Consider the following 56,027-nt stretch of genomic DNA (forward strand, 5'->3'; position numbering starts at 1 on the left):
TAGTACTAACCCACCCTACAATGCTACGACCCCCGCATCACCGCGTCGGCGAGCAACCCCGCAAACAACAACAGCCCGGCATCGCGGTTCGACTTGAACACGCGCAGGCACAGCGCAGGATCGTCGATCCTGAGCCGCCTGATCTGCCACGCCAGATGTGCGGCGAACGCCGCGAGCCCCAGCCAGGCCGGCCAGCGCGCATCGCCTGACGCCAGCGCGACGCCGATCAGCATCACCGCCAGCCCGTAGAACATGATCAGCGCTTGATGCGTGTGGGCGCCGAACAGGCGCGCGGTCGACTTGACGCCGATCAGCGCGTCGTCCTCGGTGTCCTGATGCGCATAGATGGTGTCGTAGCCGATCACCCAGGAAATCGCGCCGGCATAGAGCACGAGCGCGGTCACATCGATGCGCGCGAAGACGACGGCAAATCCCATCAGGGCGCCCCATGAAAAGGCGAGACCAAGCACGATCTGCGGCCACCAGGTGACGCGCTTCATGAAGGGATAGATCGCGACGATCACCAGCGAGGCGATCCCGGTCAGGATCGCGAAGCGGTTAAATTGCAACAGCACGACGAGACCGATCAGGGCCTGCGCAACCAGGAAGGCCAGCGCTTGTTTCGCGCTCACCTGGCCCGACGGCAGAGGGCGCGAGCGCGTGCGCTCGACCTTGGCGTCGAGGTCGCGGTCGGTGATGTCGTTCCAGGTGCAGCCGGCGCCGCGCATCACGAAGGCGCCGACGAAGAACAGGAGAATGGTGAGCGGCAGCCGGCTGAGATCATGCGCCATGCCGGAGGCCAGCGCCGCCGACCACCAGCACGGCATCAGCAGGAGCCAGGAGCCGATCGGGCGATCGAAGCGGGCGAGCCGCAAGTAAGGTCGCGCCCATTGCGGCGCAAGCGTATCGACCCAGTTGCCGGTGGCATCGGCAACGCGGGCGGATGCATCACTCATCGGGTCAGGACGTTGCCATTGAGCGTGTCGAAGGTGCTGCCGCCCTTCTTGCCGGCATTGGCCTCGGGTGCCGAGCCGGAGCCCAGCACCTCGCTCAGCGACGGGCCGGCCGGACCGCGCGGCTGCTGCTGCATCTGCTGCGCAACGTTGCAGACCTTCGTCTGCATGGCCTCGGTGTTCTTGTGGCCGTCCTTCATCTGCGCGCCGACCTGCGGCGGGATTCCGCATTTGGCGGCGTTTGAATCGATGTACTTGATCAATTTGCCTTCAGCCTGGCTGAAGCTGCGGATCAGCTTGCAGGCCTCGTCGGGCGGGGCGTGGCGGTCGCTCGCGGCCTTGATCATCTTGCCGCGCTTCTCGGCTTCCTCGCGCAGCGGCATGAAGGCCTTCATGCAGTCTTCGCCGGGCCCGCCTTGCGTCGGCGGGGCCGCGCTGAAAGCGCCGGCGCCTCCGACGGGCGCGGCGCCGTTGACGGGAAAGGACGATTGCGGCGCGCCGCCGACGGAGGCGACCGGCGCCGAGCCGTTCACGGGCGGAAAAGCCGAACTGGGTGCAGTCTGGCTGGGCAGCGGCGCCGGGAATCCCTGCGCATAGGCGCCCGTGGGCCCCATGGTGAGCATGGCGGCAGCGATCGGAACCATCAGATGACGGATCATCAAGGCAGTCTCTCCGGCAGGAGCTTACGGGTTCGGCATCTTCCCAATTGAAGCGCAACCAGCGTGTTCGCGTTTTTACGATTCCCGCCGGCCCTTAACAACCCGTCGAATGGGGCAAGAGCGCGGCGCGGGGATACACCAGTTTGGCAATATTTACCCCCGAAATAGCTGCTTTCGGTTAAGAACGGCAGCAAATCGGACCTGAACGATGCCCTCTCACGATTTCCGCGCCCCCCGCCTGTTCGTCGATGCCCCCCTTGCCCAGGACGCCAGGGTCGCGCTCGACCGCGACCAGAGCAATTATCTCGGCAATGTGCTGAGACTTGGCGCCGGGGCCCCGATCCTGGCCTTCAACGGCCGTGACGGCGAGTGGCAGGCCGCGATCGAGGGCCGCAAGCGGCCGGACGGTCTCGTCATCCTCCAGCAGACCCGGCCTCAGGACCGGCTGCCCGACGTCGCCTACGTCTTTGCCCCGCTCAAGCACGCCAGGCTGGACTACATGGTGCAAAAGGCCGTCGAGATGGGCGCCGCCACCCTCCAACCCGTCCAGACCCGCTTTACCCAGACCTCCCGCGTCAACACCGAGCGCATGCGCGCCAATGTCACCGAGGCGGCCGAGCAATGCGGCATCCTGAGCCTCGCCGCCGTGGCCGAACCGGTACCGCTCGAGCGGTTCCTAAGTCAGCGCGCCGCCGACCGCCTGCTAATATTCTGCGACGAGGCGGCCGAGGCCGAAAGCCCCGTTCAGAGCCTGCAACAGGCGCGTGAGGCCGGACACGACCAAGGCAGAGTTGGCATCGACGTCCTGATCGGCCCCGAAGGCGGTTTTGCCGAGGAAGAGCGGGCGCTGCTGCTGCGGCAGCCCAAAATCCTGCGGCTGGCGCTGGGCCCGCGGATCCTGCGCGCCGATACGGCCGCGGTGGCGGCGCTGGCGCTGGTGCAGGCGGTGCTGGGCGATTGGGGCGGCTCGATCATCTGATTTCTGTGCGTTGGCCGCCCGTTAAGCGATTGATCCTTTGGAGGTCGAAACCGCTTTCCGGCCATGCTAAGGCCTCCGCCAACTCGCTTCCGTTCCTTGCCCTGCCCGGTTCCAGCCGGACGATGGACCCTGTCATGACCGCGACTGCCACCTCAAATGCTGCCGGCTCCGCCGCCTGGGCGGATACGCTGCTGTTGTCGTTCGCGCAGGCCGGCTATGTCAGGGCCGAGCCCGCCATCCTGCAACCGGCCGAGCCGTTCCTCGACCTCTCCGGCGAGGACATCCGCAAGAGTCTGTACCTGACCACGGATCTCTCCGGCGAGGAGCTCTGCCTGCGTCCGGACCTGACCATTCCGGTCGCGCGCGACTATCTTGCCTCGGGACGTGCTGGCCAGCCGGCCGGCTTCAGCTATCTCGGCCCGGTGTTCCGTTACCGCAGCGGCCGTGCCAGCGAATTCCTGCAGGCCGGGATCGAATCGTTCGGCCGTCAGGACCGCGCCGCGGCGGATGCCGAGATGCTGGCGCTGGCGCTCGAGGCGACCACGGCCTTCGGCGTGCGCGACGTCGAGATCCGCACCGGCGACGTCGCGCTGTTCAACGCGCTGCTCGATGCGCTCGACCTCTATCCGGTCTGGCGCCGCCGCCTGGTCAAGGATTTCAACCGCAAGATCAGCCTGGAGCAGGACCTGGAGCGGCTCGCGCAGGCGGCCACCGCCACCCGCAGCGAATATGAGGGCGTGCTGGCGGCACTCGCCGGCTCGGACCGCAAGGCCGCGCTCGCCTTCGTCACCGATTTGATGTCGATCGCCGGCACCACCAATGTCGGCGGCCGCACCACGGCCGAGATCGCCGACCGCTTCCTCGAGCAGTCGACGCTGAAGGGCGGCGCGCTGCCGCGTGAGGCGATCGCCGTGCTCAAGCGCTTCCTGGCGATATCGGGCAATCCGGACGATGCGATCGCCGGGCTGCGCGCGCTCACCGCCGACGCAAAGCTCAACCTTGCCGCCGCGATCGACCAGTTCGAGAGCCGGGTCGGCTTCATGGCGGCACGCGGCATCGACGTGAAGCAGACGCGCTTCTCGACCGCGTTCGGGCGCGGTCTCGACTACTACACCGGCTTCGAATTCGAGGTGCATCACAGCGGCAACGGCGCCGAGCCGCTGGTCGCCGGCGGCCGCTATGACGGGCTGATGACCCAGCTCGGGTCGCCCGAGCCGATTCCCGCCGTCGGCTTCTCTGTCTGGGTCGACGCACTGACCCGGATCGGCCGCAAGGAGCTCAAATCATGAGCGCGCCATTCGTCCTGGCCGTTCCCTCCAAGGGGCGCCTTCAGGAAAACACCGAGGCCTTCTTCGCCCGCGCAGGGCTCAAGCTGTCGAAGGCGGGCGGCGCACGCGACTATCGCGGCACGATCGCGGGCCTCGACAATGTCGAGGTGGCCTACCTCTCGGCCGGCGAGATCGCCGCGCAATTGTCCCGCGGCATGGCGCATCTCGGGGTCACAGGGGAAGATCTGGTGCGCGAGACCATCCCGGACGCCGATCAGCACGTCGCGCTGATCGAGGGGCTGGGCTTCGGCTATGCCGACGTCGTCGTCGCCGTGCCGCAGGCGTGGATCGACGTCCGCACCATGGCCGACCTCGACGACGTCACCACTGGCTTTCGCGAGCAGCATCACATGCGGATGCGGGTCGCGACCAAGTTCATCAACCTGACCCGCGCCTTCTTCTCAAGCCATCGCATCACCGACTACCGCATCGTCGAAAGCACCGGCGCCACCGAAGGTGCGCCGGCAGCCGGCGCCGCCGAGCTGATCGTCGACATCACCACGACGGGTGCGACGCTCGCTGCCAACGGGCTGAGAGTGCTCGACGACGGCGTGATCCTGCGCAGCCAGGCCAATCTGGTCGCCTCGAAGGAGGCCGACTGGTCACCGCAGGCACGGGAGACCGCACGCGTGATTCTCGATCACATCGCGGGGCGGGCGCGGGCCAACAAATACCGCGAGGTCCGCACCCGGTTCAGGCAGTGCGACGCTGCCCTGCTCGACCAGGCCCACAAGAACTTTGGGGTCGAGACCCCGTTCGGCGGACCGACCTCGTCAGGCATGCTCACGCTGCACTGCCCACCGGGGCAGCTCTATGCGCTCGCGAGCTTTCTGCGCGAGCATGGTGCCGAGACGGTCTCGGTGGTCTCGCTCGACTACGTGTTCGACCGGGAGAACCCGCTGTTCGCCAGGCTGGACGCGTTCCTGCGGCGGTGAGCCTCAGGTCCGTTCAGCGTAGCGACAGCAAACGGCAGCTACCATATGCTGTTGAGAGAATTTGAACGCATCTGGAACCTTGATTGATGACGCTGGGCTCTGACGTTTCCGGCCTGACGACCACTGCCACCGGCGCCGCGGCGAAGGGACTGTCGATCGTCGTCCCCGTCTACAACGAGGCGGCGGGACTGGCGTCGCTGCACCAGCGCATCTGCGATCTCGCCAAGACCCTGCTGCAGCGCTACCGGCTGGCCTGCGAGGTCGTCTATGTCGACGACGGCAGCGCGGACGCGACGCTGTCGATCGCACGCAGCCTGCCGGCCGATGCGATCGACGTCCAGGTGGTCTCGCTGTCGCGCAATTTCGGCAAGGAAGCCGCTCTGATGGCGGGCCTCGATCATGCGCGGCGCGGCGCCGTGATGTTCATGGACGGCGACGGCCAGCATCCGCCGGCGCTGGTCGAGCAGCTGGTGCGGCACTGGATCGAGGATGGCTACGACGTCGTCTATACCGCCAAGGCGCATCGCGACAACGAGACGTTCCTGCGCCGGCTCGCCGTGCACGGCTTCTATTCCCTGATCAATTGGGGCGCCCGCCAGAAGATCCCCGAGGACGCCGGCGACTTCCGCCTGCTCTCGCCGCGCGCGGTCGCAGCTCTCAGGCAATTGCCCGAACGCAACCGCTTCTTCAAGGGACTGGCAAGCTGGATTGGCTTCCGCCAGATCCGCGTCGACTACGAGCCGGCGCCGCGCGTCCATGGCGTGACCACCTTCAGCGCCACGCGCCTGCTCGGTCTTTCGATCGAAGGCTTGACGTCGTTTTCAGTGGCGCCGCTGCGCTTTGCCAGCCTGCTCGGCGTGATCCTGGCAGGCGGCGCCTTCCTGTTCGGCCTGTCGATCCTCTGGGAGGTCTGGACCACTGGCAAGCAGGTGCCCGGCTATCCCTCACTCGTGATCGGCCTGATGACGATCGGCGGCGTGCAACTCATCATGATCGGCATCGTCGGCGAATATATCGGCAAGATCCTCTCCGAGCTGAAGGCGCGCCCGATCTACTTCGTCGCCGAGCACAGCGAGAAGCGCTTTGAGGCTCACAAGGCCGAGGAAACTTCGAACAGGACGGCGGCGGAATGAGCGCCGCCGCGACGCCGCGGCGGATCTGGCTCTGCGCCGACGATTACGGCATCAGCCCGGGCGTCAACCGCGCCATCCGCGACCTGATCGAACGCAGCCGCCTCAACGCCACCTCGGTGATGATGGTTGGCCCCGCGATCGATCGCGGCGAGATCGACGCACTGCAGGCGGCGGCGAAGACGGACTCGCGTTGCGCGATCGGATTGCACGTGACGCTGTCGGCGCCGTTCCGGCCGCTGACCATGCATTTCCGCCCGCTCGACGGCGACATGTTCCTGGCCTTTCCGAAGCTCTTGCGCGCCGGCATTGCCCGGCGGCTCGACCGCGAGTTCTTCCGCAATGAGGTGAAGGCGCAGCTTTCGGCCTTCGCGGACGCTTTCGGGCGCGCCCCCGACTTCGTCGACGGCCACCAGCATGTGCAGCTCTTTCCGCAGGTGCGCGACGGCTTCGTCGATGCCGTCAGCGAAGTCGCGCCAAAAGCCTGGGTGCGCCAGGGCGGCCGCGACCTGCCGCTGATGCAGCGGCTGGCCTCGCCGAAGGCACTGGTGCTCGATCTCCTGAGCGCGCAATTCCGCCGCCGCGCCGGCAGCGCCGGCCTCAGCTTCAATCCCGGCTTTGCAGGAGCCTATGACTTCACGCGAGCGGTCGAGTTCGGCGAGCTGATGCGGCAATTCCTGGAGGGCCTGCCGGATGGCGGGCTCATCATGTGCCACCCTGGCTTCGTCGACGACGTCCTCACCGGCCTTGATCCGATGACGGACGTCCGCGAGCGCGAGCATGCCTATCTCGCTGGCGAAACCTTCACGCAGCTGCTCGCGGCGCAAAACGTGACACTGGGGTGAAACCGGCGAAAGCGGGGCCCGCGAGGCAGCTTGTCGCATACCGAAATTTAATCCGCGCGCCACTGTTGGGGCCACAATGGAACCCTACATCCTCGTCGCGCTTGGTTTCGCGCGAAGGAGACAGATCATGACGCCGCAGGAACGCCAGCTCGTTGACGAGCTTTTCGACAGGCTTTCGAAACTGGAAAATGCACCGCGCGACCCTGACGCGATCGCTGCGATCTCAGACGGGCTGCGCAAGGCACCCGGCGCGATCTATGCGCTGGTGCAGACCGTACTGTTGCAGGACGAGGCGCTGAAGCGCGCGCATGCCCGCATCCAGGAGCTGGAGGGCGCGCAGGCGCCCGAGCAGGCTCAGTCCGGCGGCTTCCTGGATACCATGCGCGAAAGCCTATTCGGCTCGGGCCCCTCGCGCGGCTCGGTTCCCAACGTGCCACCGCGCGACGCGCGGCCGGTCTGGAACAGCGGCGGCGCGATGCAGCAGACCCAGCCGGGTTACGGCCAGCCGCCTTATGGGCAGGCTCCCGGCCAGGGCCAAGGTTACGGCGCTCCGCCGATGGGCGGAGGCGGCGGCTCCTTCCTCGGCACGGCAGCGGCAGCCGCAGCCGGCGTCGTCGGCGGCTCGCTGCTGCTCTCGAGCATCCGCGGCATGATGGGCGGATCGCACCAGCAAGCCTTCGGCGACACCAACGCCTTGGGTGATCGCGGCGGCAGTCCGTGGGGTGGTAGCGACCAGTCCGGCGGCTCGCTCGCCCGCGACGCCGGCCTCAACGATATCGGCTCCGGCGGTGATCGCAGCAACGATTCCCGCCAGGGCTTCGCTGATCAGGCATCGAATGACGATCGCAATTACAACGATCAGAACGATAACGACGACAACGTGGACATGGCCGACGACAGCGATTTCGGCGGCGGCGACGACGGCGGCAGCGATTACGCCTGATCGCTGCTCCTTGCACCGAGTAACGGCCGCCGTTGAGGCGGCCGTTTTCATTTCACAGCATTAGCTCAAACGCCTTCACTGCCGCTGCGCATCACGCAGAGAGTGATTTCGAATATAATATGACTAATGCGTGTTACTGAATTGCACTGCGCTGAACATCGCGAGACGCGTCTGAGTTCACCATGAAAGACGAAATCACCCTCTGACGCGCGCGAGGCCGTAGACTCCCGGATTTCCAAATTCAGACAGGGGTGTTCATCTGAAAGAACACGTTGCTCATCCCACACACCGATGTGGTTGCCTCTCTTGGTATAGTCGGGGTCTTAAAAATGAATCCACTTCAGCAGCGCATTGCAACCTTGACCGACATGACATCAAATCTCATCAGCGAGCTATACGAGTTGGAGGGACTGCACGAGCGCGTCAGGGCGGCAGAGCAATCGGCGCCGCGATTGAACCGTTCCCATCGCGCACTGCGTTCGCGTTCATCAAGTGGTCATCGCTGCTCCGTCGCTCCCCGTCTCGGCCGGCGCGGCGCTGTGAGCCAGCGTAGATCATAGTTGGCCGGAGTACGCTGCAAACCGGCGGCACGCGACGAGTTCGATGCCACGCATCGCGAGCCGCTGGGGCGCGCAGAGTCGACGGCTCGCATCGGGCGCTTGACACCTCACATCACCACCACCTTGGTGCCGACACTGACGCGGCCGTAGAGGTCGATGACGTCCTCGTTGCGCATGCGGATGCAGCCCGAGGAGACGTTGGTGCCGATGGTCCAGGGTTCGTTGGAGCCGTGGATGCGATAGAGCGTCGAGCCCAGATACATCGCGCGCGCACCGAGCGGATTTTCCGGGCCACCCTCCATGTGCCGCGGCAGGTCGGGACGCCGCGCGATCATTTCCGCGGGCGGCGTCCAATCCGGCCATTCGCGCTTGGCCGTGATCGATTTCACGCCCGACCAGGTGAAGCCGGGACGACCGACGCCGATGCCGTAGCGCATCGCCTTGCCGTTGCCTTCGACGAGATAGAGGAACTTGTTCGGCGTATCGACCACCAAGGTTCCGGCGCTTTCCCTGCCGCTATAGTCGACAAGCTGTTTCTCGAATTTCGGATCGAGCTGGCGCTGCCGCGGGTCGATCGCCTCCTGCTGCAGGCCTGCGCCCTGCATCTGCGGCTCGCTCATCGGCGGCAGGCGGCGCGGATCGTTATAGGCCGGCTGCTGCTGATACATCGGCTGCTGCGGAGCGTAAGCCGGACCGCGGCCGGGCCCGTCCCCGAACAGGAATTCGATGAAGCCGCCGCCCATGTTCGAATTGGATGCGACGCGCACCGGCGCCGGCGGCACCTGCGGCTGATAGAGCACCGCGGGCGGATCGTTCGGCACGGTGTTGTCGAAGGCGCTCGCGCGATCGGCGCCGGCAATGAAGGTGCAAGCGCTGCCGAGCAGCGCGACAGACATTTTCTTGAACATCGACGTACTCTGTACTGTTTCGTCTAGTTGCACTCGCCGTCGAACGCGCTGACTGTCCGCGCTCGCGACGTGGTCAATAAAGAGCAAAAGCCACTTTGTTTGGTAAACGGAAACGGCGTTTCGATTCACCACGTCGCCAAGCGAGAGGCAATTTGGCGATCAGCGTTTATTTTCGGTGAACGCTGCGCACGCATGGTTAATCGCTCGTTTGCCGGCCGTCGTGCGCGGCCGCATGTCAGTTCCTGCTGTGAACTTCGTGTTAAATCGCTTCTGCCTACAAAGACGCGTGAGTGAGGTGGGGGGAGTATCGTGATGGCTGTTCACCGCAAACGTTTTCGTGTCGAAGATATCGTCGGTGGCGAATTGCCAATCCTCGACGTAACCGAAGAGGCAATCCCGATGCATAGCGAGATCATGGCCGAGCTGCGCGCGATCCGTGCACAGATGGCGAAGGGCACTGCCCCGCTGTCCGGCAGCGCAGCCATGGCGGCGATCGACGCCTCGACGGAGCGGGAGCTCTCCGACGCGCGCACGATGCTGGAGACGTACCGGGCTCAGATCGAGCAGTGCGAGAAGCTGAAGGTCGAACTCGACCTCATCCATGACGCCATTGACCGCACCAAGCGCGAGATCGCGACCCTGCACGGCAAGAGCTTTGACGGCGGCGAAATGGCCAAGGTCAATGGCGAGCTCGGCGCCGTAGTCGGCGGCACCGAGCAGGCGACCCAGCAGATACTCGAAGCCGCCGAGTCGATCGACCAGGCCGCCAGTGCGATGGCCAAGGTCCAGTCGGCTGACCAGCAGAAGCGTCTGGCCGACGACATCCAAGAACGCGTCATCTCGATCTTCGAGGCCTGCAACTTCCAGGACTTGACCGGCCAGCGCATCAGCAAGGTCATGGGCACGATGAAATTCATCGAGCAGCACATCAACGCGATGATGGAGATCTGGGGCGGCGTCGACGCGATCAAGTCCCACGTCGTGCCGCAGGCCGACACCCGCAGCGAAGACGAAAAGCTTCTCAACGGCCCGAAGCTCGCCGGCGACATCGGCCACGCCTCGCAGGACGACATCGACGCGCTGTTCGACTGATCGGGCACGACGGAGAGAAAAACAAAACGCCGGCTCCCGCCGGCGTTTTTTTGTTTTTGGTGCGTCCCGCGAACTTTCTTTCTTCCTTCTCCCCTTGTGGGAGAAGGTGGCGCGAAGCGCCGGATGAGGGGTTCCGTCCGCGATTGCAGCTGGCAGAGTGACTCGCGGAGAGAACCCCTCACCCGGCTTCGCTTGCAGCGAAGCCACCCTCTCCCACAAGGGGAGAGGGTGCAGCGTGCGCATTCGCTATCGCCTTACGCCCTTGGCGCGCAGCGGACGTAGACCATGTTGCCGTAGCGGGTGGCGGCGTCCTTGTCGATGAAGCGGGTGATCAGGACGCGGCCGTCGAAGGAGACGATCTCGCGGTCCTGCTCGCCCGGCGTCGGACCGGACGGGCCGATATAATTCTTGCCGCTGGGCGAACCCTTCAGCCGCAGTTCCTGCGGCGTCGCCTGGTCGGCGAGATGCATGATCACGCCGCCGGAGGAGCCGGCGGTGATCACATAGGGATTCTTGCACTGGGCCCGGGCGGCGGCCTCGGTCCGGGCGCGGTCGGCCGGGTTCTGGAACGAGGCGAGGCCCCAGCGGCCGACGATCTCGTCGGCGCGGATGCTCGCCGGCATCTCCGGACCGGTGCCGGGCTCGGCTTCCGGCGGCGGCGAGGACGACGAGAAGGACGGCAGGCTCATGCCGCCACCGCAGGCGCCCAGCAGCAGCGCCAACATGGAAGCGGCGGCCAGATTGGCAACCGTGCGCACGTGAGCTGAACCGATCATGCTATTCCCCCGAGCAAAGTGCCCCCCGACCAAGACCGCGACCGCACCCCTGCTGCAGCCAAGCGCAAAACCACGGTTGGAGCAATGACGTCCTTGAATACGCCAGCACCGCAAATAAGTTTCTGGAGCCACAATCCTATATCCGCCTCACCAATCGCTTAACCACCTTGCTTGACAGGATCGCGGCCAAGCCATATTCCCAGGCGCACTATTAGCACTCGAAAACGTCGATTGCTAAGCGCGTCGTTCGATCTCGGAGAGGGCGGACGGCAGCGCCGCCTCCAACCCACTTCTGTTGCATCCGAAGCGAGCCTCCAAAGGGAAACGTCATGGCTAAATCCAGATTTCGTCCGCTGCATGACCGTGTCGTGGTCAAACGTATCGACGCCGAGGAAAAGAGCAGGGGCGGCATCATCATTCCGGACACTGCCAAGGAAAAGCCGTCCCAGGGCGAAGTCGTCGCCGTCGGCCCCGGCGGCCGCGACGAGGCCGGCAAGCTGATCCCGATCGACCTCAAGGTCGGCGACCGCGTGCTGTTCGGCAAATGGTCGGGCACCGAGGTCAAAATCGACAACGAAGAGCTCCTGATCATGAAGGAGTCGGACATCATGGGCGTAATGGCCTAAGGCCGGACGCCTGAACAGCCGCTGAATGCTCCATTGCCATGCCCGGGTAGAAGCGCGAAGCGCGTCTTCGCGCCAGACGACCCGGGCATCCATCGTTTTCGCAAGATGATGGATTGCCGGGTCAAGCCCGGCAATGACGAGGAAAAACTGCGGCGCCTCATCGATTCAAGTTTTTCAGGAGCAAGAACATGGCTGCCAAAGACGTCAAATTTTCCGGAGACGCGCGCGAACGCATGCTGCGCGGCGTCGACATTCTCGCCAACGCCGTCAAGGTGACGCTCGGCCCCAAGGGCCGCAACGTCCTGATCGAGAAGTCGTTCGGCGCGCCCCGCATCACCAAGGACGGCGTCACCGTCGCCAAGGAGATCGAGCTCGAGGACAAGTTCGAGAACATGGGCGCCCAGATGGTCCGTGAGGTCGCCTCCAAGACCAACGACCTCGCCGGCGACGGCACCACCACCGCGACCGTGCTGGCCCAGGCGATCGTGCGCGAAGGCGCTAAGTCGGTTGCCGCCGGCATGAACCCGATGGACCTCAAGCGCGGCATCGACGCCGCGGTGGCGGCTGTCGTCAAGGACATCGAGAAGCGCGCCAAGCCGGTCGCGTCCTCCTCCGAGGTCGCCCAGGTCGGCACCATCTCCGCCAACGGCGATGCCGCCATTGGCAAGATGATCGCCCAGGCGATGCAGAAGGTCGGCAACGAGGGCGTCATCACCGTCGAAGAGAACAAGTCGCTCGATACCGAGGTCGACATCGTCGAAGGCATGAAGTTCGACCGCGGCTATCTGTCGCCCTACTTCGTGACCAATGCCGAGAAGATGACCGCCGAGCTCGAGGACGCCTACATCCTCCTGCACGAGAAGAAGCTGTCCGGCCTTCAGGCCATGCTGCCGGTGCTGGAAGCCGTGGTGCAGTCGGGCAAGCCGCTCGTCATCATCGCCGAGGACGTCGAGGGCGAGGCGCTGGCCACCCTGGTCGTCAACCGCCTGCGCGGCGGCCTCAAGGTTGCCGCCGTCAAGGCGCCAGGCTTCGGCGATCGCCGCAAGGCCATGCTGGAGGACCTCGCGATCCTGACCGGCGGCCAGCTGATCTCGGAAGAGCTCGGCATGAAGCTCGAGAACGTCACGGTGAAAATGCTGGGACGCGCGGGCAAGGTGGTGATCGACAAGGAGAACACCACGATCGTCAAGGGCGTCGGCAAGAAGCCCGACATCGAGGCCCGCGTCGGCCAGATCAAGGCCCAGATCGAGGAAACCACCTCGGACTACGACCGTGAGAAGCTCCAGGAGCGCCTCGCCAAGCTCGCCGGCGGCGTCGCGGTGATCCGCGTCGGCGGCGCGACCGAGATCGAGGTCAAGGAGAAGAAGGACCGCGTCGAGGACGCGCTCAACGCCACCCGCGCCGCGGTGCAGGAAGGCATCGTCCCCGGCGGCGGCGTCGCCCTGCTGCGTGCCAAGAAGGCGGTGGGCCGTCTCACCAACGCCAATGCCGACGTCCAGGCCGGCATCAACATCGTGCTGAAGGCGCTGGAAGCCCCGGTCCGCCAGATCTCCGAGAACGCGGGCCTCGAAGGCTCCATCGTCGTCGGCAAGATCCTGGAGAACAAGTCCGAGACCTTCGGCTTCGACGCCCAGAACGAAGACTATGTCGACATGGTCGCGAAGGGCATCATCGACCCCGCCAAGGTGGTGCGCACCGCGCTCCAGGACGCCGCCTCGATCGCCGGCCTGCTGGTGACCACCGAGGCGATGGTCGCCGAAACGCCGAAGAAGGAAGCTGCGCCCGCGATGCCCGCCGGCGGCGGCATGGGCGGCTTCTAAAGCCCATCCCTTCCGTTACAATCATGCGAAGGCCGCCTCCGGGCGGCCTTCTTTTTTGCCGACCATGGTGCGAGCTTTCCGATTCAACCGGCGGCCAAAACCCACTACGGTAACGCGCCGATTCTGACTTTGAGGACCTATCGATGCGCGCGCTCCTGGTTTGTTCGACGGCTCTTATGGCGGCTCTGCTCGCGACGTCACTTGATCCCGCATCCGCCCAGATGAAGCTCTCTCCGAAGGCCACCGCCCCGGGCGGCGTCGAGACGCGCTATTTCACCTCGATCGACGGGCTGATGGACGGCAATGCCGACGTGATCCTGAAGGAAACGCGGCAGGGCAAGACGGTCACTTCAGCGGTCCTCGACGTCTGCTATCCCGTCGCAAAAAATTCCGACCGCAAGGACCGCTTCGTCGTCAACCTCCAGGTCGCGGGCCAGACATTGACGGGCACGACGCAGAGCATCAGTGAGAAGGCGCCGGTCACCGTCAAGCTCTTGCGCAAGCCGACCGGCGACACCTTTGAATTCCGCGGTCAGATCGGCATCGGCCAGGCCGTGACCGAGGTCACCTCGCCCGACAATTCCGATCTCAGCGAGAGGGAATTTCTGGACAACCAGACCTCCGACGACGGCATCACGCCGCAACCGAGGGATTTCACCGACGTCTCTCCGGAAGCGATCGCGGTCAAGGTCAAGCTGGATGCTGCGACCGACTTCCTGAAGAGCCTGAAGGGCCAGGATGTCGAGGTGACGCTGGCAAGCCTCAACGTCGGCTGCGATGCGCTGCGCGCCGGCGAGCAGACCATCAACATGTCGGTCGATCCGGAACGCGCCGGCGCGCTGCTCGCAAAGTTCAAGGCAATGCCGGGCGTCACCGCGGCGGGCTGGACAGCAGGCATGACCGAGATGGACCGCACCATCCGCATCCCCGCCGCCGACTGGCGCGACGGCGACAAGATCAACCGCGACAAACTCGCGGCCGCCGTAGCAAACGTGCTGAGCAGAACGCTCGCAGCCAAGCCGGTCTCGCAAAGCTTCAACCCGGCCACCGGCAAGCTCAAGCTGGTCTTCAAGCGGCCGAACCAGGATTTTCCTGCGCTCGAGCTCACCGACACGATCGAGGTCGCCGGCCTCGTCTCGCCCGACAGACCGGGCACGACCGACCGGCTGATGCTCTGGATCGGCAGCCCCTCGACCACCACCGCCGACGAGAGCAGCGGCGCCAAGCTCAACCTGTCGGACGAAGCCACGGCCGACGAGGAAGCCGATCAGCCCGACGACAACGGCTCGCTCGAGGCGCTCATCAAAGAGCTCAAGGGCCAGCGCTGGGACGCCGACAAGTCGGTGTGGAAATAGGCCGAGCATCGTGCCCCGGACGCAGCGCAGCACGTCAGTGATGCGCTGCCGAGCCGGGGCCCAGAAGTTACAAGCTCGATTGCGGATAGAATCTGGGTCCCGGCTCAGCGGCGCATCGCTTTACGCGCTGCGCCTTGTCCGGGAAACGAGAGTGCTGCTCGCGGAGCTAATTCCCGTTGACGCGAAAGCGCAGCGGCTTGGGGCCGAGAAGCGTCAACACGTCGCCCTGCCGCTTCCAGGTCTCGACGCTGCCGAGGGCCGTGACAAGATCGTCGTCGGCCTGAGCCCGCGCAGGCGGGCAGGACCGGTCCTGGATCTGGCCGGGGACGAAGATCACGGTGTTGCCGGCAACGGAAAACTGGCCCTTGCCGCCCTTGCACCAGAGCTCCAGCGCCACCTCGCCATTGTCGCCGATCTCGATGTTCGGGATCCGCTTCGAGCCGGGCTGCGGCAGCGCCTCCAGCGTCATCTCGGTGCCGAAGGGGAAGCCGTCCTCGGCACGCGCGGCCGCCGACATCAGCAGCACCGCGGCCACCGCACATACCATCCGCTTGAGCGAAACCATAGAACCTCTCGACCGACCTGATTGCCGCATCTTCTATAAGAGGGCGAGGACGTTGAGAAGATTCGCCGGCGAACGACGCGAAAATTCCCGTGGAACATCGGTTCCGCGCGGATTTGCGTCGAGCCACGGTGCGCCCGGGCTCCTTGGACCTTGGCGAGACCGACGCGGGCGAAGGCCGATCACCGCGCGTAGACGAGGCTCGGAAGCCAGAGGATGATTTGCGGAAAGACGATGCAAAGCGCCACTCCGATGGCCTGCAAGACCATGAAGTTGACCGAAGCTCTGAAGATCGTGGCCATGCTGATCTCCGGCGGCGCCACGCTCTTGAGATAGAACAGCGAATACCCGAAGGGCGGGCTGAGAAAAGCCATCTGCATGTTGACCATGAAGATCACGCCATACCAGAGCGGCACGTCAGTCTGCGGCAATCCCGGCAGACCAAGCACACCGTCCCAGTTCAACCCCTTCAGGATCGGCAAGAAGATCGGAACTGTCAGCAGCAGGATTCCGACCCAGTCGAGGAACATGCCGAGTACGAACAGAATCAGCATCATCAACGTCAGGATTCCATAAGGGGGCAATCCCGTTCCGAGAATGGACTCCGCAACGAACTGTTGTCCGCCCTTGAGGATGAAGAACCCGACGAACATGGTGGCGCCGAAGAATATCCACATCACCATCGCGGTCGCTTTCAGCGTGGCGATCGCAGCTTCCTCGACCGCGAGCCAGTTCAGGCGGCGATGGAGCGCCGATACGAACAGTGCGCCGAAGGTGCCGATTCCCGCGGCCTCGACCGGCGTCGCAATACCAAAGAAGATGACCCCGAGCACTAGGACGATCAGCAGCAAGGGGGCGATGGTGTTTCGCAACAGCCGTAGCTTCTCGGAGAAGTCGACGCGCTCTTCCTTCGGCAAGGCGGGGCCGAGGCTGGGGTTGATGTAGCATCGGACCGTGATGTAGCCGATGTACATGCCGGACAGCAGGAATCCCGGGAAGATGGCGCCAACCAGCAGTTCTCCCAGCGATTGCTGCGCCACGACCGCATAGACAATCGCCATCACCGAAGGCGGAATCAGAATGCCCAGGGTGCCGCCGGCCAAGAGCGAGCCGCAGGCCAGTTTCTGGTCATAGCCGCGCTTGAGCATTGCCGGCAGCGCGATCATGCCCATCGTCACTTCGGTCGCTCCCACCACGCCGACCATGGCGGCCAGCGCCGTGCACGCCAGGACCGTTGCGGACGCGAGGCCGCCCTTGACGGATCCGAGCCATTTATAGACCGCATCGAACAGCTCCTCGATGATGCCAGCCTTCTCCAGCATCGCCGCCATGAAGATGAACAGCGGGACAGCCGAGAGTTGATAATCGGTCATGAAGGGAAATATGCGCGCCGGGGTCATGTTCAGGACGGCGGAGTTGCCGAACAGGAACAGGAAGACCACCGCAAGGCTTCCGGTGCAGAAGGCCATCGGCAGCCCGAGCGCGAGGAGCACCCCGAGCGAGCCGAACATCAGGAGCGTGAGCCACGCAATATCGATATCCCAGCCCATGGCTCAGGCTCTCCCCCGCGACAGAAACGCAATGTCCTTGATGAACTTGGCGATGCCCTGGAGAAACAGAAGCCCGGCGCCGATCGGCATCATCAGTTTGACCGGCCAATACTGCACGCCCCACTCCGTGAAGGAGTGCTCGTCATTGCTGATCGAGTCGGCTGCAAATCGCCAACTTGTCCAGAACAGCACTCCGACGAAGATGAAGAAGAAGATGGAGGTAATGATGTCGGCGAGGGCTTTGCCGCGCGGCGAAAATTTCGCATAGATCACGTCGACGCGGACGTGTTGATCCTCGCGATAGGCAAACGCACCCGCGAGCATGTATTGCATGCCGTACATCAAGAACATGCTTTCATGAACCCAATTGGTAGGTGAGTTGAAAACGAACCGCGCAATGACCTCGTAATAGTAGACGAACACCGAAATAACTGCCCAATAGGCCACGAACTCTCCCGCACGGACGTTGACCGCCTCGATCCAGTCGGTCAGGCGGGTGTGCAGGCCCAGCGTTGGATCTTCATGGGTCCCGGCCAGCGGAAGATCGGGCACGGCTTCGGCCGCCGGAGACGCGATGCGCCCGTCAGCTTCGGCTTCGCCCGCCCGCCGGACCAGCCGCGGCAGCAGAACGGCATCTGCGATCAGCATCGCCGCCATCAAGATTGCGAGCCAGCGTGAGTAATTGCGCCAGTCATTGAGGCTGCCCTCGGCCTGCGCGAACTCCTGCTCAGTGACGCGGCCCTGGCTCTGCGCTTTTTGCAGGGCTTCCGTCATTTCTTGCGTCGGAGCGATGTTCGGCGGGATTTGCGCGCGTCTGATCAAGGTGTGAGACTTCTCGACCGCGGCCCGGGTGCGAGAGACATCCTCGCGCCGGTCCCGGATCTCGACATTGGCAAAGAGGATGACCAGAAAGACCGGGATGAAAACGAAGCCCCAGAGATTGCGCAGATACAAGCGGTGCAGGCCCATGAAGCCTGAGCACAGCCAGAACAGATAAGCGATGAACAGCGAAGGACCGCGCAGCGTGCCGCGCTGCTTTTCGCGTTTGACGAGGTAGATCGCAATCAGTGGAAACAACAACAGCGTGCCCCAATAGAGCCAATGGGGCAGCACGAAGTTCAGACTTGGCATTTCTTTGCCTCAAGGACGCAGCGGACTGCAGATCGGAGCGGACGAGAGTGTGGCGGAGAAGGCAGGAAGACGCGTACAGCGTCTTCCTGCCTGATGCGCCCGCAGCGGGATTTCAGAGATCCAGTTTTTGTCCTTTGTACATGTCCGGCGTTACATAGCCGAAACTGGGCGATTCCATCACTTCGAGCTGCGCCTTGAAGATCCGCGCGGCATCCTTGTCCTTGTTCGCCCATTTGAACCAGATCGGCACCGCAACCTTCTGGAATTTTTCAAGGTCCTCAGCCGGCAGCCGATTGATCTCGATGCCAGCCTTCTCGAACTTGCCCCAGGCCTCCATATCGGCCTTTTGAACCGCCCCGTGATGAAGGGCCGAGTAAGCTTGGATTTCGTTTTCCACCCATTGCTGCATTTTAGGCGACAGCTTATTCCAGTGCGTGAGGCCGACACAGAAATCCATCAGGTCCACCGGCTGGTAGATCGACTCCAGGCCAACCGGGCCCATCCAGATGTATTTCGCAACCTGCTGGAAGCCCAGGTCCCAATTGACCGCCGGTCCGGTGTAGTCCGCGGCTTCGATCGTGCCCTTCTCGAGCGCCGAGAATACCTCGCCGCCGGGAAGCAGGGTCGTCCTTGCGCCAATGGCGGCAAAACCCTCGGCAATCATGCCACCCGGCACGCGCAGCTTCAGGTCCTTGAAATCATCGATGGACCGGATCGGCTTCTTGGAATGGATGATGTTCGGACCATGATGGATGCGGCCGACATACATGAGCCCCTGCTTGGCAAAAACGTCGCGCGCAAGCTTCAGACCGCCATTGCCGTAGAAGAACACATCCCATTCATGGGGGTAGCGCAGTCCCATCAGGTAGGATGACAGGAACGCGGTGGCTGGCACCTTGCCAGCCCAGTAAAGCGTGAACGAGTTCATTGCCTCCAGCACACCGTTCTTGACGCCGTCCAGAAGTTCGAAATCGCCGACAATTTCCTTTGCAGCAAATGGTTTGAATTCCAGTTCGCCGCCGGTCTTCTCCTTGATCGTGCCGCACCATTGCTTGAATGTTGCGAGTCCCACGCCGGCCGGCCATGAGGTCTGCACCTTCCAGGTGACGGTCTCGGCAGCTTTGGCATCCCGGATGTAGGGCGCGGCGACGGCAGCAGTTCCCGCCGCAACAAGAAACCTGCGACGGCTGGTCTTCGGTTTGGTGGCTTCGTTGGACATTGCTACCTCCCTGTAGGTGGTTATTCCGCTCTTCTGAGCGGTTATCTGTGCGGCTTAAACCCTGTGGAACCAGCGATATTCCGCATGGTTTCGCGCGGCCGTACACGCGGTCGCGAAACAGGCTCAGCGAGATCGCTCACAAGCTCGCGAAGTCCTGGAGGTCCTACCCCGCGCCGCTAAGGCCATGCTAGGGTTGCCGGCCCGGACAAGCCAATGCAAATTGCAGAACTTGCGACTTTAGTCTAAGCGCGCTCATGGCCGCCGCTGCCTTAGCCGTCTGGCTCCGGGCATTTGCGCATACCCCGCAGGAGACCCCCCTCTGTGAAGAACATCCGCGCGACGCTCGCGACCGTTTGGCGAATCGCCATCCCCTATTTCCGATCGGAGGACAAATGGGCCGGCGGCGGCCTGCTCGCCGCGGTGATTGCGATCGAGCTGTCGCTGGTCGCGATCGACGTCCTCTTTAACCAGTGGCAAAACCGATTCTACACCGCGCTCCAGGCCTACGACTGGGACAGGTTCGTCAGCGAAGTCTGGTTCTTCGTCATCCTCGCCGCCAGCTTCGTCGCGCTGGCGGTCTATCAGCTCTACCTGAACCAGTGGCTCCAGATTCGCTGGCGGCAATGGTTGACGCGCCACTATCTCGGCGAATGGCTCGAGGACGCCACGCATTACCGGATGCAGCTCAAGGGCGATGCGGCGGACAACCCGGACCAGCGCATCACCGAGGACGTCAAGAATTTCGTCGAACAGACCCTGACCATCGGCCTAGGCCTGCTCTCGTCGATCGTGACACTGTTCTCCTTTGTCATCATCCTCTGGGGCCTCTCCAATGCCGCGCCCCTGCACATTTTCGGGGCCGATGTCGTGATCCCCGGCTATCTATGCTGGGGTGCGCTGATCTATGCGATCTTCGGCACCGCGCTGACGCACTTGATCGGCGCACCGCTGGTCAATCTCAATTTCGAGCAGCAGCGCTATGAAGCGGACTTCCGCTTCAACCTCGTCCGCGTGCGGGAGAATTCCGAGCAGATTGCGCTGTTGAACGGCGAAGGCGCCGAACGTGGGCGCCTGCTGGACCGGTTCGGCCGCGTCGTCGGCAATTGGTACGCGATCATGGGCCGGACCAAGCGCCTCACTGCATTCACGGCGAGTTACAGCCAGGCTGCCGTGATCGTTCCCTATGCGCTGGTGGCGCCAGCCTATTTCGCCAAGCGGATTCAGCTCGGCGATATGATGCAGACCGGCTCGGCTTTCGGCAGCGTGCAGCGCGCATTGTCGTTCTTCGTGACGGCCTATCGCTCGATTGCCGAATGGCGCGCCGTGGTTGCCCGTCTCGACGGATTCGAGATGTCAGTGCGTTCGACCAGCAGGCTCGCTGAATACGAGCCGACGATCGGCATCAAGGCAGCGGGCGGCAGCCGCGCGATCGGCCTCGAGCAGCTCCGCGTGAACCTGCCGAATGGAGCGCCATTGGTCGTCGCGGACGCATTCGCCATCCATGCCCCGGAGCGGGTGCTCGTCACGGGGCCGTCGGGCTCGGGCAAGTCGACGCTGTTCCGCGCCATTGCCGGCATCTGGCCGTTTGGCACCGGCACCATCGTCATTCCCGAGAAGGCGAAGCTGATGATGCTGCCGCAGCGGCCATATTTCCCGGTCGGTGTGCTGCGGGACGCCGTGGTATATCCCGCAGCACCCGGCGCGTTCGAAACGACGCAGGTCCGGGACGCCCTCGTCGCGGTCGGGCTGCCGGACCTGGCCGAACGGCTCGAGGAGGACGGCCATTGGAATCGGATGCTGTCGCTCGGTGAGCAGCAGCGCCTGGGGCTTGCCCGCGCGCTGCTGCATGGGCCCGACTACCTATTCCTGGACGAGGCCACCGCCTCGCTGGACGAACCGTCCGAGGCCCGGCTGTACCGGCTCCTGGCAGAGAAGCTGCCGCGGGCCACTATCGTCTCGATCGGCCACCGCTCGACGCTCGACGCCTTCCACACCCGCAAGATGACGATGGCGAAGGATGGCGAGATCCACGTCCTCAGCGACGCCGGCAAGCCGGCCCGCGCCGAGCCGAACGGGGTGCGCTGAGCACGGCGTGATGGCTACCGGTTCGGCCCGCCGGGCAAACAGCAGCCCTCAAACTCGTCATGCCCGGGCTTGTCCCGGGCATCCACGTTCTTCCCTTCCTCGGGGATAGACGTGGATGGCCGGGTCAAGCCCGGCCATGACGATGCGGCCACGCGCGCCATATTCGATTGCTACGTTCGAGGGGCCCGAAGAAGCGCCTGCAAGCTCACATTGCAAATTCCGGCAATGCCGCCAAAGCAAAAGGGCGGCAGATCGCTCTGCCGCCCTTGCCCAATTCGTCTCGGGAAGAAGCTTACTTCAGGTTGCTCATCGCCGTCAGGTCGAACGACAGCTTGGCGATACCGGCCGCGCCGCACCAATTGGAGCCGACGCCGGTCGGATTGATCGGGGTAATATTCGTGCCCAAGTTGGCCGCGATGTTGCCACGGGCTGAGAAGTCGCTGGTGAAAGCGTTGCAGTCGCCCTTCGACAGATCGGTGTCGGAGTAGCGCAGGTCCAGCGTCATGACCTTGTAGGTGAAACCGACGCCAATGTTCCAGGTGTTGTAGTCAGCATACTTGATGCCGTTCGGGAAGGCCGGGACGCCATAGAAACTGTCGGAGGTGCCGAGCCACTGACGGCCGAACTCACCCGAGACGTACATGCCGACGCCGCTCGAACCGAAGATCGTGCTGGGCGCAATGTACTTGCCGGTGATCGAAGCGTAGTTGCCCCAGGCGCCCGAGTTCAGGTAGCTCGGGGTGTAGTACTCGGTCACGCCGAACGACCAGTTGTCGTTCACCGTATAAGTCATCTTGCCGTAGACTTCGAAGAAGCTCAGGTCCTTCTTGATCACGTTGGTGTTGAGCAAGGCCTTCTCGGCGCAGTCAGCTCCCTGGAACACGCCGGCGTTGTCGATGCCGGGAGCGCCGAAATAGCAGGTGCCGCCCGGGTACAGGTAACCCCAGACACCGATGTCGAAGGCAAACGCTCCGAAGGTCGGGCGAATACCGCCGTAGATATCGATCTCGGCCGCAGCGCGGTTGGGGAAGGAGATGCTCTCACCGGCAACGCCCACATAGAGCTGGAGGTCCTTGGTGACGTTGTAGCGCGGCTCGAAATAGGCCGCGACCGACGGCTTGTGATTCGACTGGGTGATACCGCGGAAGATGTAGTCGCTCATGATCGCGCCGCCGAAGGCGATATCCCAGGGGTCGAAGGCGGGCGGCGGCGGAGCCTTCAATGCCTTCACATGCATGTCTGCCGCGAAAGCCGAGCCCGTCACCATTGCCAGCGCCGTTGCCAACAAAGCCACTTTTTTCATTTCGATCCCCATCACCGGTTCTTAAACCCCAGTCGATCCCGGAAGCCCCCCGGGGCATACGACCTGACTGCAAAATTGCTTAACTCCGGCAATCTGTATGGGAGGAGGCGCCCCGTGAAGCAAAAAGCGCGGGCATCTGCCGACTTTTTAGGCGTTCTGACGATTCCATGAAAGGTTGTCAGCGTGTGTTGCTTCCCGACCACATTATTTGCATTGCGAAGTGCGCAGGAAGGGCCGTGATAGTACGGAAACCGAAAGATTGTAGCACCCACGCTACGAATCAGACGAGGCAGGATGTGGCGGCTAATCGGGGCGCCGGCGGCGATGCAAAAAGGCCGCAGCGTCGTCGCTACGGCCCTTCTGTTCGCAGTCGTTGGAAGATGTGGGAGGGCCTTAGCCCTACCCTTCGGCCGGTGCTTGGTCCCCAGCAGGCGAAGGCGTCGCCCAGCTCGTTTCCGGTGTCGGCGAGGCAGCTGGAGCCGGAGCTTCCGTTGGAGCCGGCGCAGGCTTCGCCCTGACCGCGCTCTTTTTGGCCGCGCTTTTCTTGGGCGCCGCTTTCTTGGCGACTTTCTTGGCCGCCTTCTTTGCAGTGGCGGCCTTCTTCGGCGCAGCCTTCTTGGCCGATTTCTTTGCAGACTTCTTTGCGGATTTTTTCGCGGACTTCTTGGCGGCTTTCTTTGTCGCCTTCTTCGCGGTCTTCTTCTTCGCCGCTACAACCTTCTTCGCCTTTTTGGCCTTCTTGCTTTTCTTCTTCTTCGCTTTCGCCATCGTGGTCCTCCTGTTGCCGCCAATCAATGGTCGATCGGGCGCCTTCAGCCGTCACCGCCGGACGCAGCGCCGCTCGACGAATTCGATGCCGGCCGCGAGCCGCCCGTAGCCCAATCGAGAAGCTCAATCGTGTGCACGACCGGAACTGACGTACCGCTGGCAATCTGCACCATGCAGCCGATATTGCCCGCGGCAATCATGTCCGGCTTGACGCTCGCGATGTTGGCGACCTTGCGATCGCGCAACCTGCCCGCAAGGTCGGGCTGGAGAATGTTGTAAGTCCCCGCCGAACCGCAACACAAATGGCTCTCCGGGACATCTTTCACCACGAATCCATTCTTGGAAAGCAATTCTTTCGGAAGCGTCGTGATTTTCTGCCCGTGCTGCAACGAACAAGCGGAGTGATAGGCGACGACGATGTTGTCGTGTCGCGTCGTCGGTGCGAGGCCCAGTCCGGCGACGTATTCGGTGATGTCCTTGGCGAGTGCGGAGACCTGCGCTGCATCGGCTGCGAACGTGCGATCCTCGCGCAGCAGATAGCCGTAATCCTTGATCACCGTGCCGCAGCCGGAGGCCGTTACCAGGATGGCGTCGAGGCCCTCGCCTGCCGCTTCTGCCCGCCACGCCGCGACGTTGGCACGGGCGCGGGCGAGCGCATCGTGGTCGTTGCCGAGGTGGTGGGTCAGCGCGCCGCAGCATTGCTCGTCCTTGACCAGCACGACCTCGATGCCGTGGCGGGTGAGCAGGTTGATGGCGGCCTGGTTGATACGCGGCGCCAGGACCTGCTGGGCGCAGCCTTGCAACAGCGCGACCCGGCCACGCTTCTTGCCGAGCGCCGCGAACACGCTGCCCGCGGCAGGGCCCCGCGACGGCAGGTGGCTCGGGGCCAATGCCAGCATTGCCTTGATGCGCTCGATCAGGCCGGGCGTGGCCGACGGCCGCGGCGTCGGCAGGAATACGGCAAGCGGACGGGCCAGCCGCGCCAGCCGCATGCTGGCGCGAAAGCGCTGCGGGTCCGGCAGGACGAATGCCAGCACCTGTCGCAGCAGCCGCTCGGCAAGCGGCCTCTGATAGCGCTGCTCGATCCTGACCCGGGCCTGGTCGACGAGGTGCATGTAGTTCACCCCTGAGGGGCAGGTCGTCATGCAGGCAAGGCACGACAGGCAGCGATCGATGTGTTTCACTACCTCCGACGTCGGTGCCTGGTCCTTCTCCAGCATCTCCTTCATCAGGTAGATGCGGCCGCGCGGGCTATCGAGCTCGTCGCCGAGCAGCACATAGGTTGGACAGGTTGCGGTGCAGAAGCCACAATGGACACAGGCGCGCAGGATCTTGTCGGCTTCCGCGATGTCGGGATCGGCGAGCTGCGCGAGTGAGAATTCGGTCTTCATGCCGCAGGGCCCCGCATCAGCCGTCCCCGGTTGAGGATGGTCTTCGGATCGAACCCGGCGCGGACCCGCTCACTCAGAGCGGCAATCCCCGGAGCTTGCGGATGGAAGACATCGACACTGTGCCTGACGTCCTCGGCCGCCCGGATCAGCATGGCATGCCCACCGACGGCGCCCGCGCGCATACGCACGGCGGGGGCATGCGCATCTCCTTTCGGCGGCAGCGCCGCCCAGATCAAGCCGCCGCCCCAATCGTAGATCAACTCGCCGCCGGTCTCGCGCGCCAATTGCGTGCCGAGCGCCGCGCCTGATGCGGGCGGGCAGACGATCCGCCAGACCGGCCAGGCGCCCAGCGCGCGGCTGGCCGCGAACGGCAGGACATCGCGGATGGTGGCCCACAGCGCCGAAGACGCGGCATCCTCGACCAGCGTCGCGGTTCCGAACGGCGCCAGCAATTCGAGCAACGAGCCGGCGCGATGGGCGGCGGAGGCCGTGATCCCCTCGAGCCGCAGCACGGTCAGCGCCTCGCCCTCGCCTGCGATGTCGCCGAGCCCTTCCGTCGTGGCCCGGAACGCCGATTTCGGCAGATGCGCGGCGGCAGAGACGTCGAAGGGCGAGCCGAGTGCCGCGGTCATCGCCTTGTTGGCCGCGGCATCGTCGAGCCCGCGCAGCAGCAGCGTCCGCTCAGCTTCCGGCTTCGGCATCACCTTCAGCGTAACCTCGGTCATGACCGCCAGCGTGCCCCAGGAGCCCGCCAGCAGCTTGCACAGATCGTAGCCGGTGACGTTCTTCACCACCTTGCCGCCGGTCTTGAAGCTGTCGCCGAAGCCCGAGACAGCGTGCGCCCCGAGCAGATGATCGCGCGCCCCGCCAGCCTTGATGCGCCGCGGCCCCGCCAGTCCCGCGGCGATCATGCCGCCGATGGTTCCGAGCGCGGGCGTGCCCAAGAGCGGCGCCGTGCTCATCGGCTCGAAGGCGAATTGCTGGTTCTTGGAATCGATCAGCGACAGCACGTCGGCCAAGGGCGCGCCGGCCTGAAGCGTGATGATCAGTTCGTTCGGTTCATACGAGGTCACAGCGCTCAGCGCGGAGACGTCGAGCACGGCGTTGGTCGCCATCGCATGGCCGATACCGCGCTTGGTGCCATGACCGATGATCTCGAGCGGCTGCTCATTGGCAATCGCCGCGCGCACCGCCTCTTCGACGTCTTTGGCGTCTCGTACTCTAAGCGTATCCACGACTGTGCCGGTAATGGAGTTTACAACGGAAATCAAATTTGGCGCATTGCAGCGAAGGTGCAGCGGTTGTCGCTAAAACCGCGGAATATCTGGAAACGCCAGCTTGCCCGCGTGCACATGCATGCGGCCGAGCTCGGCGCAGCGGTGCAGCGTCGGAAACACTTTTCCGGGGTTGAGCAGGCCCTGCGCATCGAAGGCGCATTTGAGCCGCTGCTGCTGGTTCAAGTCGATTTCGCTGAACATCTCCGGCATCAGGTCGCGCTTCTCGATGCCGACGCCATGCTCGCCGGTGAGCACGCCGCCGAACTCGACGCAGGCGCGCAGGATGTCGGCGCCGAAGGCTTCGGCGCGCTCGATCTCGCCGGGCTTGTTGGCATCGTAGAGGATCAGCGGATGCAGATTGCCGTCGCCGGCGTGGAACACGTTGGCGCAGCCGAGCTGGTATTTTTCCGACAGCTCGCGGATGCGCGCCAGCGCCTTTGGCAGTGCGCCGCGGGGAATGGTGCCGTCCATGCAGAGATAGTCGGGTGAGATGCGGCCCACAGCCGGAAACGCCGCCTTGCGGCCCGCCCAGAACAGATTGCGCTCCGCCTCCGACGTCGAGATCTGGCAGGTGGTCGAGCCGCAGCCATTGGCGATGGCCTCGACGCGGCTGATCAACTCGTCGACCTCGATCTTGGGGCCGTCGAGCTCGATGATCAGCAGCGCCTCGACATCGAGCGGATATCCGGCATGGACGAAGGCCTCCGCGGCGTGGATAGCGGGCTTGTCCATCATCTCCATGCCGCCGGGAATGATGCCCGCGCCGATGATGCGCGCGACGCATTCCCCGGCCGCTTCCACCTGCGCGAAACCGACCATCAGTGCGCGCGCCGTCTCCGGCTTTTGCAGGATGCGCACCGTGATCTCGGTGATGACGCCGAGCAGGCCTTCGGAGCCGGTGATGACGCCCATCAGATCGTAGCCGGGATTTTCGCACCCCTTGCCGCCAATGCGCAGGATCTCGCCGCTCATCAGCACGATCTCGCAGCCGAGCACGTTGTTGGTGGTCATGCCGTATTTCAGGCAGTGCACGCCGCCGGAATTTTCCGCGACATTGCCGCCGATCGAGCAGGCGATTTGCGAGGACGGATCGGGCGCGTAGTAGAACCCGGCATGCGCGACGGCCTGGCTGATGGCAAGGTTAGTGACGCCGGGCTCGGTGACGACGACGCGATTGTCGAAATCGATCTCGCGGATGCGCTTGAACTTGCCGAGGCCCAGCAGCACGCCGTCTTCCAGCGGCAGCGCGCCGCCGGACAGCGAGGTCCCGGAGCCGCGCGGCACCACCTTGATGCCCTGCCCGGCACAATATTTCAGGATGAGCGAGACCTGCTCGGTCGTATCCGGCAGCACCACGACCATCGGCGGCTGCCGATAGGCGGTCAGCCCGTCGGATTCATAGGCCCGCATCTCCGCGGCGCTGTCGATCACGCCTTCGCCGGGCACGATCGCGCGCAGTGCGGCGACGATCTCCGCACGGCGCGTGAGCACTGCCTGGTCGCTGGCAGGCATCATGATGGCCATAGCACATCCATCCTGACATATCCTTCCGACTCGCGCCGCACGATCGATTTTGTCGCGGCAAATCAACCACGTCCGCGGTGGTTTGGGTAGGCCATCCGAAAGTCGGATCGACCATCCCAGGCGAGTTCGCTCTGGGACAAGTAGGAAGTCGTGAAACCTGTCATGGTTTCGTGGCTTGTCCAAGCCGAGCGGGCCATGCCAAAAGCGGCAGGCCCGACGGTTGCCGTCCGGCAAGGGACTGACCAGGCTAGACCCACCAGGGAAGAGACGAAGAGCACCCGATGAAAAAACTGACTTTTGGCGCACTGATGATCCTCACCGTGACTGCCACGGCCTCCACTGCGATGGCGCAGGATGTCGCGGCCGGCAAATCGTCGTTCAACAAATGCCTGGCCTGCCATGCGATCGGCGAAGGCGCCAAGAACAAGGTCGGCCCCGAGCTCAACGGCCTCGACGGCCGCAAGTCCGGCACTGCGCCGGACTACAACTATTCCGACGCGAACAAGAATTCCGGCATCACATGGAACGAGGCGGTGTTCAAGGAATACATCAAGGATCCCAAAGCCAAGATCCCCGGCACCAAGATGGCATTCGCCGGCATCAAGAACGAGACCGAGATCAACAATCTGTGGGCCTACGTCTCGCAGTTCGACAAGGACGGCAAGGTCAAGCAGTAAGCGCTGGCAAGGCGGCCGCTAATCGGCGGCCGCCTGCACTGGGACGATTATGCCGATCATCGTCTCGATTTCAGTCTTCACGAGACCCGGCTCCGCGATCTGCACCATGTGGCCGAGATCGGGCAGCACGATCAGCTTTGCATTCCGCACCAATGCCGCAAACGGACGGGCATGAATGTTGGTCGACACGGTCTTGTCCGGCTCGCCGGCGATGATCGTGACCGGCACTGTGATCTCGCCGTAACGCGCAACTTGCGCGGCGACTGATTCCTTCAGCGTCACCAGGTCATAGGCATTGGCGATGAACTCGCGCGGGCGCAGCAGCAGCGGCGTCGCGGACTCCTTCACGAAGCCGTCCGGCATGACCTGCGGCAGGAACACGTCGCGCGCGCCGGGCTCGGCGAGGAGATATCCAAGCGGCAAGGTGACGGTGTAGGCGAGCAGCGGACCGACCACAGGCGTTGCGATGATCTCGTTGTAGCGGCCAACGCCGCCGCGCCAGGGATGCGTGACCGGCGCCAGCATCACGAGGCCCGCGACCCGATCCGGATGATCGAGCGCCAGCCGCGCCCCGAGTGCCCCGCTCCAGGAATGCACGACCACGATCGCGCGCGCGATGCCGAGCTTGGCGAGCGCCTCGCCGATCATCCGCGCCTGGATCTGCGGCGTCGAATCCTGCCGTCGCGCCCGCGTACTCCAGCCATGGCCGGGACGGTCGAACAGGATAACACGATGATTCTTGGCCAGGAGATCGCCGAGCGGGCGGCGCATCGCTTCGAGATTGGAGCTCGCGCCATGCAACATCACGATGGGCGGGCCTGCGTCGCGCGGGCCGAGATCGACGACATGCAGCGTCGCGCCGTCAACCTCGATCATCTGGCCCTGCGGTGGAAAGGCGCGTTGCACGGCAACGACACCGGCCTGCGTGGCCAGCGCCAGCAAAACCAGCGCGGTCACGACTGACATCACGATCATGGAGAGAGTCCGGACAATCCAGGGCACATGCCAGCTACGGACCTTGCCACACGGCAGTTTCGCTCCAGCGTTTCCACGGAAAGGGCTGGGGCTGTGGATATGTGCATAATCTCAATCCGCAAAAACGCAATGAAATCAACGATACTTTTGGCGATGCGCAAGCCCCGGACCAGCTTCATGCAGTCGTCATCGGGGCCTCCATATAATCGCCACGGTCGATTCTGCCATCTAGGCCCGGGTGGGCGCCGATCCTCCTCGCAACCTTCTGGGGATGTGGGAAAGACCGGCAGGATTTGTCCTGGTTTGAACCGGAGGATTTTGATGAGCTTGAGATCGAAAGACACTGCCATCGACGAGATCGTCGCGAGCTGTAGCGGCGACCTGCGCGGAGCCGTGCGGGCGCTGCTGCTGATCAACGAGCATCTCGAGGCGGAGCTCGTAAGGGCTTACGCCGCAGCTGCCGATCAGGGCCTCACCGAGCGCGGCAGCAGCGTCCTGCATTAGGACGCGGACGACTAATTCGTACCGTCCTCGTCCTTTTCGTCGTCGGGACCCACCGCGGGACAGGCGCGGATGGTCGAGCGGGCAAGCTTGGCATCGGCTCTTGATTTGTAGGGACCGTCGCCGAACCAGACGTCGCCCGCGATCACGGGATTGCTGGTCACGATGTTGCATTTGCCGGTGGCGCGGTTGCCGACCACCCAGAATAGCCCGTCGGCGAGGCTCACTGTCCCCGACGCCAACAGCAAGCTACCTGCAAAGATCAAACGCTTCATGGCTTTGCTCCTGCCATGCAGTTAGGCCTCGCCTTGCCAGCGCAATAGCCCCTGCAGCGCGAGGCATGCGATCGTAGTTAATCGCCGCGCGTCGCAATCGATCGAAAGATGATCGAGTTATACGCTAGATGTCGCGGCCTTCGACCTTCTCGGTCAAGGATTTGACCTGGTCGGGAATCTTGTCGAGATGCGGATTGACGGCGAGCGCCTTGCGGTAGGCCTCGAGTGCACGTTTCTCGTCCCCGACCTCCTGCATGATCATGCCGAGGCCTGCGAGCGCGCCGAAATGGCGCGGTTCCCGGGCCAGCACTTGCTGGATATCGGCCAGCGAGCGGCCGTAGTCGTTCTGCATGTAGTAGAGGGTCGCGCGCCGGTTCCAGGCCTCGATATAATCGGGCCGCAGCTTGATGACGGAATCCAGAAGCTTGATGGCGACGTCGATCTTCTGCGCGTCGACCGCCGTCTTGGCCCGCGACATCAGCAGCGCCGCGGTGTCGCTCGGGGTGTGGATCCAGATCGCCCAGATCCGCGCCTCGACATGCTTGGCGCTGGCTTCGTCAGGGGCGGCCTTCAGCGCGCCGAACAGGAAATCCAGATTCTTGGTGCGGTCGACCTTGGGAAGCTTGGCCGGTGCCTCGGGGATCTTTTTCTGCGTGCCAGGCGGGGCCGGCGGATCAACCTGCGCCAGGGCCGGAGCAATGCCGGCGGTTCCCAGGACAAGGGCCAGGCACAGGGTAGGCGCGAATAGGAATCTTACTGCCATGGTGAAAGTCTAAACGCGTAAAGCCGCCCTTGCAAAGCAGGGACGGCGTCAAACTCGTGTGAGACCGTGGTCTTGCGGGGCGCGCTTGGGCGTCCGGCAGGGATCAGGCCGAAATCAGCCCTGGCGAGCCTTGAAGCGGCGCTGCACCTTGTTGATCACGTAGACCCGGCCCTTGCGGCGGACAAGGCGGTTGGCGCGGTGGCGGCCACGCAGTGATTTCAGCGAGTTACGGACCTTCATGGCAGAATCCTGAACGTTCGAAAGGCCGTGTTCGGCACTACCGTTTCGGCACGCGCGAATGTGGCAAAATGCGATTTACCCCGCCGGCGGACGACCGCCCGGGACGGGGCGGTTTCTAAGGCATGGCGGGACCGCATGTCAATGCAAACGGCCCCCTCCCAGCCGATTATCCTCGGGATAGGGCTGAAGGCCCCATCGCCACCGCGCCGCTCGCGACAGCCGAGCCTTGTCAGCCGAGCCATGTCAGTCGAGCCTTGCCAATTTCGTTATATCCTATAATCAATTTGGCAACCCGTCGGGAGGACACCAATGCCGAAGCTGAAGCTGCCGAACATCGACGACGTTGTGGCGATCGACATCCATACCCATGCCGAGGAGCCCTGCGGCTGCCATGCTGACGACGGCTATGACGACTTCCAGGCGCAGATGGCGGAGTATTTCAAATCGCCGAACAAGCACCCGCCGACCGTGCCGGAGACCGCGGCCTATTACCGTTCCAAGAACATCGCCGCGGTGATCTTCCCGGTCGATGCCGAGCGCGAGACCGGCTTCCGCCGCTACAACAATTACGAGATGCTGGAGGTCGCCTCCGACCATCTCGACGTCCTCATCCCCTTCGTCTCGATCGATCCGCACAAGGGTAAGCTCGGCGCGCGCGAGGCGCGCAAGCTGATCGAGGAATACGGCGTCCGCGGCTTCAAATTCCACCCGACCATGCAGGGCTTCTACGCCAACGACCGCATGGCCTATCCGCTCTATGAAGAGATCAACAATGGCGGCGCGATCGCGCTATTCCACACCGGCCAGACCGGCGTCGGAAGCGGCATGCCCGGCGGCATGGGGATGCGGCTGAAATATTCCAACCCGATGTACATGGACGACGTGGCGGCGGATTTCCCCGATCTCAAGATGATCCTCGCCCACCCCTCCTTCCCCTGGCAGGAGGAGGCGCTGTCGGTCGCCACCCACAAGCCGAACGTCTATATCGACCTGTCCGGCTGGTCGCCGAAATATTTCCCGCCGATCCTGGTGCGCTATATCAACTCGATCCTCCAGGACAAGATGCTGTTCGGATCGGACTGGCCGGTGATCACGCCGGACCGCTGGCTCGTGGATTTCGCCAAGATCGAGATCCGCGACGAGATCCGGCCAAAGGTGCTCAAGGCCAACGCGCGCAAGCTTTTGGGGATTTGACCGAGGGACCAACGTGATGATCAAAGCCGTCGTTTTCGACGCCTATGGAACGCTCTACGACATCCAGTCGGTCGCAGAGATCACCGAGGATGCGTTTCCGGGCTATGGCGAGATCATCACGCAGATCTGGCGCATCAAGCAGCTCGAATACACCTGGTTGCGCTCGCTGATGCAGCGCTACCAGGACTTTGCTGCGGTCACGCGCGACTCGCTCGCCTATACGCTGCGCGTGCTTGGGCTCGCCTATGAGAGCGAGATCTTCGAACGTGTGATCGAAAAATATTTGCATCTCGATCTCTATCCGGATGCCGCAAGCACGCTTGCAGCCCTGAAGCCGCGAAAGCTCGCCATTCTGTCCAATGGCAGCCCGGACATGCTGAATGCGCTCGTGTGCAACACCGGTCTCGATCGCCTGCTCGACGCCACCATCAGCGTCGATGCGAAGAAGATCTTCAAGCCTTCTCCCGAAGCCTATGCGCTGATCGGCGAGGTGCTCGGCACCGCACCGGAGGAGGTTCTGTTCGTCTCCTCCAATCCCTGGGACGTAGCCGGCGCGAAATCGTTCGGATTGAACGTCGCCTGGATCGAGCGTGTCACGCCGGAGGCGATGGCGCTGGCTTGCGTCGAAAACGAACTCATGGCACCGCTAACCCTGTTCAAGGCGATCCGCACTCAGATGGATGAGCTCGGGTTTGCGCCGGACCATCGCGTCCACGCACTCTCCGAGCTGCCCGAGATCTCCGCCCGCACGTGAGTTTGGAATGAGCCGCTTAGAATGAGCCTGCAATCCGTTCGCGATTTCTTCGCCGAGAAAGCCCCCGATATATCCGTCATTGAATCGCCGATCAGCTCCGCGACCGTGGCGCTGGCCGCCGAAGCCTATGGCGTCGAGCCCGGGCGGATCGCCAAGACGCTGTCGTTGCGGATCGGCGAGCGCGTCATTCTCATAGTTGCCGCCGGCACCTCGCGGATGGACAACAAGAAGGTCAAGGCGGCATTCGGCGGCAAGCCGAAGATGCTCGGGCTGGAAGAGGTCGCGGAGATCACCGGCCACGAGGTCGGCGGCGTCTGCCCGTTCGGGCTGAAGACGCCGCTGGCGATCTATTGCGACGTGTCGCTGAAGGCGTTCGACATCGTGGTGCCGGCCGCAGGCTCGACCCACAGCGCCGTGCGCATCACGCCCGAGCGGATGGCCGAACTGACCGTGGCTGAATGGGTCGACGTCTGCGAGATCAGGCCGTAAGTCGGCTAATCGTCTTCATCATAGGGCCGCGGTGCGGGCGGCGGAGGCGCAGCGTTGTAGCGCGGGGGCGGCGCGGCGCGATTGCGCGGGACCGGCGGCTGTGGCTGCACCTGATTGTGGGACTGGAACACCGCGCGGCAACCACTGGAGAGCTGCGGCGTGTTCTGTTGCAAGCAGGCCACGATACGATTCACATCCGGAATCTGGTCGCTGCACAGGCGCCACACATCCGGTGTGCAGGCCATCTGCTGTTCCATCGTGCCGCGATATTCTTCGGCGGACGCCGCGCTCTGCGCCACGATGCCGCCGATCGCAAGCGCCACACCCAGCGCGATCCGCTCTGTTCGCATATACCGATCCTTCTCGATTCTCTCGAATACTTGTCAATCAATGAGACGCGAGCTGGTTCTGGACCAACAAAAAATTGTGAAAGCTCGGCAGGAACTTATTCCACCTTGCCGATCTTCTTCACCGCTGCGATCAATATGCAGTTTGCGCGAGGCGCTCGACCGACCCGCGTGTTCATGAATTGAAGACGCAGCTGGAGGAGGAAGCCGGCCTTGCGAATTGTCGCCAGCGACGGCGTGAAAGTCTCCTAGCGAGATCCAGTAGGGTGGGCAAAGCGAAGCGTGCCCACCATCATTCGCCAAACTGCCCCGGAGTATCCCGCATATCTCCTCCCCAATCTACGGGAAGGGTGCCTTGATCGACGTAGCGATGGAAGCTGCTGAAGGACCAATCGCGCACACGTGAGACGAGGCCGTGCTTCACGGGGTTGAAGTGAATGTAGTCAACGTGGCGTTCCAAGTCCGCGTCATTGCGGATTGCATGCTCCCAGAAGCGCCGCTGCCAGATGCCTTTTTCGCGCTTTCTCAATTTGCTGGTCGTGCGTGGTCCCGTCTCCAGGCCTCGCGAAAAGCCGCCCTTGATCAAATTCCACCGTGACGAAAAATCGAGATCATCCTCTGGAAGGGCCCAAATGGCGTGAAGATGATCGGGTAGGACACAAACCGCCACGGTTTCGAACGGACGTCGCTGCTGAATTGTTCGGTAGTTTTGTCTCAGGCGGTCAACGTGATCCACGAGCAGAGTGCTTGATCGGTCGGCAAGCACAACCGTGAAGAAGAATATGCTGCCTTTGGCTCGACGATACTGAGGCATTGCGATCTTCTTCGCCCGAATGGTGGGCACGCTACGCTTTGCCCTACAATTGTCATTCTGAGGATAGGCTAGCGAGATTTTGCAGGGAACGCGTCGTGCCTACCGAGGAAAGTCACGGCACTTTTGCAACCTTCTTAGGCCGCCGTTTGCACGTATCCGGCAATTTCGCGGCGAGAAAATCGCCGAGCGCCTCGACGCGTGCAGGCCGCGGGCCGCCGGGCGGCGTCACCAGGTGCACGGCGCCTTCGGCCTGCTTCCAGTCCTTCAGAATCACTTCGACCTGGCCGGAGGCGATCGCTTCGCCGACGATGAATTCGGGGAGCTCGGCAATGCCGAGGCCCGCGATCAGAGCCGGCATCACCGCTTCACCATTATTGACGCGAAGCTGTCCACCCGGACGTACGCTGGCCTGCTCGCCGGCCGCATTGGTGTAGTGCCAGACATTCGGCGTAGAGAGATAAGCGTAGGCGAAGCATTTGTGCTCGGCCAGATGCATCGGATGCGTCGGCCGGCCGTGACGCTTGAGATAGGACGGCGCGGCCACCGTGTAGCGCGGCATGGTGAAGAGCCGCCGCGCGATCAGCGACGAATCCGGCAGCCGCGCAATCCGCACCGCCATGTCAAAGCCCTCGCCGATCAGATCGACGGTCGCATCGCTTAAGTGCAGATCGACCGAGACGTCCGGATAGGCCTCGAAAAACTCCGGCAGCAATGGCGCCACGGCCTTCACTCCGAAGGTCATGGGCACCGCGAGCCGCACCAGCCCCCGCGGCGCCACCGATTGCGCCAGCGCCTCGTTCTCCGCCGCCTCACCGTCGGCGAGCAGACGCGTCGCGCGTTCGGCGAGCTTGTGCCCGGCATCGGTCAACGCGAGTCGGCGGGAGGTGCGGTTGAACAGCCGGGCGCCGAGCCGCTCCTCCAGCCGGGTCACCGCCTTGGACACTGTGGCTTTCGACATCACGAGCTCGCTGGCGGCCGCCGCAAACGACCGTAACTCCACGACTTTTGCGAAAACCGCGAGCGCCTCGAAATCGGGGAGTTTTGCCATGAGAGCCGGTCCGATAGGTCGATTTAAGGAAACAATGCGTTTCAACAGTTTCTATTTCTATACCACGGACGGAGCCTTATCCAAGGGCAATCGCAATTCCAGGGAATGGAGAAATCCAATGACCAAGAAGCTCTCAGGCAAGGTTGCCTTCGTCACCGGCGGCTCGCGCGGCATCGGTGCGGCGTCCGCCCGCGCACTCGCCGATGAAGGCGCCGATGTCGCCATCAGCTATGTCGCATCGCCCGAAAAGGCGGAAGCCGTCGTTGCCGAACTGAAGGCCAAGAGCGTGAAGGCACGCGCGTTCAAGGCCGACCAGGCCTCCGCCAAGGACGTGACGCAACTCGTCAAGGACGTTGCGAAGGAATTCGGCCATCTCGACATCCTCGTCAACAATGCCGGTGTCGCCGCAGGCGGCGCGATCGACGATGCCAATGCCGACACGGAAGCCCTCGCCCGCCAGGATGCGATCAACGTGCATGGCGTGATCGCGGCGATCCGCACCGCCTCGCAGCTGATGGGTGAAGGCGGCCGCATCGTCACCGTCGGCTCGATGCTAGCCGACCGTGCCTCGTTCCCGGGGCTCGCCGACTACGTCGCCACCAAGGCGGCCGTGGTCGGCTACACCAAGGGCGCGGCTCGCGATCTCGGCCCCCGCGGCATCACCGTCAACGTGGTGCAGCCCGGCTCGATCGATACCGACATGAATCCGAAGGACGGCGGCGAATTCGCCGAGACCCAGCGCAAGCAGCATGCGCTCGAACGCTTCGGCCGTCCCGAGGAAGTCGCAGCCGGCGTGGTCTTCCTGGCGAGCCCGGAAGCCTCCTTCGTCACCGGCACCGTGCTCAACGTCGACGGCGGTTTTGGCGCCTGATCCGGGCCTCACCCGTTCAAATAAGGACCACGCAGATGATCGAACTCAGACCTTTCGCAAAGCTCGGCGGTGCCGACCACGGCTGGCTCAAGGCCAAGCATCATTTCTCCTTCGCCAGCCATTATGACCCGAACAATATGGGTCACGGCGCCTTGCGGGTGTGGAACGACGACGAGATCGCGCCGAACACCGGATTTCCCGCTCATCCCCACGCCAACATGGAAATCATCACCTATGTGCGCGAGGGCGCGATCACCCATCAGGACAGCCTCGGCAACGAGGGCCGGACCGAAGCCGGCGACGTGCAGGTGATGAGTGCCGGCAGCGGCATCCGCCACTCCGAGTACAATCTCGAGCCGACTAAGACCCGGATCTTCCAGATCTGGATTGAGCCTGCGGCGCGGGGCGGCCAACCCACCTGGGGCTCGAAGCCGTTCCCGAAGGCGGACCGCTCAGGCAAGCTCGTCACCATCGCAAGCGGCGACGAGAACGACAGGGACGCGCTGCCGATCCGCGCCGACGCGCGCGTGCTGGCAACCACGCTCAAGGCCGGCGAGAGCGCGGAGTACGAGTCGCAAAAGTCGCGCTATCTCTACCTGGTGCCCGCGGCAGGTGCGGTCGAGATCAACGGCGTGCGCGTGAACGCCCGCGACGGCGCCGCGATCCGCGACGAAGACAGGCTGAAGATCACGGCTCTGGAAGATTCCGAGCTCGTGCTCGTCGACGCAGCGTAAAGCACACCGTCATGACCGGGCTTGTCCCGGCCATCCACGCCTCTCCACAAGCAAACAAGAACATGGATGCCCGGGCATAGGCGAGCGGAAGCGACGCCGTCCTTCGGACGGCTATGCCCGGGCATGACGATCCAATCACCGAGCAACTCGACCAGACAACGGAGACCATCCATGACCAAAGTTCTCGTCCTCTATTATTCCGCCTATGGCCACATCGAAGCGATGGCGAATGCGGTTGCCGAAGGCGCACGCGAAGCCGGCGCCCTCGTCGACATCAAGCGCGTGCCCGAGCTCGTTCCGCCAGAGGTCGCCAAGGCCTCGTACTACAAGGTCGACCAGGCCGCGCCGGTCGCCAAGATCGAGGACCTCACCAACTACGACGCGATCATCGTCGGTACCGGCACCCGTTTCGGCAGGATGGCCTCGCAGATGGCGAATTTCCTCGATCAGGCCGGCGGGCTCTGGGCCAAGGGCGCACTGCACGGCAAAGTCGGTGGCGCCTTCACGGCGAGCGCGACCCAGCATGGCGGCCAGGAGACGACGCTGTTCTCGATCATCACCAACCTCTTGCATTTCGGCATGGTCGTAGTCGGCATGAACTATGGCTTTGCCGGCCAGATGAAGCTCGATGAAGTGACCGGCGGCGCGCCCTACGGCGCCACCACGATCACCGGCGGCGACGGCAGCCGCCAGCCCAGCGCCAACGAGCTTGCGGGTGCGCGCTATCAGGGGCGCGCGATCGCCGAGACCGCCAAAAAACTACATGGCTAAACTTCATGGCTGAGCTTCACGGTTAAACTTCACGATCGACTGCATGGCTGATGCGATTTGGGCGGCATTCTCTTGTGGGAATGCCGCCCTATCTAACGTTGCAGGAGCAACGCGTATGGCCTTCGAAATCCTCTTGATCGCGCAGATGATCCGCAGGCCAGCTCAGGCGCTGGCGCGGCGCTGGTACTGCCGCAGCCTGTTCCGCGCCTCGCGCGGCCGCTTCCACTGCGCCGGGTGCACCGGATCGTGAAACCTGCGCGCCGGGACGCGACCGCCCTGGGCTAGTCAGCCTTCTTGATGAGTTCACGACCGATCGGCCGCACCGGCTCGCTCCGCAGCACGAGCGATGTTGTGACGGCACCAAAGCCAGCAATTCGGTCCACGATTGTTTCCAAGTCCTCCGGCGCCGGCACGAGCACCTTGAGCACGAAGCAATCCTCGCCCGTCACCCGGTGGACTTCGACGATGTGAGGAATCTCACCGACTTCTTCAGGCAGGTCTTGATGTGCTCGTGCGAGGTTCGCAGCCGTATCAGTGCCATCAGGCCGAGCCCCAGCGCTCGCGGGTTGATCCTGGCGCCATAGCCTTCAATGATGCCGGCCTCCTCGAGGCGCTTGACGCGCTCGGAGACCGCCGGCTGGGACAATCCCACCGAACGGCCAAGCTCGGACAAAGGCACACGCGCATTCGCCTGGAGCGCCTCCAGGATCCTCAGATCCTTGCCGTCTATGCTCCCTGAACGATCCAAGCGAATTTCTCCATTCGACCTTGAGATTATCGGCAAATGACCGTTTCCGCCGATGACTCGCCATGTGATCCATGACCCGGATCGATCACACTGCATCGTCATCCCGAATATCACGAGATACGCATGCGCAAAATGATCACCCTGCCCGGCATCGGAGGCTCCGGAGACACCCACTGGCAGACGGCCTGGGAAGGGGCGGACACGCGCTTCGCGCGATTTCAGCCGGCGAGCTGGGATGAGCCGGAGCTTGATGACTGGACGCAATCCCTGGAGCGAGCGGTCGGGAGCTACGCGAAACCGCCCGTCCTCGTCGCGCACAGCCTGGCTTGCCTGCTCGTCGCGCATTGGGCGGCATGCACCCGATCGACGATTGCCGGAGCATTCCTGGTGTCTGTCCCCGACCCGGACTGCGCCCGGTTTCCCGCAGCAGCCGGCTCGTTCAAGTCCGTTCCGACAAGACCGCTGCAATTCCCATCGCTGATCATCGCAAGCACGGACGATCCCTACAGCACGCTCGAGGTTGCGCGGCGGCGCGCGGACGAATGGCGGTCCGGATTGAAGGTGGTCGAAGCGCTCGGCCACATCAACGCATCAAGCGGGTTGGGCGATTGGCCGCAGGGCCGCGCGTTGCTGGATGACTTTTGCGCAAATCTCGCAAAATGACGAACGAAGGCGAACGGGGTACGGCGCACCGAGCACGCGGAGTCTCGGGACGCGTTACGCCGAACGTCAGGCCTGCATGATGTCGGCGTGGGGCCGGACGGGATTCGTCGGTGACGGCGCAGGCGCCGTCGAAAGCCACCAACCCTCACCGGCAAACCAGCACGTCTCGTCGGGCGCGTCCCCTGTCCGCAATGACTGCACGCTGTCCCATCCTTTCGCGAACGCCTCGGTCAATCGCCGGGCGGCATCCGCATCCTGCAGTCCCGCGCAGCCGATGAACTGGGCCCGGCCGAGAAACTTGGCAGGCCAGACCGGCCCCTCTTGCGGACGCGTGAGCATCAACATGCCGCCGTGCACACCCTCGGGCGCCAGTGGAAACACCAGACGGCCGCCGGGCCGCAACGCCCCGAGCCATTCCGGAGCTGGCCGCGCCGCGCCCGCACAGACATAGATGACGTCCACGCTTGGCAGATCGGACGCAATTCCCGAGCGCTCATGCAGCTCGACCTGCGCGATATCCTTTAGATTGTCGCGCGCGAGTGCCGCCAGGCGTTGGTCGATTTCATAGGCATGGACACGGCCGCCAGCTCCCACGAGATGCGCGAGAATTGCGGTATAATAGCCGCTGCCAGCACCTATCTGGAGCACCGTCTCGCCTTCCCTCACAGCACACCCGCTGAGCCAATAAGCGTGCGCACCGGGCATCCCGATATTGAGACCACGTGTGCTATCGAGCGCCAGCAACGTGTTTTGATAGATGAAGGCGGGATCATCGTCCGGCGTCGCGACATAAGGGTGACCGCCAACCGAGATCGACCACGGCCCTGGGCCGACGAAGGGCTCGCGTTCGACCGTGCGAAAGGCCTGCTCGATACGGGGATCCGTGGTCCTGGCCGCGGCGCAGATCAACTGCGCATAGAAGGCACGATATTTTGCCGAACGATCTTTCATGTCGCCTCCGGGCAGCGAAAGCTACACTAGCACAACGATTGCGATAGTCGAATGACCGCTGCAATCCGGGGCTTTGCGCGCTTTATGGCGTGGTCCTGCCCATCGCGCGCGCCGCCAACGCAGCGAGTTTTGGATGGCGGCGCAGTCCCTGCGCGGCATGGTCGCGCCAGGCGTAAGGCATGCCGCGCCAGGACAGCGCGACGCTGGCGTCGGTCAGCGGCACCCGCTCCGCGCCGAGGCGGCGCTTGTAGTCCTGATTGCCGATGCTGAGATCGAACCGGCGCACGCCCTGCGCATGCAGCGCCGCCATGGTGCGTTCGGTCGCGAGCAGCCCGGGAGAGAAGTTCGCCCAGGTCTTGCCGGAATGACTGATGCGCAACAGGAAATAGGTCGCGCCGTATCGGACGCCGAACGTGGTGGCAACGATCCCCTTGTCGCAGACCAGCGCCGAGACGACGGCATAGCCTTCGGCGATACCCTGGCGCGCCACTTCGCGATAGAATCGGGCGTGAGCATCGTCGTCCAGAACGAACCGAAAGCCGAGCTGTCTCATCCGCTCTTCTTGCTGGACGTCCATCACATCGAGAAATTCGCGCGCGCGCTCGGCATCGGTGGCGATCTCGAACCGCGCGCTGCCAGGACGGCTGAAGACGCGCCAGCACCGCGGCAGCTGCAGACGCCTGAGCGACGCCTGATAATCCGCATAGTTGTCGCCCGTCAGCACGACATTGCCGTTGAGCGAGCAGGATCCGATACGGCCGAGCGACACCAGCGGGTTCGGCTTGCCACCGACATGGGCCGGCATCTTCTTCAGGCGCAACAGATCGAAGCGGTCGGGCAAGGCCCGCAACCCTTCGACCAGAGCCAGGCCGATTGCACGCATATCGGTGGCATCGAACCCGGCGTCGCGCGCAAGGATCGGCGCGTTGTTGTCGGAGACGTCGAGATCGGCGAACTCGACGACGCGAATGCTCCGCCGCGTGTGGCTGATCATCGGCACCATCGCGACGTCCTTGCCGGTCGCGGCATCGGAGATCACGGCGATCAGCGGCTCGATACCTTCAAACGCCTCGTACCAGGCGCTGAGCCAGTAACCATGCTGAAACGCAGTGCGATGGCCATCGTTCAGGCGCGACGCTGCCTGTCGCCAGTCACGGGTGAAATCGATCGAGATCCTCCGCGTGCTGGACACCCGATCATCTAGTTGCTCAAAGCTGAGAAAGGTCATCCGCGTACAGTTACTGAACTTTTCCAGGTAGATTATGTTTTGCCGCAGACCACAAGTTGCGTCGCTGCTTATCGTTAAATCATGCTGTCCTTCGTGTGCCGCTATGAAACGTGCGGCTGCGGCAACCTGTCAGCGGTCCGGTTCCATTGGATCGACGCATTGGAACCTGGCCAGGAAGTGCAACCCCGCCACCGCGAGCGCAAACATGAACCAGATCGGATTCTGCCGTTCGAGCAGGAAGGTTTCGGTCGTCCCGTAGTACAGGCCAAACAGCCACACGGTCAGGAACAGCTTTCCCAGTGCGCCGCTGCGATTGTGAGCCTGGGCCGCCTGGAAATTCTTGAGCGGAGCGAGAACGAAGATGAGGATGACGAGGACCAGCCCCGGCAGGCCGATGGTGACCGCAAGGTCGAGATAGCTGTTGTGACTGTGTGCCGCGCTCGTCGCCCACTCGGCGCCCTGGGTGGTCTGCCGTGCCGTCAAGTCGTCCCAGAAGGCCGCATAGCCGTGACCGATGACCGGCCTTTCGGCGACGGCTGCGAGTGCGAATTCCCAGATGGCGGAACGGCCGGTGAAGGTGGCATCGAGAGGAAGCAGCCGCGTCATGGCCCCGAGTGCGGGGCTCACGACGCTGCCGACGGTCAGCAGGTTCATCACGATCAGCGGCACGAAACAGATGATCCGCTTCAGCCAGAGGCTACGCGTGACGTAGACCAGCGAGGCCAGCGCGTAGATCGCAAGGCACAGCACCGACGACGTCTTGCCGCCGGTGAAGATCAGGAAGATGCCGGCAAGCGCGGCGATCACGGGCCCCATCACGAACGAGCCGACGGCGCAGAGATAGATGCCGACATAGACCAGGATGGTCATTACGGGCGAGGCGACGTTCTTGTGGCCGAAACTGCCGCGCCAGTCGCCCGCGAGCTGCGGCTCGGTGATGTCGAGCGCGGTGTGGATCGAATATTGCGGCGCGAGGATGACGCCGAGATAGCACAGCACCAGCAGCACGAGCGCGGTACCGCCAAGACACAGGTTGAAGCTTCGCTGCGTCGGCGGCAGCAGCGGCAAGAGGACGGCGAGCGAGGTCACGCTGGCCGCCAGCACCAACCGCTGGATCGACACCTCGCGACTCTCGGAGAAGACGACATTGAACAGCATCCAGCCGATGAAGCAGAGGTGCAGCGGGGTGACCAGGGTCTTCAGCGAGGGCGCATCGCTGGCGATTGCGAACAGCACCGCGACCGCAGCCAGCAATCCAAAGGAGATGTAGTTCAGCGCCATCCGGCCGCCGACGACGTTGGCGATGGCCTCGCTGCGCAGGTCCGGAAAGGGATCGAGCGTAATCAGGACCAGCAACAGGGCGGTGACCGCGACAAGGCAGCGCGCCGCCTGCACGACATTCAGCTTCGCAAGCCCATCGCGCAGCACGTGGCCGAACGATCGGGCCTCAACGTCGGTCATGTCAGTGGCGCTGCGATCCATGGCTCAAGGCCGGTTCGATAAGCCGGGGAAGCTTCAGGTCTTAGCCGATCCCCGTTAACCATCCGTCAACCAGGATGCCGGAGCTGCCCGATACAGCCTGCTCCCGCACGATGCTCCGCGAGATCTCGCAATATTGCAGCGCCTGCTGTGCCAGCGCGAGATTGTCCAGACGTAGTCGCGCACAGCCTAATGTCACCGGCTTAACGCTATTCTACGAAACCGGCACGATGCGGGCCTTCGCAGCACCGATTTGGTCGTCATGCGGGTATCATCTGCAACGGCCGAAGCCGCATTCGCTGGCAATTGCCGGCGCGGCAGATGCACCTGGTTAACAGACCATTAAAGACGAGCTGCAGCTTGATCACCGCCGACGATGTACTCGATGGATCGGCCGCCCGGCGCGTAGCGACAGTCGCGCGAATCGCGCGGCCGGTGACCGCGGTTGCGTCAGTCTCAGTCGTCATTCCCGCCAAGAACGTTGCGGCCTATGTCGGCGAAACCCTCGCCAGCGCACTGGCACAAGGCGAGGTGAGCGAAGTGATCGTCGTGGATGACGGCTCAACCGACGATACCACCGCAATCGTCCGAGCCATCCGCGACCCGCGGCTGCACCTGGTGACTAACGACTCCGCCGGCGTGTCGGCGGCCCGCAATCTCGGCGCCCGACACGCGAGCGGCGAATGGCTGCTGTTCCTCGATGCCGACGACCGCCTGCGCCCCGGCGCGGTGGCAGCGCTGCTCGCGGCGGCGCGCGCTGCCCCGCGCGCGGTCCTCGTCTACGGCGACTACAACACGATCGACAGCGAGGGACGGCAAATCGGCCGGCGGGATCTCCTCAAGGGTCGCCGCAAGCCGTCCGGCGACGTGCTGGCACGGCTCGCCAGCGGCAACTTCATCGTCAATGGCGGCATCGCGCTCGCACGTGCGGACACCTTTCGCGCCATCGGCGGCTTCGACGTCTCGCTCAGATACTGCGAGGATTGGCATTGCTGGTGCCGCCTTGCCGCGATCGGCGAGTTCGAGTTCGCACCGAAGCTGTTGCTCGACTATCGCCTGCACACGGCCAACACCATGAATGCGGCGGTGCGGACGCCGCAGGATTTCTTCCCGGCGATCGCGCGTATCTTCGATGACGGGCTGATTCTGGCGAGACTTCCCGTAGGCGCGGCAGCCGGGCTGCGCCGGGCCGCCGAGATTCATCTCGTCACCTATTCGGCGATGCAGGCGATCCGCTTCGGCAGATATCGTGACGCCTTCGCCTATCTCGGAATGGTCGGCCGGCTGTCGCCCATATCGCTGCCGCGCGCCGCGATCAGGGTCGTCCTCGCCTGCTTTGGCATCTAGTCCGCTGCGTCAGGACACGATCTTCGAGGCTTCGTAAGGCCTCGGTTCGACACCGAACGCCGCGAGCGCAGCGCCGAGTGCGACCATCACGGGATGCATCGCGATGACGGCTTTCGACGATGTCAGCAGGCGCGCCGCGCGAACCACCGACAGCGGCAGCCGTCCGAGCATTCGCGCAAACACCCACGCCCGCGCCGCCGTGCTTGGCGCGGCCTTGTACTGCACGCGATAATTGATCGCGCCGATGCGCAGACCACGCCTCATGATCCAGCCGGGGCTGGTGCGGTTTTGCGGTACGGTCTCGGTGATGACCGCTTCCGCCGTCCAGTGGAATATCATGCCGGCATCGCGGCACCGCACGAAGAAATCGCAGTCGCCGCCACCAAGGAAATTGAAGCGCAAATCGAAGGCGGGACGATCGAACCGCTCGAACGCCGCGCGCGTGATCAGGCAATTGCCGCAGCCATAAATCAGAGGTACCGCGCCGCTGTAGTCATAGGCGGGACGGAAGGCCGGGTGACGCGCGAGCCATGGCTGGCTGTCGTCGTCGAACACCGGCAGCACCGGTCCGCCGACCACGTCGGCGCCGGTCGCCTCACAGGTGCGAACCATCAGCTCGAGCCAGTCGGGCGAGGCAATCTCGTCGTCGTCGATCATCAGGAAGCGGGTCGCGGCGGGAAACAGCGCCTGCGCCGTCTCGAACGCGGCGTTGATCGCCTGGCAATTGCCCTGCCGCCGCTCGACCAGGCAGATGCCCTGGAGTTTTCCGGCAGCGAGAAACTCCGCGGCGACCGGCGCGCTCTCGCGCCCTGCCGCGTCGTTCTCGACCATGACGACCGCGAAGGATCGCGGGGTACGCTGGTTGGCAAGCGACCCCAGCGTCAGCCGCATATGCTGCGGGCGGCGAAAGCAGGGAATGCAGACGACGATACCGACCGACAGGTCGATGACGCGCGAGCTCGCGGCGATCTCCCGGTTGGGATCACGCACGACGTCCGAGATCCGGTTGGCGGACAGGTCTGTCGGGATCAGCGTCATGGCGTTATAGATGCCCGAGATGTGTTGAAGAAACCCTGCGTCGATCGCGTGCATCGAGCAGTCCCGCAACGGCACAACGACGTGCAACAGATGCGTCCCAAAATGAGCGACCCGCTTCGGCGACAAAACGAGCCTTCTTGCCGACATCCTCGAGCATGCAAGCCTACCATCAAGCGCTTAACCGCTTTCGCTCGTTTTTCCTATGAGCTCTGATGCGCGTGATATTGCAATTCGCGGTCCATCGTCCGGCAATCGCGCAATGCGGAAGATGCCGTAGTTAACGCATATGCGCATTAACCCGACCGTAAGCACCGCGACCGGTGAAGAGGCGCGGCATCAGATTTGCTCTTCGGGCTCGAGAGATTTTTCCTGTAAATTTGAGTCGAACAAGCGCGGTCGAGAGACATGAACAAGCCAGCCACGATCGATTTCGCGACAGCGATCCCCACTCCCGCCAAGCCTGCCCATAACCAGGCGCTGCTCGAGATGGTCCCCGGCGAAGCCCGCGACAGCCTGCTCGCCATTCATGAGGTGCTGCGCCGCGAACTGCCGCGAGGCCGGCTCGCCACCTACGAGGCCGGCGGCGGCTCATGCAGCTTCCTGCCCGTGGACGTGCTAAGCCGCAGCCACGTCACGGTCGTCGATATCGACGAGGACCAGGTCCGCAACAACACTTACGCAGACGACGCAATCCTCGGCGACGTGCAGACCCATCGCTTCGGCGCTGAAGCCTTCGATGTGGTGATCTGCTACAACGTGATCGAGCATCTGCCCGACGTCGAGGCCGCGCTATTGAACTTCCGCGATGCTCTCAAGCCCGGCGGGATGATCCTGATCGGTGCGCCCAATCCGCACTCGCTCTCGGGCGTCGTCACCAAATATTCGCCGCACTGGTTCCATGTCTGGTTCTATCGGAATATCCGCGGCATCAGGAATGCCGGCCTGCCCGGCGAACCGCCGTTTCCGACCTTCTTCCACCCGCTGGTGACGCTGTCGAAGCTCGAAACGTTCGCCGCCGCCCATGGCCTCGACATGATCTATCGCCGCGAGGTCGAGAGTCCGCGCTATCCCGAGATGCGCCAGCGCAAGCCGCTGTTCGCCGCCCTCGTCGATGCCGGCGCCGCACTCATGAATGCCCTGCTCCCGCGCGGGACCGACGTCCGCCGCGGCGACTATCATGTCATTCTGCGGAAGCGCTGACGTGGCGCGCCTGTTCAGTAACGAACCGTTAATCTCTGAGGGACCGACGCATCGAGAGCGTCACGACGACGCGCCGGGAAGCGGCGGCCGCTTAAACGCTTTGTTTGCCATTTCGGTGAATAGTCCCTCAATGAGTATGGTTAATTTTCCCTATTGCGTTGATTGGGCACCTATATCCCGGGTGCGTGGCGTAGAGCGAAGAGTAACCCCTCAGCCTACGGCACTTGGAATGGAAGCTGGGGATCATGCTTGACTATAACCAGCCGATAGATCGGGCCAGATCGGGGGCCCCTCAGCAGAGCTCGCCGACCGGCTTCAACGTGCTGGAACTCGCCAGCCTGCTTTGGCGGCGCAAGGTTGCGATTGCGGCAGCCGCCGTGCTCGGAGCGACGCTCGCGGTCACCATCGGCAAGAGTCTCACGCCCCGCTACACCGCCACCTCCCAGCTCTATGTCGATCCGCGCGAACTCCAGCTCGTCGATCGCGAGCTCACCCCTCGCGCGCAGGACGTCTCCGGCATGTCCATGGTGGTAGAGAGCCAGGCCCGCCTGATCACATCCAACAGCGTGCTGTTGCAGGTGATCCAGCAGGCCAATCTCGAGAATGATGCGGAATTCGGCGGCGGCGATGCCAGGAGCCTGATGTCGTCGCTGCTGGGCCTGATCGGCCTGCAACCACGCGCGCCCTCTGCTGCGGAAATAAAGGGCGTACAGCTTGCAGCGCTCGACGCCCTAAACAAGCACATCACGGTCCGCAAGGGCGACAAGAGCTTCATCGTCGACATCGAGGTCTGGTCGACCGATCCGGCGAAAGCAGCGATGCTCGCCAACACGCTCACCAGCACCTATCTTTCGGACTCCCGCAATTCACAGGCTCTGGCGGCGCGGCGCGCAACCAGCGACCTGTCCGGCCGCCTGAAGGAATTGCGCGAGCGGCTGCGCAACGCCGAGACCGCGCTCGCGACCTACAAGGCCCAGAATAATTTTGTCGGCACCCAGGACGCGCTGATCAGCGATCAACAGCTCTCCTCCAGCAACCAGCGGCTTTCGGCGGCTCGCGCGGCGACGATGGATGCGCAGGCGCGGCTCGACCAGATCGAGGCAAGCCGGCGCACGGCTGCGGATGCCGGCGCGATTCCCGAAGCCTTGCAATCGCCGACGATCGCCAACCTGCGCGCCCAATATGCCGACGCTCGCAAGAAATATGCGGAGCAGGCCGGCGAGCTCGGGCCGCGTCACCCGGCGCTGCGCCAGACCGAGAAGCAGGTCGAGGATCTCAAGCGCACCATCGGCGAGGAGATCGACCGCTTCGCCCAATCGGCCAAGAACGACCTGACGCGCGCCCGCGACTATGAGGCCTCGCTCAACCGGGCGCTGGAGGCCCAGAAGCGGCAGAGCGTCCAGCTCAGCCAGGCCGCCGTGCGGCTGCGCGAGCTCGAGCGCGAGGCCGATGCCAGCCGCGACGTCTATCAATCCTTCCTCAAGCGCTCGCGCGAGACCGAGGAGCAGGAAAGCCTGAACACCTCGGCGGCGCGTGTCATCGGCGAAGCCACAGTGCCGCAGCGACGCTCTTTCCCGCCCGCGATGAGTCTGTTCGCCATGATCGGCGTCATCCTCGGCGCGCTCGCTGCTTCAGGCTGGTTCGTCGCGGCCGAGTTCCTGTTGGCCGGCGCGACCTCGCCGATGCCCACGCCAACACGTCGCGAGCACACGCCAGCCCCGGAGACCAAGCGTGCTTTGGAGGTTTCGCGAACTCCGGAGGGTTCGCGGCCGCCGCTGAACGCGCGCACTCCGGAAGTTGCCAAGAATTCTTCGGAGGCAGCGCCGCTGGAGGCCGATGCGGCGCCGCTTTCGCTGGTGGAAAAGCCCCTGATCGCGCGCCTCCAGGAGGCCGACGTCATCCACACGCTCGGCGCCATTCTCGCCACCGGCAGCGGCGTCGATCTCACCCGGCTGGATTGGCCGACGCTGCGCCCCGGATTTCCGCTGACGACGCTGCTCAACGCCTTGCGCGACATGCGCGCCGCAGTCACCCGGCGCGCCGGGAGCAAGGCGATGCCGGTCATCGCGCTCGTCGGCGCCAACGAAACCACCGGGCGCAGCATGAGCGCGCTGAACTTCGCGCTCGCGGCGGCGCGCGATGGCACCCGCGTGCTGATGATCGACGCCGACCACCAGGCGCACACGCTCTCCAACAAGGTCAACCGTCCGGTCAAGAGTGAGCCGGGCAAGTACGGCTGGCTCTCGATCGGCAGCAAGGCCGTGCGCGAGATCAAGACCGTCAACGGCATCTCGGTGCTCCCGGCTGCCGAAACTGACGCCGGCAAGGCAACGGAGGCCATCCGCAGGGCGATTGCGCAGGCGCGTTCCGCCGGCGGCTACGACCTCATCGTCCTTGACGGTCCGGCGATGCCACCGTCGGCCGCCGGCCGCAAGCTGCTCGATGGGGTCGACGCGCTGGTCGCGGTGCTGCCAACCAGCCTCGACATCAACGACAGCATGGAAGAGATCCTGGCCGCGCTCGGCGGCGCCGAGCACAAGCTCGTCGGCGTCGTGCTCGACGAGCTCACTCCTGCAATCCAAACGCGCCAGCGAGGCAGACAATATGCTTGAGCGACGCGTCAACCTTGAGGGGCGGGCCGCGACCGCCGACGTGCCGCGGATTACCGTCGGCGGCCTTCGCATGGCCACGCTCGACCTCGAAGCGACCGCCGATTTCATGATCGAGGCGACCGATCCGCGTCATCGCATCGGCCGTCCGCTGTTCCTGACCTCGGCCAATGGCGAGGTGCTGGCACGCTGCTCGACCGAGCCGCAGACCGAGCGCCTGTTCCGCGCTGCCGACCTGATCAATGCCGACGGCCAGCCGCTGGTGGCGGCCTCCAAGCTGCAATCCTGGTTTCCCCTGCCCGAGCGGGTCGCAACCACGGACCTGTTTCACGTCGTCGCGCGCAAAGCCGAAGCTGCCGGCCGCACCTTCTACATGCTTGGCGCCAGCGAGGACGAGAACGCAGCAGCGGTCGCGAATGTCCAGAAGCTGTATCCGAACCTCAAGATTGTCGGGCACAGCCACGGCTATCTCCGCGGCGATGCCATGCGGGCCAAGGTCGAAGAGATCAATGCACTCGCACCGGACTATCTTTGGGTCGCGCTTGGCGTGCCCAGCGAGCAGGCCTTCGTCGAGGAATTCACGCCGCTTCTCACCAATGTCGGCGTCATCAAGACGTCCGGCGGCCTGTTCAACTTCCTCTCGGGCAGCCGGTCCCGCGCACCACGATGGATGCAGAAGATCGGACTGGAGTGGGCCTGGCGTACCTTGCTCGAGCCACGCCGCCTGTTCTGGCGCTATCTGACCACCAATCCACGCGCGCTCTATCTGCTGTTCAGCCGCAACCGGCCCATCAACCGCTGAGAGCCGCCGAGATGCCCCCTCGCCGCACTAGGGGCCCTTATTGTGCCTTGCCGGTCGGCACCCTGAGCGGCTAAAGAGACTGTGACAGTCAGCGTTGGCAACTTTCCAGGCGGCCGCACGTTTTTGTATGGCCGCCGACGCAGGCGGCACACTTGGTTCGACCAATAGCGAGCCGATTTTTCACAGCGAAACAGATCGACTCGGCGCGTCGCCTGATTTCAGGCGTGGCCCCAGGGAGCACGGAGCGAATGCATCAGGCCGCAAGCCTGCAATTCGAACGCGTGATGGACGAGCTCGTGCTCTGGCACGCCGTGCCGGAGGACGAACGCTCGCCGGCACCGGCCTGGTGGTGGGGACCGGCGATGGCGATGTTCGACGTGCACGAACCGATGCGACCCGCGTGGTGTAGCGAGCTCGGCCTCGGCGACGGCTCGAGCTTTGCTGATGGCGCGCATGCCCTTCTCGCGCTGTTCGCCGAACAAACCTCGCTGACCTGGCCGGATGATTTTCCGCGCAAGGCGGAAATCAAGGGTGAGGACGTCCGCGAACTGCACCCGCAACCGTCAGACGACAGCGCGTTCCAACCGTAACGCCACGGCCTCGTCCGCGACCGGATCCGGCTCCGGCTGGAGCGGCGGTGCGACGGGAAGCACCATCGGTCGCAGCAGCTCGGCCATCTGCCGCGGCGGCAGCGGCTTTGAGATCAGGAAGCCCTGCATCTCGTCGCAGCCATGGGCGCGCAGAAACGCCTCCTGCTCGGCGTTCTCGACGCCTTCGGCGACCACGGTCATGCCGAGCGCCTTGCCCATGCTGATGATCGCCTGCGCGATCGCCTGGTCCTCCGTATCCTGCGGCAGGTCGCGCACGAAGGAGCGGTCGATCTTGATGGTGTCGATCGGGAAATGCTTCATCAGCGACATCGAGGAATAACCGGTGCCGAAATCGTCGATGGCGAGACGAATGCCGCGGCTCTGGATCGCATCGAGCACCTTCAGCGCGCGCCCGACATTGCGCATCATCATGCTCTCGGTGACCTCTAGCTGGAGCAACACCGGCGACATGCCGCTTGCAGCCAGCGCCTCATCGACATCCTGCAACAAATGCGCGTCGGCAAACTGCCGCGGCGACAGGTTGACCGCCATCGACACAGGCAGCAGACCGCGACGCTGCCAGGCCATCGCCTGCGCGCACGCTTCCTTCACCACCCAGCGGCCGATCGGCACGATCAGGCCGGTTTCCTCGGCAAGCGGGATGAACTGCGCCGGCGAAATGTTGCCGAGATCGGGATGCGTCCAGCGCAGCAGCGCTTCGACGCCGGTGATCTGGCTCGTCTCCATGTCCACCTTGGGCTGGTAGTTCAGCGAGAACTGCTCGCGCTCCAGCGCCCGGCGCAGCGCGCTCTCAAGCGACAGCCGCTCGATCGACTGCGTCTTCACTTCCTTGGAGAAGAAGCGATAGCCGTTCTTGCCGTCTTCCTTGGCGAGATACATCGCCATGTCGGCGTTCTTGGTCAGCGTCTGCGCGTCGGCGCCGTTGGCTGGATACATCGCGATGCCGATCGAAGCGGTGGTGTGACACTCGTGGCCGGCAAGCTCCATGGGTTTGCCCAGCACCGTCAGCAGTTCGGTCGCGATGCGCTGGACGTCGTCGACCTCGCCGCACTGGTCGAGGATCACCACGAACTCGTCGCCGCCGAGCCGCGCCACCACGTCGCTTGTGCGTAAGGCGTTGCGCAGGCGGTCGGCGACTTCGAGCAGGAGCAGATCGCCAGCCTCGTGGCCGAGCGAGTCGTTGATGACTTTGAAGCGGTCGAGATCGATGAACAGCAGTGCAAAGCGGAGCTCTTGGCGCTGCGCGGTCTCGATCGCTCCTCGCAGCAACACGTTGAACGTCTCGCGGTTGGGCAAGTTGGTCAGGCTGTCATAGGAGGCGAGGTATTCGATCCGCTCGTCAGCCTTGTTCTTCTCGTCGGCGCGATCGAAGTTCTCCATCGCGAAGGAAACGTTTTCGGCGAGACGCTGCAACAGCTCGACGAACTCGCCCGCAAAAGTGTCCGGTTCGGTTGACATGTAGATCATGACGCCAACCGCCTGGTCGTGCGCGACCAGCGGGAACGCCGCGCCCGACCGCGCGCCGTCGGCGCGGACGACGGCGTGGAAGGCGCGGACGCGGTCGTCGTTGAGATAATCGTTGCTGATGCAAGGCTGGCGCGTGCGGAACGCGGTGCCGCTCATCCCACGACCTTCGGGGCGTTCGGGGTCCGTGGAGAGGCGGATGTTGCGCGTGGTGTCGGACGACGGTCCGGCGCTGGCGACGATTTCCAGCTGGTCGCTGTCCGCCTTGGCCAGCGCAATGGTGGTGGAGGTGAATTTTGCGCCATTCGATGCGGCGAGGCAGACGAGGTCGTACAGCTCGGCGCGCGACTTCGCCCGCATGATCGCCTCGTTGGTGGCGCTCAGCGCCGCGAACATGCGCGTCAGACGCTCCTTCTGGGTCTCGGTGCGAGCCTTCTCCTCGGCACGATCGAAATTGTCGAGTGCGAAGGAGACGTTTTCGGCCAGGCGTCCGAGCAGTTCGACCAGATCGGGCGTGAATGTATCGGCTTCCGGTGCGAGGAAAAGCAGAATGCCGATCGGCTCCCGGCCGGCCCGCAGGAGTGGGAAGCTTGCAGCGGCCCGCGTTCCATCCTCGTTCGCCTTGGAATGCCAATGCACCGATCGCGGATCGTTCAGATAGTCGTTGATGACGCTGGGTCGGCGGGTCCGCAGCGATGTCCCTATAATTCCCTGACCCTCGGGATGATCGGCGGAAACACAACAGGTACGTCCGACCATTCGCTCCTGAAGGCGCCCCTTCACTGCAACGACACGGACGAGCTCCCGTTTGCCGTCCAGGATGCCGATTGTGGCCGAGGCAAACACGCCGCCGAGCACGGCCGCCTGGCACGCCACATCGAACAGCTCCTCGCGCGTCTTGGCCCGCATGATGGCTTCGTTGGTCGCGCTCAGCGCCGCGAACATGCCACTCAGGCGGTCACGCTGCTTGTCGGCCCGCGCTTTTTCCTCGGCGCGATCGAAATTTTCCAGCGCGAAGGCCACGTTGGCCTGGAGCTTGCGCAACAGCTCGACGAATTCGGGCGTGAACGTTCCGCATTCCGGCGAATTGAACAGGAATACCCCTTCCAGCCTGTTGCCGTTGAACAGAGGCAGCGCGGCGGACGACGCGATGCCGTTGCGGCGGGCGCTGGCCTGCCAGGGCTTGATGCGGTCGTCTGCCAGGACGTCATTGCTTATGGCAGGCCGGCGCGTGCGGTACGCGGTGCCGGTCAATCCCCGCCCTTCGGGCACCTGGTTCGAGGTGGAAAACTTGAAAATGCGGACCTGATCCGCGTTCGGTCCGTAGCAGGCGACGACGCGCAGCAGCTCGGCGCCATGGTCGACAAGCGCAATGGTTGCCGAGGTGAACTTGGCGCCCTGCGCCGTCGCCTCGCAGACGAGATCAAACAGCTCGGCGCGCGAGCGCGCCCGCAGGATCGCCTCGTTGGTGGCGCTGAGCGCGGCATACATCCGCGCCAGGCGTTCTTCTTCGGCGGCGATCCTGGCCTTCTCGGTCTCGCGGTCGAAATTCTCGATCGCAAACGAGACGTTCTCCGCCATGCGCACCAGCAGCGCGACGACCTCCTCGTCCTTGGCCCACGACCTGCTGACGAAAAACAAGAGCACGCCGACGCTCTCGCCGTGCTTGATCAGAGGCGCTACCACGCACGCGGCGACGCCGGTGTTGACATTGGCCTGCTCCCAAGGCGTTCCCCGTGTGCGGCTGGCGAGATCTTCCTCGACGATGGCCTTCTGCGTCCGGAACACCTCGCCGGAGATGCCCTTGCCGTAGGGGTTTTCAGGGTCGATCGAATAGCGTGACTGGGTGACCAGCTCCAGGTTCTGTCCCGTGGAAGCGACCGGACTCATCCAATGCGAATCCGTCTCGCGAAGCAGGACGATGGTCGCCAGTGACTTGCCTCCATGCACGGAGGCGTCGCACACGAGCTGGTAAAGCTCCTGCTCGGTCTTGGCGCGGAGAATGGCTTCGTTGGTGGCGCTGATGGCGCCGAACATGCGATTAAGCCGGCGGGTCGCCCGCTCGCTGGTCTGCCGCGCGGTTTCGCGGGCGAAATTGTCCAGCGCATAGGTAATGTTGGCCGACATGCGCTCGAACAGCGACACCATCTGCTCATTCAGCGAGCCGGCCTCGCTGCGCGTCACGTACAGCACGCCGACGCTCTGACCATTGCACAACAATGGCAGCGCCGCGGCGGCGCCGATATGAGCCCTCGACGCGCCCTCGCGCCACGCGAGCGAGCGCGGATCGTTCAGGAAATCGTTGCTGATGCAGAGCCTTTGGCTACGAAAGGCTTCGCCGCCGACGCCCGATCCCTCCGGCGTACCGGCCTCCGTGGTGATCTTGATCGCGCGCAGCCGCGCAACATCGTCGCCGCAGCCGGCCGCAAACCGCAGCCGCTGTCCGTCCGGCTCCGCCAGGAACACGGCGACTGCCATGAAATCCCCACTCGAAAACCCGGCGTCGCAGACCTTCTGGTACAGCTCGTCCGGCGATTTCGCATAGAGGATCGCTTCATTGATGGCGCTCAACGCTGCAAATGTGCGCGCGAGGGGCGTTTGCACGATCTCAACTCCCCGACATTTCTGCCGTTTTCTCCCGGGTAGCTTTATGAAGGCGATGGCCTAAATGGTCGTTATTGGTCCCCGCAAGCCGTCAATCAAAGTGAACGAGCTGCGAACGACCGGCGCGAAACTGTCCGGAATCCCGCTGTACGGGATGGCGCGTTCGACCAAAGGCGCGCTCTCTCTACGAATTTGCAGCCCTGTACTGGTTTACGGGAGATTGATATCGCACCTGGGCTTTGAGACGATGGCCCTCAACAACCAGAGCCCGCCAAGGGCGAGACCCGAGGAAGCGCCATGCCGATCGTCAAGGCCGACCGCCCCACGTGCATTAGCGCGGCGCTGTACCTCCGTCCGAAGGCAGCAAGGGCGTATTCTATCCCGGCGAAATCGAAGGCTTGCGCGAGCAGCAGCGGCTTCGCGACGGCATCGAGATCGAGGACGCGACCTGGGAGAAGCTGCGCGCGCTGGCGCGCGATTACAGGCTCGACACAGTGCTCGATCTGGCCTGACGGAAGTTGGAGAACAGCAGCATGACGCGGCAAATGGTACTGGTCGGCTTCCTCCAGGCACAGAACTGCACCAACTTGCCGAGCTCCTGGCGGCATCCGGACTCGCGCGACGATTCGATGTCGGCGGACTACTATCAGGAGATCGCGCGCATCCTGGAAGCCGGAAAATTCCACATGGCCTTCTTCGACGATCGCCTGGCGATGCCGGACCGCTATGGCAACGATCACGCCCACACCGTCGAATACGGCATCCGCTGCGTTAAGATGGACCCGCTGATCGTGCTGACCACGATGGGACTGGTCACCGACAAGCTCGGGTTGGGGGCGACCTGCTCGACGACCTATTATGAGCCGTTCGACGTCGCCCGGCGCTTCGCAACGCTCGACCTGATGTCGGGCGGACGGGCCGGCTGGAACGTCGTCACCTCCCTCAATGACGGCGAGGCGCTCAACATGGGCAAGGACTCCCATCCCGAGCACGATTCCCGCTATGACCGCGCCGACGAGTTCATGGAGGTCGTGCTCGGCCACTGGGACACCTGGGAGGACGGCGCGCTCATCATGGACAAGAAGAGCGGCCGTTTCGCCGATCCGGCCAA

The 56,027-nt window shown here is 63.9% G+C and carries 52 protein-coding genes and 1 pseudogene (1 of these 53 running past the window's edge); 27 read left to right on the forward strand and 26 right to left on the reverse strand.

Going from position 1 to position 56,027, the window contains the following annotated elements; all coding sequences use genetic code 11:
- Positions 1 to 23 precede the first annotated feature (23 nt).
- The gene (gene ubiA / locus FXV83_RS01145) at positions 24 to 956 is read right to left on the reverse strand and encodes a 4-hydroxybenzoate octaprenyltransferase (protein WP_148736939.1); all 933 of its coding nucleotides are present in this window, start codon (positions 954 to 956) and stop codon (positions 24 to 26) included.
- Positions 953 to 1,612 carry a hypothetical protein gene (locus FXV83_RS01150; RefSeq protein ID WP_148737039.1) on the reverse strand — a complete coding sequence of 220 codons (660 nt, stop codon included), beginning with the start codon at positions 1,610 to 1,612 and terminating at the stop codon, positions 953 to 955. Before FXV83_RS01150 ends, ubiA begins: the two co-directional genes overlap by 4 nt.
- A gap of 208 nt (positions 1,613 to 1,820) precedes the next feature.
- Here FXV83_RS01150 and FXV83_RS01155 point away from each other — a divergent pair, with 208 nt between their 5' ends.
- From FXV83_RS01155 to FXV83_RS01180, 6 genes are all read left to right on the forward strand, one after another.
- The gene (locus FXV83_RS01155) at positions 1,821 to 2,591 is read left to right on the forward strand and encodes a 16S rRNA (uracil(1498)-N(3))-methyltransferase (protein ID WP_148736941.1); all 771 of its coding nucleotides are present in this window, start codon (positions 1,821 to 1,823) and stop codon (positions 2,589 to 2,591) included.
- Positions 2,592 to 2,725: 134 nt separating this feature from the next.
- The gene (locus FXV83_RS01160) at positions 2,726 to 3,880 is read left to right on the forward strand and encodes an ATP phosphoribosyltransferase regulatory subunit (RefSeq protein ID WP_148736943.1); all 1,155 of its coding nucleotides are present in this window, start codon (positions 2,726 to 2,728) and stop codon (positions 3,878 to 3,880) included.
- Positions 3,877 to 4,854, forward strand: a complete 978-nt coding sequence (gene hisG / locus FXV83_RS01165) for an ATP phosphoribosyltransferase (RefSeq protein WP_148736945.1) — start codon at positions 3,877 to 3,879, stop codon at positions 4,852 to 4,854. Before FXV83_RS01160 ends, hisG begins: the two co-directional genes overlap by 4 nt.
- Positions 4,855 to 4,940: 86 nt before the next feature.
- A complete protein-coding gene (locus FXV83_RS01170; RefSeq protein WP_148736947.1) occupies positions 4,941 to 5,987 on the forward strand; it encodes a glycosyltransferase family 2 protein in 1,047 nt (348 codons plus the stop codon).
- Positions 5,984 to 6,829 carry a ChbG/HpnK family deacetylase gene (locus tag FXV83_RS01175; protein ID WP_148736949.1) on the forward strand — a complete coding sequence of 282 codons (846 nt, stop codon included), beginning with the start codon at positions 5,984 to 5,986 and terminating at the stop codon, positions 6,827 to 6,829. Before FXV83_RS01170 ends, FXV83_RS01175 begins: the two co-directional genes overlap by 4 nt.
- 127 nt (positions 6,830 to 6,956) lie before the next feature.
- Positions 6,957 to 7,772 carry a DUF2076 domain-containing protein gene (locus FXV83_RS01180; RefSeq protein WP_148736951.1) on the forward strand — a complete coding sequence of 272 codons (816 nt, stop codon included), beginning with the start codon at positions 6,957 to 6,959 and terminating at the stop codon, positions 7,770 to 7,772.
- A gap of 667 nt (positions 7,773 to 8,439) precedes the next feature.
- Here FXV83_RS01180 and FXV83_RS01185 read toward each other — a convergent pair.
- Complete coding sequence (locus FXV83_RS01185; protein ID WP_187435573.1) at positions 8,440 to 9,240, reverse strand: L,D-transpeptidase; 801 nt, start codon at positions 9,238 to 9,240, stop codon at positions 8,440 to 8,442.
- Positions 9,241 to 9,552: 312 nt separating this feature from the next.
- Here FXV83_RS01185 and FXV83_RS01190 point away from each other — a divergent pair, with 312 nt between their 5' ends.
- Complete coding sequence (locus FXV83_RS01190) at positions 9,553 to 10,332, forward strand: protein phosphatase CheZ (RefSeq protein ID WP_148736955.1); 780 nt, start codon at positions 9,553 to 9,555, stop codon at positions 10,330 to 10,332.
- A 254-nt stretch (positions 10,333 to 10,586) separates the two neighbouring features.
- Here FXV83_RS01190 and FXV83_RS01195 read toward each other — a convergent pair whose 3' ends face one another.
- Positions 10,587 to 11,108 carry a hypothetical protein gene (locus tag FXV83_RS01195; RefSeq protein WP_148736957.1) on the reverse strand — a complete coding sequence of 174 codons (522 nt, stop codon included), beginning with the start codon at positions 11,106 to 11,108 and terminating at the stop codon, positions 10,587 to 10,589.
- 329 nt (positions 11,109 to 11,437) lie between these two features.
- Between FXV83_RS01195 and FXV83_RS01200 the strand changes: the two genes are divergently transcribed.
- The 3 genes from FXV83_RS01200 (at position 11,438) to FXV83_RS01210 (ending at position 14,909) form a co-directional block, all read left to right on the forward strand.
- Positions 11,438 to 11,734 (forward strand): co-chaperone GroES, encoded by a 297-nt coding sequence (locus FXV83_RS01200; RefSeq protein ID WP_148736959.1) that lies wholly within the window; start codon positions 11,438 to 11,440, stop codon positions 11,732 to 11,734.
- A gap of 188 nt (positions 11,735 to 11,922) precedes the next feature.
- A complete protein-coding gene (gene groL, locus FXV83_RS01205; protein WP_148736961.1) occupies positions 11,923 to 13,554 on the forward strand; it encodes a chaperonin GroEL in 1,632 nt (543 codons plus the stop codon).
- A 143-nt stretch (positions 13,555 to 13,697) separates the two neighbouring features.
- Entirely contained in the window at positions 13,698 to 14,909 is a 1,212-nt protein-coding gene (locus tag FXV83_RS01210; protein WP_148736963.1) for a hypothetical protein, read from the forward strand.
- A 166-nt stretch (positions 14,910 to 15,075) separates the two neighbouring features.
- On the opposite strand, the gene FXV83_RS01215 is transcribed toward FXV83_RS01210, so the two are convergent.
- The 4 genes from FXV83_RS01215 to dctP form a co-directional block, all read right to left on the reverse strand.
- Entirely contained in the window at positions 15,076 to 15,474 is a 399-nt protein-coding gene (locus tag FXV83_RS01215; RefSeq protein WP_148736965.1) for an META domain-containing protein, read from the reverse strand.
- 179 nt (positions 15,475 to 15,653) lie between these two features.
- Positions 15,654 to 17,021, reverse strand: coding sequence for a TRAP transporter large permease (locus tag FXV83_RS01220; protein ID WP_148736967.1), 1,368 nt, complete (start codon positions 17,019 to 17,021; stop codon positions 15,654 to 15,656).
- Positions 17,022 to 17,024: 3 nt separating this feature from the next.
- Entirely contained in the window at positions 17,025 to 18,152 is a 1,128-nt protein-coding gene (locus FXV83_RS01225; protein ID WP_148736969.1) for a TRAP transporter small permease subunit, read from the reverse strand.
- Positions 18,153 to 18,264: 112 nt separating this feature from the next.
- Complete coding sequence (gene dctP, locus FXV83_RS01230) at positions 18,265 to 19,371, reverse strand: TRAP transporter substrate-binding protein DctP (RefSeq protein ID WP_148736971.1); 1,107 nt, start codon at positions 19,369 to 19,371, stop codon at positions 18,265 to 18,267.
- 321 nt (positions 19,372 to 19,692) lie between these two features.
- Here dctP and FXV83_RS01235 point away from each other — a divergent pair, with 321 nt between their 5' ends.
- Positions 19,693 to 21,456 carry an ABC transporter ATP-binding protein/permease gene (locus tag FXV83_RS01235; protein ID WP_148736973.1) on the forward strand — a complete coding sequence of 588 codons (1,764 nt, stop codon included), beginning with the start codon at positions 19,693 to 19,695 and terminating at the stop codon, positions 21,454 to 21,456.
- Positions 21,457 to 21,748: 292 nt separating this feature from the next.
- On the opposite strand, the gene FXV83_RS01240 is transcribed toward FXV83_RS01235, so the two are convergent.
- From FXV83_RS01240 to FXV83_RS01260, 5 genes are all read right to left on the reverse strand, one after another.
- Complete coding sequence (locus FXV83_RS01240; RefSeq protein WP_148736975.1) at positions 21,749 to 22,759, reverse strand: TorF family putative porin; 1,011 nt, start codon at positions 22,757 to 22,759, stop codon at positions 21,749 to 21,751.
- A 399-nt stretch (positions 22,760 to 23,158) separates the two neighbouring features.
- Positions 23,159 to 23,527, reverse strand: a complete 369-nt coding sequence (locus FXV83_RS01245) for a histone (RefSeq protein ID WP_148736977.1) — start codon at positions 23,525 to 23,527, stop codon at positions 23,159 to 23,161.
- A gap of 44 nt (positions 23,528 to 23,571) precedes the next feature.
- Positions 23,572 to 24,918 (reverse strand): glycolate oxidase subunit GlcF, encoded by a 1,347-nt coding sequence (gene glcF, locus FXV83_RS01250; RefSeq protein ID WP_148736979.1) that lies wholly within the window; start codon positions 24,916 to 24,918, stop codon positions 23,572 to 23,574.
- Positions 24,915 to 26,153 (reverse strand): FAD-binding protein, encoded by a 1,239-nt coding sequence (locus tag FXV83_RS01255; protein WP_148736981.1) that lies wholly within the window; start codon positions 26,151 to 26,153, stop codon positions 24,915 to 24,917. The genes glcF and FXV83_RS01255 overlap by 4 nt, the downstream gene beginning before the upstream one ends.
- A gap of 72 nt (positions 26,154 to 26,225) precedes the next feature.
- Positions 26,226 to 27,719, reverse strand: a complete 1,494-nt coding sequence (locus FXV83_RS01260; protein WP_148736983.1) for an FAD-linked oxidase C-terminal domain-containing protein — start codon at positions 27,717 to 27,719, stop codon at positions 26,226 to 26,228.
- 281 nt (positions 27,720 to 28,000) lie between these two features.
- Here FXV83_RS01260 and cycA point away from each other — a divergent pair, with 281 nt between their 5' ends.
- Positions 28,001 to 28,396, forward strand: coding sequence for a cytochrome c-550 CycA (cycA, locus tag FXV83_RS01265; RefSeq protein ID WP_148736985.1), 396 nt, complete (start codon positions 28,001 to 28,003; stop codon positions 28,394 to 28,396).
- An 18-nt stretch (positions 28,397 to 28,414) separates the two neighbouring features.
- Here the strand turns inward: cycA and FXV83_RS01270 are convergent, their stop codons facing one another.
- Positions 28,415 to 29,371: an alpha/beta fold hydrolase gene (locus FXV83_RS01270; RefSeq protein WP_187435575.1), complete on the reverse strand. Its 957-nt coding sequence runs from the start codon at positions 29,369 to 29,371 to the stop codon at positions 28,415 to 28,417.
- Between the two features lie 321 nt (positions 29,372 to 29,692).
- Between FXV83_RS01270 and FXV83_RS01275 the strand changes: the two genes are divergently transcribed.
- Positions 29,693 to 29,875 carry a hypothetical protein gene (locus tag FXV83_RS01275; RefSeq protein WP_148736989.1) on the forward strand — a complete coding sequence of 61 codons (183 nt, stop codon included), beginning with the start codon at positions 29,693 to 29,695 and terminating at the stop codon, positions 29,873 to 29,875.
- Between the two features lie 11 nt (positions 29,876 to 29,886).
- Here FXV83_RS01275 and FXV83_RS01280 read toward each other — a convergent pair whose 3' ends face one another.
- The 3 genes from FXV83_RS01280 to ykgO form a co-directional block, all read right to left on the reverse strand.
- On the reverse strand, positions 29,887 to 30,147 hold the full coding sequence (locus FXV83_RS01280; protein WP_148736991.1) for a hypothetical protein: 261 nt from the start codon (positions 30,145 to 30,147) through the stop codon (positions 29,887 to 29,889).
- Positions 30,148 to 30,271: 124 nt separating this feature from the next.
- Positions 30,272 to 30,910, reverse strand: coding sequence for a tetratricopeptide repeat protein (locus FXV83_RS01285; protein WP_148736993.1), 639 nt, complete (start codon positions 30,908 to 30,910; stop codon positions 30,272 to 30,274).
- Between the two features lie 114 nt (positions 30,911 to 31,024).
- Positions 31,025 to 31,150, reverse strand: a complete 126-nt coding sequence (gene ykgO, locus FXV83_RS01290) for a type B 50S ribosomal protein L36 (RefSeq protein ID WP_006611362.1) — start codon at positions 31,148 to 31,150, stop codon at positions 31,025 to 31,027.
- A 309-nt stretch (positions 31,151 to 31,459) separates the two neighbouring features.
- Between ykgO and FXV83_RS01295 the strand changes: the two genes are divergently transcribed.
- Genes FXV83_RS01295 through FXV83_RS01305 form a run of 3 tightly spaced genes read left to right on the forward strand, consistent with a single transcriptional unit; the run spans position 31,460 to position 33,587 of the window.
- Complete coding sequence (locus tag FXV83_RS01295; protein WP_148736995.1) at positions 31,460 to 32,344, forward strand: amidohydrolase family protein; 885 nt, start codon at positions 31,460 to 31,462, stop codon at positions 32,342 to 32,344.
- A 13-nt stretch (positions 32,345 to 32,357) separates the two neighbouring features.
- A complete protein-coding gene (locus FXV83_RS01300) occupies positions 32,358 to 33,098 on the forward strand; it encodes a haloacid dehalogenase type II (RefSeq protein WP_148736997.1) in 741 nt (246 codons plus the stop codon).
- A 21-nt stretch (positions 33,099 to 33,119) separates the two neighbouring features.
- A complete protein-coding gene (locus tag FXV83_RS01305; RefSeq protein WP_148736999.1) occupies positions 33,120 to 33,587 on the forward strand; it encodes a YbaK/EbsC family protein in 468 nt (155 codons plus the stop codon).
- Positions 33,588 to 33,592: 5 nt separating this feature from the next.
- Here the strand turns inward: FXV83_RS01305 and FXV83_RS01310 are convergent, their stop codons facing one another.
- The 3 genes from FXV83_RS01310 to FXV83_RS01320 form a co-directional block, all read right to left on the reverse strand.
- Positions 33,593 to 33,937, reverse strand: a complete 345-nt coding sequence (locus FXV83_RS01310; protein WP_148737001.1) for a hypothetical protein — start codon at positions 33,935 to 33,937, stop codon at positions 33,593 to 33,595.
- Positions 33,938 to 34,226: 289 nt separating this feature from the next.
- Positions 34,227 to 34,748, reverse strand: a complete 522-nt coding sequence (locus FXV83_RS01315) for an REP-associated tyrosine transposase (protein ID WP_148737003.1) — start codon at positions 34,746 to 34,748, stop codon at positions 34,227 to 34,229.
- Positions 34,749 to 34,860: 112 nt separating this feature from the next.
- Positions 34,861 to 35,796, reverse strand: coding sequence for a LysR family transcriptional regulator (locus FXV83_RS01320; RefSeq protein ID WP_148737005.1), 936 nt, complete (start codon positions 35,794 to 35,796; stop codon positions 34,861 to 34,863).
- A 118-nt stretch (positions 35,797 to 35,914) separates the two neighbouring features.
- On the opposite strand from FXV83_RS01320, the gene FXV83_RS01325 reads away from it, so the two are divergent.
- The 4 genes from FXV83_RS01325 to FXV83_RS44855 all read left to right on the forward strand — a co-directional run bounded on the left by FXV83_RS01325 (position 35,915) and on the right by FXV83_RS44855 (position 38,422).
- Positions 35,915 to 36,667: an SDR family NAD(P)-dependent oxidoreductase gene (locus tag FXV83_RS01325; RefSeq protein ID WP_148737007.1), complete on the forward strand. Its 753-nt coding sequence runs from the start codon at positions 35,915 to 35,917 to the stop codon at positions 36,665 to 36,667.
- Between the two features lie 35 nt (positions 36,668 to 36,702).
- Positions 36,703 to 37,401 (forward strand): pirin family protein, encoded by a 699-nt coding sequence (locus FXV83_RS01330; protein ID WP_148737009.1) that lies wholly within the window; start codon positions 36,703 to 36,705, stop codon positions 37,399 to 37,401.
- A 171-nt stretch (positions 37,402 to 37,572) separates the two neighbouring features.
- A complete protein-coding gene (gene wrbA / locus FXV83_RS01335) occupies positions 37,573 to 38,172 on the forward strand; it encodes an NAD(P)H:quinone oxidoreductase (RefSeq protein WP_148737011.1) in 600 nt (199 codons plus the stop codon).
- Positions 38,173 to 38,287: 115 nt separating this feature from the next.
- Positions 38,288 to 38,422: a hypothetical protein gene (locus FXV83_RS44855; RefSeq protein WP_256469770.1), complete on the forward strand. Its 135-nt coding sequence runs from the start codon at positions 38,288 to 38,290 to the stop codon at positions 38,420 to 38,422.
- A gap of 31 nt (positions 38,423 to 38,453) precedes the next feature.
- On the opposite strand, the pseudogene FXV83_RS01340 reads toward FXV83_RS44855, so the two are convergent.
- Positions 38,454 to 38,920: pseudogene (locus FXV83_RS01340) on the reverse strand (Lrp/AsnC family transcriptional regulator).
- 123 nt (positions 38,921 to 39,043) lie between these two features.
- Between FXV83_RS01340 and FXV83_RS01345 the strand changes: the two are divergent.
- Entirely contained in the window at positions 39,044 to 39,583 is a 540-nt protein-coding gene (locus FXV83_RS01345) for an RBBP9/YdeN family alpha/beta hydrolase (RefSeq protein WP_148737013.1), read from the forward strand.
- A gap of 66 nt (positions 39,584 to 39,649) precedes the next feature.
- Here the strand turns inward: FXV83_RS01345 and FXV83_RS01350 are convergent, their stop codons facing one another.
- The 3 genes from FXV83_RS01350 to FXV83_RS01360 all read right to left on the reverse strand — a co-directional run bounded on the left by FXV83_RS01350 (position 39,650) and on the right by FXV83_RS01360 (position 43,244).
- Entirely contained in the window at positions 39,650 to 40,534 is an 885-nt protein-coding gene (locus FXV83_RS01350) for a protein-L-isoaspartate O-methyltransferase family protein (RefSeq protein WP_148737015.1), read from the reverse strand.
- A gap of 82 nt (positions 40,535 to 40,616) precedes the next feature.
- Complete coding sequence (locus FXV83_RS42345; RefSeq protein WP_187435576.1) at positions 40,617 to 41,762, reverse strand: GNAT family N-acetyltransferase; 1,146 nt, start codon at positions 41,760 to 41,762, stop codon at positions 40,617 to 40,619.
- A 129-nt stretch (positions 41,763 to 41,891) separates the two neighbouring features.
- On the reverse strand, positions 41,892 to 43,244 hold the full coding sequence (locus FXV83_RS01360) for an O-antigen ligase family protein (protein ID WP_148737017.1): 1,353 nt from the start codon (positions 43,242 to 43,244) through the stop codon (positions 41,892 to 41,894).
- 357 nt (positions 43,245 to 43,601) lie between these two features.
- Between FXV83_RS01360 and FXV83_RS01370 the strand changes: the two genes are divergently transcribed.
- A complete protein-coding gene (locus FXV83_RS01370; RefSeq protein ID WP_187435577.1) occupies positions 43,602 to 44,588 on the forward strand; it encodes a glycosyltransferase in 987 nt (328 codons plus the stop codon).
- Between the two features lie 9 nt (positions 44,589 to 44,597).
- On the opposite strand, the gene FXV83_RS01375 is transcribed toward FXV83_RS01370, so the two are convergent.
- A complete protein-coding gene (locus FXV83_RS01375) occupies positions 44,598 to 45,626 on the reverse strand; it encodes a glycosyltransferase family 2 protein (protein ID WP_148737043.1) in 1,029 nt (342 codons plus the stop codon).
- A 405-nt stretch (positions 45,627 to 46,031) separates the two neighbouring features.
- On the opposite strand from FXV83_RS01375, the gene FXV83_RS01380 reads away from it, so the two are divergent.
- The 4 genes from FXV83_RS01380 (at position 46,032) to FXV83_RS01395 (ending at position 50,827) form a co-directional block, all read left to right on the forward strand.
- On the forward strand, positions 46,032 to 46,826 hold the full coding sequence (locus tag FXV83_RS01380) for a class I SAM-dependent methyltransferase (RefSeq protein ID WP_148737021.1): 795 nt from the start codon (positions 46,032 to 46,034) through the stop codon (positions 46,824 to 46,826).
- Between the two features lie 245 nt (positions 46,827 to 47,071).
- Complete coding sequence (locus tag FXV83_RS01385) at positions 47,072 to 49,438, forward strand: exopolysaccharide transport family protein (protein WP_148737023.1); 2,367 nt, start codon at positions 47,072 to 47,074, stop codon at positions 49,436 to 49,438.
- Positions 49,431 to 50,237 (forward strand): WecB/TagA/CpsF family glycosyltransferase, encoded by an 807-nt coding sequence (locus FXV83_RS01390; protein ID WP_148737025.1) that lies wholly within the window; start codon positions 49,431 to 49,433, stop codon positions 50,235 to 50,237. The genes FXV83_RS01385 and FXV83_RS01390 overlap by 8 nt, the downstream gene beginning before the upstream one ends.
- Positions 50,238 to 50,485: 248 nt before the next feature.
- A complete protein-coding gene (locus FXV83_RS01395) occupies positions 50,486 to 50,827 on the forward strand; it encodes a hypothetical protein (protein WP_148737027.1) in 342 nt (113 codons plus the stop codon).
- Here FXV83_RS01395 and FXV83_RS01400 read toward each other — a convergent pair.
- The gene (locus tag FXV83_RS01400; RefSeq protein ID WP_187435578.1) at positions 50,801 to 54,916 is read right to left on the reverse strand and encodes a bifunctional diguanylate cyclase/phosphodiesterase; all 4,116 of its coding nucleotides are present in this window, start codon (positions 54,914 to 54,916) and stop codon (positions 50,801 to 50,803) included. The two genes, FXV83_RS01395 and FXV83_RS01400, sit on opposite strands and share 27 nt — an antisense overlap.
- Before the next feature lie 533 nt (positions 54,917 to 55,449).
- Between FXV83_RS01400 and FXV83_RS01410 the strand changes: the two genes are divergently transcribed.
- Positions 55,450 to 56,027, forward strand: the 5' end (the start) of a protein-coding gene (locus tag FXV83_RS01410) for an LLM class flavin-dependent oxidoreductase (protein ID WP_148737031.1). 790 nt of this gene lie beyond the right edge of the window; only the first 578 of its 1,368 coding nucleotides appear in the window; the start codon lies at positions 55,450 to 55,452; the stop codon falls past the right edge of the window.

Origin of the sequence: Bradyrhizobium hipponense (assembly GCF_008123965.1) — a bacterium.
Taxonomy (GTDB): domain Bacteria; phylum Pseudomonadota; class Alphaproteobacteria; order Rhizobiales; family Xanthobacteraceae; genus Bradyrhizobium; species Bradyrhizobium hipponense.

What these genes read in the sequence shown, in the direction of transcription:
- FXV83_RS44855 (WP_256469770.1), top strand. Translation starts at nt 38,288, where the DNA reads ATGGCCTTCGAAATCCTCTTGATCGCGCAGATGATCCGCAGGCCAGCT.
- FXV83_RS01225 (WP_148736969.1), bottom strand. Translation starts at nt 18,152, where the DNA reads ATGCCAAGTCTGAACTTCGTGCTGCCCCATTGGCTCTATTGGGGCACG.
- hisG (WP_148736945.1), top strand. Translation starts at nt 3,877, where the DNA reads ATGAGCGCGCCATTCGTCCTGGCCGTTCCCTCCAAGGGGCGCCTTCAG.
- FXV83_RS01310 (WP_148737001.1), bottom strand. Translation starts at nt 33,937, where the DNA reads ATGCGAACAGAGCGGATCGCGCTGGGTGTGGCGCTTGCGATCGGCGGC.
- FXV83_RS01180 (WP_148736951.1), top strand. Translation starts at nt 6,957, where the DNA reads ATGACGCCGCAGGAACGCCAGCTCGTTGACGAGCTTTTCGACAGGCTT.
- FXV83_RS01385 (WP_148737023.1), top strand. Translation starts at nt 47,072, where the DNA reads ATGCTTGACTATAACCAGCCGATAGATCGGGCCAGATCGGGGGCCCCT.
- FXV83_RS01260 (WP_148736983.1), bottom strand. Translation starts at nt 27,719, where the DNA reads ATGGCCATCATGATGCCTGCCAGCGACCAGGCAGTGCTCACGCGCCGT.
- FXV83_RS42345 (WP_187435576.1), bottom strand. Translation starts at nt 41,762, where the DNA reads ATGACCTTTCTCAGCTTTGAGCAACTAGATGATCGGGTGTCCAGCACG.
- FXV83_RS01160 (WP_148736943.1), top strand. Translation starts at nt 2,726, where the DNA reads ATGACCGCGACTGCCACCTCAAATGCTGCCGGCTCCGCCGCCTGGGCG.
- wrbA (WP_148737011.1), top strand. Translation starts at nt 37,573, where the DNA reads ATGACCAAAGTTCTCGTCCTCTATTATTCCGCCTATGGCCACATCGAA.
- FXV83_RS01210 (WP_148736963.1), top strand. Translation starts at nt 13,698, where the DNA reads ATGCGCGCGCTCCTGGTTTGTTCGACGGCTCTTATGGCGGCTCTGCTC.
- ykgO (WP_006611362.1), bottom strand. Translation starts at nt 31,150, where the DNA reads ATGAAGGTCCGTAACTCGCTGAAATCACTGCGTGGCCGCCACCGCGCC.
- FXV83_RS01285 (WP_148736993.1), bottom strand. Translation starts at nt 30,910, where the DNA reads ATGGCAGTAAGATTCCTATTCGCGCCTACCCTGTGCCTGGCCCTTGTC.
- glcF (WP_148736979.1), bottom strand. Translation starts at nt 24,918, where the DNA reads ATGAAGACCGAATTCTCACTCGCGCAGCTCGCCGATCCCGACATCGCG.
- FXV83_RS01240 (WP_148736975.1), bottom strand. Translation starts at nt 22,759, where the DNA reads ATGAAAAAAGTGGCTTTGTTGGCAACGGCGCTGGCAATGGTGACGGGC.
- FXV83_RS01170 (WP_148736947.1), top strand. Translation starts at nt 4,941, where the DNA reads ATGACGCTGGGCTCTGACGTTTCCGGCCTGACGACCACTGCCACCGGC.
- FXV83_RS01325 (WP_148737007.1), top strand. Translation starts at nt 35,915, where the DNA reads ATGACCAAGAAGCTCTCAGGCAAGGTTGCCTTCGTCACCGGCGGCTCG.
- FXV83_RS01305 (WP_148736999.1), top strand. Translation starts at nt 33,120, where the DNA reads ATGAGCCTGCAATCCGTTCGCGATTTCTTCGCCGAGAAAGCCCCCGAT.
- FXV83_RS01200 (WP_148736959.1), top strand. Translation starts at nt 11,438, where the DNA reads ATGGCTAAATCCAGATTTCGTCCGCTGCATGACCGTGTCGTGGTCAAA.
- FXV83_RS01330 (WP_148737009.1), top strand. Translation starts at nt 36,703, where the DNA reads ATGATCGAACTCAGACCTTTCGCAAAGCTCGGCGGTGCCGACCACGGC.
- FXV83_RS01270 (WP_187435575.1), bottom strand. Translation starts at nt 29,371, where the DNA reads ATGATCGTGATGTCAGTCGTGACCGCGCTGGTTTTGCTGGCGCTGGCC.
- FXV83_RS01295 (WP_148736995.1), top strand. Translation starts at nt 31,460, where the DNA reads ATGCCGAAGCTGAAGCTGCCGAACATCGACGACGTTGTGGCGATCGAC.
- FXV83_RS01155 (WP_148736941.1), top strand. Translation starts at nt 1,821, where the DNA reads ATGCCCTCTCACGATTTCCGCGCCCCCCGCCTGTTCGTCGATGCCCCC.
- FXV83_RS01190 (WP_148736955.1), top strand. Translation starts at nt 9,553, where the DNA reads ATGGCTGTTCACCGCAAACGTTTTCGTGTCGAAGATATCGTCGGTGGC.
- FXV83_RS01395 (WP_148737027.1), top strand. Translation starts at nt 50,486, where the DNA reads ATGCATCAGGCCGCAAGCCTGCAATTCGAACGCGTGATGGACGAGCTC.
- FXV83_RS01360 (WP_148737017.1), bottom strand. Translation starts at nt 43,244, where the DNA reads ATGGATCGCAGCGCCACTGACATGACCGACGTTGAGGCCCGATCGTTC.
- FXV83_RS01375 (WP_148737043.1), bottom strand. Translation starts at nt 45,626, where the DNA reads ATGACGCTGATCCCGACAGACCTGTCCGCCAACCGGATCTCGGACGTC.
- FXV83_RS01320 (WP_148737005.1), bottom strand. Translation starts at nt 35,796, where the DNA reads ATGGCAAAACTCCCCGATTTCGAGGCGCTCGCGGTTTTCGCAAAAGTC.
- FXV83_RS01380 (WP_148737021.1), top strand. Translation starts at nt 46,032, where the DNA reads ATGAACAAGCCAGCCACGATCGATTTCGCGACAGCGATCCCCACTCCC.
- FXV83_RS01275 (WP_148736989.1), top strand. Translation starts at nt 29,693, where the DNA reads ATGAGCTTGAGATCGAAAGACACTGCCATCGACGAGATCGTCGCGAGC.
- FXV83_RS01220 (WP_148736967.1), bottom strand. Translation starts at nt 17,021, where the DNA reads ATGGGCTGGGATATCGATATTGCGTGGCTCACGCTCCTGATGTTCGGC.
- FXV83_RS01350 (WP_148737015.1), bottom strand. Translation starts at nt 40,534, where the DNA reads ATGAAAGATCGTTCGGCAAAATATCGTGCCTTCTATGCGCAGTTGATC.
- FXV83_RS01215 (WP_148736965.1), bottom strand. Translation starts at nt 15,474, where the DNA reads ATGGTTTCGCTCAAGCGGATGGTATGTGCGGTGGCCGCGGTGCTGCTG.
- FXV83_RS01280 (WP_148736991.1), bottom strand. Translation starts at nt 30,147, where the DNA reads ATGAAGCGTTTGATCTTTGCAGGTAGCTTGCTGTTGGCGTCGGGGACA.
- cycA (WP_148736985.1), top strand. Translation starts at nt 28,001, where the DNA reads ATGAAAAAACTGACTTTTGGCGCACTGATGATCCTCACCGTGACTGCC.
- FXV83_RS01150 (WP_148737039.1), bottom strand. Translation starts at nt 1,612, where the DNA reads ATGATCCGTCATCTGATGGTTCCGATCGCTGCCGCCATGCTCACCATG.
- FXV83_RS01315 (WP_148737003.1), bottom strand. Translation starts at nt 34,748, where the DNA reads ATGCCTCAGTATCGTCGAGCCAAAGGCAGCATATTCTTCTTCACGGTT.
- FXV83_RS01195 (WP_148736957.1), bottom strand. Translation starts at nt 11,108, where the DNA reads ATGATCGGTTCAGCTCACGTGCGCACGGTTGCCAATCTGGCCGCCGCT.
- FXV83_RS01390 (WP_148737025.1), top strand. Translation starts at nt 49,431, where the DNA reads ATGCTTGAGCGACGCGTCAACCTTGAGGGGCGGGCCGCGACCGCCGAC.
- dctP (WP_148736971.1), bottom strand. Translation starts at nt 19,371, where the DNA reads ATGTCCAACGAAGCCACCAAACCGAAGACCAGCCGTCGCAGGTTTCTT.
- FXV83_RS01175 (WP_148736949.1), top strand. Translation starts at nt 5,984, where the DNA reads ATGAGCGCCGCCGCGACGCCGCGGCGGATCTGGCTCTGCGCCGACGAT.
- ubiA (WP_148736939.1), bottom strand. Translation starts at nt 956, where the DNA reads ATGAGTGATGCATCCGCCCGCGTTGCCGATGCCACCGGCAACTGGGTC.
- FXV83_RS01345 (WP_148737013.1), top strand. Translation starts at nt 39,044, where the DNA reads ATGCGCAAAATGATCACCCTGCCCGGCATCGGAGGCTCCGGAGACACC.
- groL (WP_148736961.1), top strand. Translation starts at nt 11,923, where the DNA reads ATGGCTGCCAAAGACGTCAAATTTTCCGGAGACGCGCGCGAACGCATG.
- FXV83_RS01245 (WP_148736977.1), bottom strand. Translation starts at nt 23,527, where the DNA reads ATGGCGAAAGCGAAGAAGAAGAAAAGCAAGAAGGCCAAAAAGGCGAAG.
- FXV83_RS01185 (WP_187435573.1), bottom strand. Translation starts at nt 9,240, where the DNA reads ATGTTCAAGAAAATGTCTGTCGCGCTGCTCGGCAGCGCTTGCACCTTC.